This window comes from Actinokineospora guangxiensis, assembly GCF_042657845.1.
Classification (GTDB): domain Bacteria; phylum Actinomycetota; class Actinomycetes; order Mycobacteriales; family Pseudonocardiaceae; genus Actinokineospora; species Actinokineospora guangxiensis.
This window is the reverse complement of the sequence record NZ_JBHSKF010000001.1, coordinates 510375-565707: the sequence shown is the minus strand read 5'-3', so window position 1 is coordinate 565707 and position 55333 is coordinate 510375. Positions and strand designations below refer to the sequence as shown.

The 55333-nt window shown below is 73.9% G+C and carries 58 protein-coding genes (2 of these 58 only partly in view); 23 read left to right on the top strand and 35 right to left on the bottom strand.

The features are described 5' to 3' along the window. Positions 1-994, bottom strand: the 5' portion of a protein-coding gene (locus tag ACFPM7_RS02610) for an AMP-binding protein (RefSeq protein ID WP_378243320.1). 497 nt of this gene lie to the left of the window's left edge; 994 of the gene's 1491 nt are visible here — the first part of the coding sequence; its start codon is at positions 992-994; the stop codon falls past the left edge of the window. Between the two features lie 197 nt (positions 995-1191). On the opposite strand from ACFPM7_RS02610, the gene ACFPM7_RS02605 reads away from it, so the two are divergent. The 3 genes from ACFPM7_RS02605 to ACFPM7_RS02595 all read left to right on the top strand — a co-directional run bounded on the left by ACFPM7_RS02605 (position 1192) and on the right by ACFPM7_RS02595 (position 4109). Continuing rightward, complete coding sequence (locus ACFPM7_RS02605) at positions 1192-1884, top strand: sigma-70 family RNA polymerase sigma factor (RefSeq protein ID WP_378243318.1); 693 nt, start codon at positions 1192-1194, stop codon at positions 1882-1884. 122 nt (positions 1885-2006) lie between these two features. Beyond that, entirely contained in the window at positions 2007-3143 is a 1137-nt protein-coding gene (locus ACFPM7_RS02600; RefSeq protein ID WP_378243316.1) for a DUF5667 domain-containing protein, read from the top strand. A 78-nt stretch (positions 3144-3221) separates the two neighbouring features. Next, positions 3222-4109 (top strand): HAD family hydrolase, encoded by an 888-nt coding sequence (locus ACFPM7_RS02595; protein WP_378243314.1) that lies wholly within the window; start codon positions 3222-3224, stop codon positions 4107-4109. Positions 4110-4181: 72 nt separating this feature from the next. On the opposite strand, the gene ACFPM7_RS02590 is transcribed toward ACFPM7_RS02595, so the two are convergent. The 16 genes from ACFPM7_RS02590 to ACFPM7_RS02515 form a co-directional block, all read right to left on the bottom strand. Beyond that, positions 4182-4283 (bottom strand): 30S ribosomal protein bS22, encoded by a 102-nt coding sequence (locus ACFPM7_RS02590; protein ID WP_018684825.1) that lies wholly within the window; start codon positions 4281-4283, stop codon positions 4182-4184. Positions 4284-4420: 137 nt separating this feature from the next. Next, positions 4421-4630 (bottom strand): helix-turn-helix domain-containing protein, encoded by a 210-nt coding sequence (locus tag ACFPM7_RS02585; RefSeq protein ID WP_378243312.1) that lies wholly within the window; start codon positions 4628-4630, stop codon positions 4421-4423. A gap of 146 nt (positions 4631-4776) precedes the next feature. After that, positions 4777-5589 (bottom strand): pyrroline-5-carboxylate reductase, encoded by an 813-nt coding sequence (gene proC / locus ACFPM7_RS02580; RefSeq protein WP_378243310.1) that lies wholly within the window; start codon positions 5587-5589, stop codon positions 4777-4779. A gap of 60 nt (positions 5590-5649) precedes the next feature. After that, entirely contained in the window at positions 5650-6501 is an 852-nt protein-coding gene (locus ACFPM7_RS02575; protein ID WP_378243308.1) for a thioesterase family protein, read from the bottom strand. 59 nt (positions 6502-6560) lie between these two features. Beyond that, on the bottom strand, positions 6561-7487 hold the full coding sequence (locus tag ACFPM7_RS02570) for a proline dehydrogenase family protein (RefSeq protein ID WP_378243306.1): 927 nt from the start codon (positions 7485-7487) through the stop codon (positions 6561-6563). Positions 7488-7566: 79 nt separating this feature from the next. Then, positions 7567-8325 (bottom strand): sugar phosphate isomerase/epimerase family protein, encoded by a 759-nt coding sequence (locus tag ACFPM7_RS02565; protein ID WP_378243829.1) that lies wholly within the window; start codon positions 8323-8325, stop codon positions 7567-7569. A gap of 19 nt (positions 8326-8344) precedes the next feature. After that, entirely contained in the window at positions 8345-9919 is a 1575-nt protein-coding gene (locus ACFPM7_RS02560; RefSeq protein WP_378243304.1) for a hypothetical protein, read from the bottom strand. A gap of 115 nt (positions 9920-10034) precedes the next feature. Next, on the bottom strand, positions 10035-10967 hold the full coding sequence (locus tag ACFPM7_RS02555; protein WP_378243302.1) for a Ppx/GppA family phosphatase: 933 nt from the start codon (positions 10965-10967) through the stop codon (positions 10035-10037). Then, positions 10967-11653: a response regulator gene (locus ACFPM7_RS02550; RefSeq protein WP_378243300.1), complete on the bottom strand. Its 687-nt coding sequence runs from the start codon at positions 11651-11653 to the stop codon at positions 10967-10969. The genes ACFPM7_RS02555 and ACFPM7_RS02550 overlap by 1 nt, the downstream gene beginning before the upstream one ends. Next, positions 11650-12909 (bottom strand): sensor histidine kinase, encoded by a 1260-nt coding sequence (locus ACFPM7_RS02545; protein WP_378243298.1) that lies wholly within the window; start codon positions 12907-12909, stop codon positions 11650-11652. Before ACFPM7_RS02545 ends, ACFPM7_RS02550 begins: the two co-directional genes overlap by 4 nt. Positions 12910-13079: 170 nt before the next feature. Continuing rightward, positions 13080-13826 carry a phosphoglyceromutase gene (locus ACFPM7_RS02540; protein WP_378243296.1) on the bottom strand — a complete coding sequence of 249 codons (747 nt, stop codon included), beginning with the start codon at positions 13824-13826 and terminating at the stop codon, positions 13080-13082. Positions 13827-14464: 638 nt separating this feature from the next. Continuing rightward, complete coding sequence (locus ACFPM7_RS02535) at positions 14465-15412, bottom strand: DUF4349 domain-containing protein (RefSeq protein ID WP_378243294.1); 948 nt, start codon at positions 15410-15412, stop codon at positions 14465-14467. 45 nt (positions 15413-15457) lie between these two features. Further along, entirely contained in the window at positions 15458-15955 is a 498-nt protein-coding gene (locus ACFPM7_RS02530; RefSeq protein WP_378243292.1) for a type III secretion system chaperone family protein, read from the bottom strand. Next, the gene (gene mshA, locus ACFPM7_RS02525; protein WP_378243290.1) at positions 15952-17235 is read right to left on the bottom strand and encodes a D-inositol-3-phosphate glycosyltransferase; all 1284 of its coding nucleotides are present in this window, start codon (positions 17233-17235) and stop codon (positions 15952-15954) included. Before mshA ends, ACFPM7_RS02530 begins: the two co-directional genes overlap by 4 nt. A gap of 134 nt (positions 17236-17369) precedes the next feature. After that, entirely contained in the window at positions 17370-17924 is a 555-nt protein-coding gene (locus ACFPM7_RS02520) for a hypothetical protein (protein ID WP_378243288.1), read from the bottom strand. Between the two features lie 40 nt (positions 17925-17964). After that, the gene (locus ACFPM7_RS02515) at positions 17965-19122 is read right to left on the bottom strand and encodes a L,D-transpeptidase (protein WP_378243286.1); all 1158 of its coding nucleotides are present in this window, start codon (positions 19120-19122) and stop codon (positions 17965-17967) included. 82 nt (positions 19123-19204) lie between these two features. On the opposite strand from ACFPM7_RS02515, the gene ACFPM7_RS02510 reads away from it, so the two are divergent. Beyond that, positions 19205-19936 carry an SDR family NAD(P)-dependent oxidoreductase gene (locus ACFPM7_RS02510; protein ID WP_378243284.1) on the top strand — a complete coding sequence of 244 codons (732 nt, stop codon included), beginning with the start codon at positions 19205-19207 and terminating at the stop codon, positions 19934-19936. A gap of 137 nt (positions 19937-20073) precedes the next feature. Here the strand turns inward: ACFPM7_RS02510 and ACFPM7_RS02505 are convergent, their stop codons facing one another. Further along, positions 20074-21177, bottom strand: a complete 1104-nt coding sequence (locus ACFPM7_RS02505) for a UDP-N-acetylmuramate dehydrogenase (protein WP_378243282.1) — start codon at positions 21175-21177, stop codon at positions 20074-20076. A 25-nt stretch (positions 21178-21202) separates the two neighbouring features. Between ACFPM7_RS02505 and ACFPM7_RS02500 the strand changes: the two genes are divergently transcribed. The 3 genes from ACFPM7_RS02500 (at position 21203) to ACFPM7_RS02490 (ending at position 23300) form a co-directional block, all read left to right on the top strand. Beyond that, complete coding sequence (locus ACFPM7_RS02500; RefSeq protein WP_378243280.1) at positions 21203-21700, top strand: DUF2505 domain-containing protein; 498 nt, start codon at positions 21203-21205, stop codon at positions 21698-21700. After that, entirely contained in the window at positions 21700-22485 is a 786-nt protein-coding gene (locus ACFPM7_RS02495) for a class I SAM-dependent methyltransferase (protein WP_378243278.1), read from the top strand. Before ACFPM7_RS02500 ends, ACFPM7_RS02495 begins: the two co-directional genes overlap by 1 nt. 122 nt (positions 22486-22607) lie before the next feature. Then, entirely contained in the window at positions 22608-23300 is a 693-nt protein-coding gene (locus tag ACFPM7_RS02490) for a response regulator (RefSeq protein WP_378243276.1), read from the top strand. On the opposite strand, the gene ACFPM7_RS02485 is transcribed toward ACFPM7_RS02490, so the two are convergent. Next, complete coding sequence (locus ACFPM7_RS02485; RefSeq protein ID WP_378243274.1) at positions 23283-24395, bottom strand: LOG family protein; 1113 nt, start codon at positions 24393-24395, stop codon at positions 23283-23285. The two genes, ACFPM7_RS02490 and ACFPM7_RS02485, sit on opposite strands and share 18 nt — an antisense overlap. A gap of 23 nt (positions 24396-24418) precedes the next feature. On the opposite strand from ACFPM7_RS02485, the gene ACFPM7_RS02480 reads away from it, so the two are divergent. Then, on the top strand, positions 24419-24832 hold the full coding sequence (locus ACFPM7_RS02480) for an SRPBCC family protein (protein WP_378243272.1): 414 nt from the start codon (positions 24419-24421) through the stop codon (positions 24830-24832). A gap of 35 nt (positions 24833-24867) precedes the next feature. Here ACFPM7_RS02480 and ACFPM7_RS02475 read toward each other — a convergent pair whose 3' ends face one another. The 4 genes from ACFPM7_RS02475 to ACFPM7_RS02460 form a co-directional block, all read right to left on the bottom strand. Further along, positions 24868-26031 (bottom strand): acyl-CoA dehydrogenase family protein, encoded by a 1164-nt coding sequence (locus ACFPM7_RS02475; protein WP_378243270.1) that lies wholly within the window; start codon positions 26029-26031, stop codon positions 24868-24870. A gap of 407 nt (positions 26032-26438) precedes the next feature. After that, positions 26439-27311, bottom strand: coding sequence for a formyltetrahydrofolate deformylase (gene purU, locus ACFPM7_RS02470; protein WP_378243267.1), 873 nt, complete (start codon positions 27309-27311; stop codon positions 26439-26441). Positions 27312-27371: 60 nt separating this feature from the next. Continuing rightward, the gene (locus ACFPM7_RS02465) at positions 27372-28100 is read right to left on the bottom strand and encodes a maleylpyruvate isomerase family mycothiol-dependent enzyme (RefSeq protein WP_378243265.1); all 729 of its coding nucleotides are present in this window, start codon (positions 28098-28100) and stop codon (positions 27372-27374) included. A 25-nt stretch (positions 28101-28125) separates the two neighbouring features. Beyond that, positions 28126-28668 (bottom strand): YbaK/EbsC family protein, encoded by a 543-nt coding sequence (locus ACFPM7_RS02460; protein ID WP_378243263.1) that lies wholly within the window; start codon positions 28666-28668, stop codon positions 28126-28128. Positions 28669-28983: 315 nt separating this feature from the next. On the opposite strand from ACFPM7_RS02460, the gene ACFPM7_RS02455 reads away from it, so the two are divergent. Continuing rightward, positions 28984-29589 carry an RNA polymerase sigma factor gene (locus ACFPM7_RS02455; RefSeq protein WP_378243261.1) on the top strand — a complete coding sequence of 202 codons (606 nt, stop codon included), beginning with the start codon at positions 28984-28986 and terminating at the stop codon, positions 29587-29589. After that, the gene (locus tag ACFPM7_RS02450; protein ID WP_378243259.1) at positions 29586-30041 is read left to right on the top strand and encodes a carboxypeptidase regulatory-like domain-containing protein; all 456 of its coding nucleotides are present in this window, start codon (positions 29586-29588) and stop codon (positions 30039-30041) included. The genes ACFPM7_RS02455 and ACFPM7_RS02450 overlap by 4 nt, the downstream gene beginning before the upstream one ends. Before the next feature lie 11 nt (positions 30042-30052). Here the strand turns inward: ACFPM7_RS02450 and ACFPM7_RS02445 are convergent, their stop codons facing one another. From ACFPM7_RS02445 to ACFPM7_RS02425, 5 genes are all read right to left on the bottom strand, one after another. After that, on the bottom strand, positions 30053-32299 hold the full coding sequence (locus ACFPM7_RS02445; protein WP_378243827.1) for a HelD family protein: 2247 nt from the start codon (positions 32297-32299) through the stop codon (positions 30053-30055). A 146-nt stretch (positions 32300-32445) separates the two neighbouring features. Next, complete coding sequence (locus tag ACFPM7_RS02440) at positions 32446-33600, bottom strand: CapA family protein (protein ID WP_378243257.1); 1155 nt, start codon at positions 33598-33600, stop codon at positions 32446-32448. A gap of 19 nt (positions 33601-33619) precedes the next feature. After that, the gene (locus ACFPM7_RS02435) at positions 33620-35494 is read right to left on the bottom strand and encodes a helix-turn-helix domain-containing protein (RefSeq protein ID WP_378243255.1); all 1875 of its coding nucleotides are present in this window, start codon (positions 35492-35494) and stop codon (positions 33620-33622) included. 25 nt (positions 35495-35519) lie between these two features. Next, positions 35520-36860 (bottom strand): MFS transporter, encoded by a 1341-nt coding sequence (locus ACFPM7_RS02430; RefSeq protein ID WP_378243253.1) that lies wholly within the window; start codon positions 36858-36860, stop codon positions 35520-35522. Between the two features lie 47 nt (positions 36861-36907). Further along, a complete protein-coding gene (locus ACFPM7_RS02425) occupies positions 36908-37678 on the bottom strand; it encodes a 3-hydroxybutyrate dehydrogenase (protein ID WP_378243251.1) in 771 nt (256 codons plus the stop codon). A gap of 190 nt (positions 37679-37868) precedes the next feature. Here ACFPM7_RS02425 and ACFPM7_RS02420 point away from each other — a divergent pair, with 190 nt between their 5' ends. The 5 genes from ACFPM7_RS02420 (at position 37869) to ACFPM7_RS02400 (ending at position 40422) form a co-directional block, all read left to right on the top strand. Next, positions 37869-38252, top strand: coding sequence for a TFIIB-type zinc ribbon-containing protein (locus ACFPM7_RS02420; RefSeq protein WP_378243825.1), 384 nt, complete (start codon positions 37869-37871; stop codon positions 38250-38252). Positions 38253-38260: 8 nt separating this feature from the next. After that, a complete protein-coding gene (locus ACFPM7_RS02415) occupies positions 38261-38878 on the top strand; it encodes a P-loop nucleotide/nucleoside kinase family protein (protein WP_378243249.1) in 618 nt (205 codons plus the stop codon). A gap of 81 nt (positions 38879-38959) precedes the next feature. Beyond that, positions 38960-39391, top strand: coding sequence for a helix-turn-helix domain-containing protein (locus ACFPM7_RS02410; RefSeq protein ID WP_378243247.1), 432 nt, complete (start codon positions 38960-38962; stop codon positions 39389-39391). Then, positions 39375-40043: a hypothetical protein gene (locus ACFPM7_RS02405; RefSeq protein ID WP_378243245.1), complete on the top strand. Its 669-nt coding sequence runs from the start codon at positions 39375-39377 to the stop codon at positions 40041-40043. The genes ACFPM7_RS02410 and ACFPM7_RS02405 overlap by 17 nt, the downstream gene beginning before the upstream one ends. A 91-nt stretch (positions 40044-40134) precedes the next feature. Next, positions 40135-40422, top strand: coding sequence for a DUF2516 family protein (locus ACFPM7_RS02400; RefSeq protein ID WP_378243823.1), 288 nt, complete (start codon positions 40135-40137; stop codon positions 40420-40422). Between the two features lie 3 nt (positions 40423-40425). Here the strand turns inward: ACFPM7_RS02400 and ACFPM7_RS02395 are convergent, their stop codons facing one another. Continuing rightward, the gene (locus ACFPM7_RS02395) at positions 40426-40692 is read right to left on the bottom strand and encodes a hypothetical protein (RefSeq protein ID WP_378243243.1); all 267 of its coding nucleotides are present in this window, start codon (positions 40690-40692) and stop codon (positions 40426-40428) included. A 14-nt stretch (positions 40693-40706) separates the two neighbouring features. After that, entirely contained in the window at positions 40707-40916 is a 210-nt protein-coding gene (locus ACFPM7_RS02390; RefSeq protein WP_378243241.1) for a PspC domain-containing protein, read from the bottom strand. On the opposite strand from ACFPM7_RS02390, the gene ACFPM7_RS02385 reads away from it, so the two are divergent. From ACFPM7_RS02385 to ACFPM7_RS02355, 7 genes are all read left to right on the top strand, one after another. Further along, positions 40915-41883: an AAA family ATPase gene (locus ACFPM7_RS02385; RefSeq protein ID WP_378243239.1), complete on the top strand. Its 969-nt coding sequence runs from the start codon at positions 40915-40917 to the stop codon at positions 41881-41883. The two genes, ACFPM7_RS02390 and ACFPM7_RS02385, sit on opposite strands and share 2 nt — an antisense overlap. Before the next feature lie 117 nt (positions 41884-42000). Next, the gene (locus ACFPM7_RS02380; protein ID WP_378243237.1) at positions 42001-43086 is read left to right on the top strand and encodes a vWA domain-containing protein; all 1086 of its coding nucleotides are present in this window, start codon (positions 42001-42003) and stop codon (positions 43084-43086) included. Then, entirely contained in the window at positions 43079-44188 is a 1110-nt protein-coding gene (locus tag ACFPM7_RS02375; RefSeq protein WP_378243235.1) for an XdhC family protein, read from the top strand. Before ACFPM7_RS02380 ends, ACFPM7_RS02375 begins: the two co-directional genes overlap by 8 nt. Positions 44189-44298: 110 nt before the next feature. Further along, the gene (locus ACFPM7_RS02370) at positions 44299-44823 is read left to right on the top strand and encodes a (2Fe-2S)-binding protein (RefSeq protein ID WP_378243232.1); all 525 of its coding nucleotides are present in this window, start codon (positions 44299-44301) and stop codon (positions 44821-44823) included. 142 nt (positions 44824-44965) lie between these two features. Then, entirely contained in the window at positions 44966-47398 is a 2433-nt protein-coding gene (locus ACFPM7_RS02365; protein WP_378243230.1) for a xanthine dehydrogenase family protein molybdopterin-binding subunit, read from the top strand. After that, the gene (locus ACFPM7_RS02360) at positions 47395-48258 is read left to right on the top strand and encodes an FAD binding domain-containing protein (protein ID WP_378243228.1); all 864 of its coding nucleotides are present in this window, start codon (positions 47395-47397) and stop codon (positions 48256-48258) included. The genes ACFPM7_RS02365 and ACFPM7_RS02360 overlap by 4 nt, the downstream gene beginning before the upstream one ends. 1 nt (position 48259) lies before the next feature. Further along, positions 48260-49087 carry an SRPBCC family protein gene (locus ACFPM7_RS02355; RefSeq protein WP_378243226.1) on the top strand — a complete coding sequence of 276 codons (828 nt, stop codon included), beginning with the start codon at positions 48260-48262 and terminating at the stop codon, positions 49085-49087. 108 nt (positions 49088-49195) lie between these two features. On the opposite strand, the gene ACFPM7_RS02350 is transcribed toward ACFPM7_RS02355, so the two are convergent. Beyond that, complete coding sequence (locus ACFPM7_RS02350) at positions 49196-50509, bottom strand: tannase/feruloyl esterase family alpha/beta hydrolase (RefSeq protein ID WP_378243223.1); 1314 nt, start codon at positions 50507-50509, stop codon at positions 49196-49198. Between the two features lie 146 nt (positions 50510-50655). Here ACFPM7_RS02350 and ACFPM7_RS02345 point away from each other — a divergent pair, with 146 nt between their 5' ends. After that, positions 50656-51573: an extracellular catalytic domain type 1 short-chain-length polyhydroxyalkanoate depolymerase gene (locus ACFPM7_RS02345; protein ID WP_378243221.1), complete on the top strand. Its 918-nt coding sequence runs from the start codon at positions 50656-50658 to the stop codon at positions 51571-51573. Positions 51574-51609: 36 nt separating this feature from the next. On the opposite strand, the gene ACFPM7_RS02340 is transcribed toward ACFPM7_RS02345, so the two are convergent. The 4 genes from ACFPM7_RS02340 to ACFPM7_RS02325 form a co-directional block, all read right to left on the bottom strand. Continuing rightward, positions 51610-53910 carry an FtsX-like permease family protein gene (locus tag ACFPM7_RS02340; protein WP_378243219.1) on the bottom strand — a complete coding sequence of 767 codons (2301 nt, stop codon included), beginning with the start codon at positions 53908-53910 and terminating at the stop codon, positions 51610-51612. Continuing rightward, a complete protein-coding gene (locus ACFPM7_RS02335) occupies positions 53907-54587 on the bottom strand; it encodes an ABC transporter ATP-binding protein (RefSeq protein ID WP_378243217.1) in 681 nt (226 codons plus the stop codon). The genes ACFPM7_RS02340 and ACFPM7_RS02335 overlap by 4 nt, the downstream gene beginning before the upstream one ends. Next, positions 54584-55108, bottom strand: a complete 525-nt coding sequence (locus ACFPM7_RS02330) for a PadR family transcriptional regulator (protein WP_378243214.1) — start codon at positions 55106-55108, stop codon at positions 54584-54586. The genes ACFPM7_RS02335 and ACFPM7_RS02330 overlap by 4 nt, the downstream gene beginning before the upstream one ends. A gap of 63 nt (positions 55109-55171) precedes the next feature. Continuing rightward, on the bottom strand, positions 55172-55333 hold the end of the coding sequence (locus ACFPM7_RS02325; RefSeq protein WP_378243212.1) for a VOC family protein. It continues 195 nt past the right edge of the window; only the last 162 of its 357 coding nucleotides appear in the window; its start codon lies off the right edge, out of view; its stop codon occupies positions 55172-55174.

Genomic DNA, 55333 nt, shown 5'->3' with positions numbered 1-55333 from the left:
CGACGGGGACGCCGTCGCTGTCGACCAGGCGGATCTCGACCCCGGGGATGGCCCGGCCGACACTGCCGGGCTTGGCGTTGCCGCCGACCAGGGTGGAGGTGAGGACGGGGCCGGTCTCGGTGAGGCCGTAGCCCTCGTAGACGGTCAGGCCGGTCTCGGCGCGGAAGAGCCTGAGGATGGCGGCGGGCAGCGGCGCGGCGCCGGAGGTGCACAGGCGCAGGGTGGCCAGGGCCTCGCCGAGGCGGTCGGCGCCCGCGGCGGTGAGCGCGGTGTACATGGCGGGCACGCCGATGAACACCGTCACGCGGTGCTCCTCGCACAGGCTCAGCGCGCCGTCCACGGTGAACTTGTCCAGCAGCACCGCCGTCGCGCCGGTCGCGGCGATCTGCCACAGGCCGGAGAGGCCGTAGGCGTGCGACATGGGGATGGTCAGCAGGACGCGGTCGGTGCCGGTGACCGGCGCCGGGCGCAGGTCGGTGAGCTGGGCGGCGTTGGCCAGCAGGGCGCGGTGCGACAGCATCGCCCCGCGCGGCTCGCCGCCGGTCCCCGACGTGTAGGCGATGACGGCCAGGTCCTCACCGCCGCCCACCGCCGCCAGCGGTTCACCGGCCGCCAGATCGATGGAGGGGTCCAGAGCGGTGATCCCGGGCAGGTCGCCGAAGCCCGCGGTCGCGCCGCTGTGCTCCAGCTGCCGCCGCACCTCGCGCGGCGCGGCGTCCATGCCGACCGGCACGGCGACACCCCCCGCGCGGAGGATTCCGAACAGCGCGACGACGAACTCCACGCCGGTGGGCAGCCGCAGGGCGACGCGGTCTCCCCTCTTCAGGCCGCCGGCGAGCAGCGCGCGGGCGCGGGCGGTGACGGCCGAGTCCACTTGCGGCCAAGTGAGTGATACCGACGAGGAAGCATCGATAGTCCCCACATGAAGAGGTACTTTCGCGCTCGCCTCCGCGACCAGGTCGGCCAAGTTCGCTGGCTGCCGTCCGTCGTCCATCTGCCGTCCTCACCGCCGCCGGGCCGAGTCACAAGGAGATCGCGAAAGTCGATCACAGTGTGGCACGCGTCACCCGCGTCACGATTAACTACCTGCCGCGTCACAACCATGGGAGCGGACACTTGTCACACCTACTTCAAAGTAACAACGCGTAAGCTCCGAGACCGGACACCATCGAGGGAGAGTGCGCCTGCCCGATGACCCGCCCGACGCGCCAGGCAAGGGACGCCGCCGTGCCGATGGCCCGATCCGCCCAGGATCGGGTGTCTGACGTGCGCGAACCCGGCCAGGAAACCCCCCAGCAGGACGAGCCCGTGCCGGACGCGAGCACCCCCGCGACCGACCACAGCGCCGCCTGGGACCTGGTGCGGGCCGCGCAGGGCGGCGACACGGTCGCCTTCGGCGCCCTCTACGACCGCTACGTCGACGTCGTCTTCCGGTACGTGCTGTTCCGGGTCGGCGACCGCGAGCTGGCCGAGGACGTCACCAGCGAGACGTTCCTGCGCGCGCTGCGGCGGATCACCAGCGTCAGCTACCAGGGCCGCGACGTCGGCGCCTGGTTCGTCACCATCGCCAGGAACCTGGTGCTCGACCACGTGAAGTCGAGCCGGTTCCGGCTGGAGGTGGCCACCCCGGAGATCCGCGACTCCGAGCGCCTGGAAGCCGGTCCCGAGCAGCAGGTGATGTCCAAGGTCACCCGGGACGCGGTGCTGGCCTGCGTCGACCAGCTCGGCGACGACCAGCGCGAGTGCATCGTGCTGCGCTTCCTGCAGGGCCTGTCGGTCGCCGAGACGGCCAAGGTCATGAACCGCAACGAGGGCGCCGTGAAGGCCCTGCAGCACCGCGCCGTGCGCAGGCTGGCGCAGTTGTTGCCTAGCGAGATCAGGTAGCCGTTCGCCCGATACGGTGTTCCGGCGGCTCGTGCCCGCCACCGCCGTAACCCCGGACGCGCGACGCTCGTTTCACCAGTGGACATCGAACCCGGGGCGGGATCGAGACGAGTCGGAGTGGGATGGTGCACAGCGACGGCCCCCAGCGGGGCAGACCGGACGGCGGTGAGCCGTCCGAAGAGCCGTCCGACGACGCGATCATCGCGCTGCTCGCCGATCTCGCGCCGCCGACGGCCCCCGACCGCGGCGAGCGCGCGCGGATGCGGGAGCGGGTCCTCGCGGGGATGGCCAAGCCCACCCCCGTTCCGCGCACCCCGAGCCCCCGCCCGCCGCGCGCCGGCCGCGCCCCGCGCGGGCGGCGCACCGCCGGTGCCGCGGCGCGTCCGACCGACGAGCCGAGAAGGGGCTTCGGCACCCGGGGCCGCGTCGCCGTCGCGGCGGTCGCCGTGCTGGCGCTGGTGTTCTCCCTCGGCGGCATGAGCCTGCTGCTGGCCCGCGACGCCCTGCCCGGCGACGCTCTCTACGGCATCAAGCGGACCGGCGAGGCGGCCTCGCTCGGCCTGACCTTCGGCGATGAGGACCGCGCCTTCAAGCACCTGGAGTTCGCCACCGCGCGCGTCACCGAGCTGGAGACGCTGACCCAGCGCTACGCCGACCCGGCCGACGCCCCGCTGGAGTCCTACCTGAGCGCCCTGTCCGACCTCGACGACGACGCCGCCGCGGGCTCGCGCGCGCTGATCCCGGTGGCCGCCCTCGGCGACAGCGCGCTGCTGGGCACCCTCGGCGAGTGGGCCGAGCTGCAGCGCGACCGCCTCGGCGCGCTGCCCCTGCCGACCGGGGCCACCGCCCAGCGCGACGTCTCGGTCGCCCTGCTGGAGCGCATCGCCGCCAGGACGGGCGCGCTCGCCACCCGGCTGGCGTGCACCGAGATCACCTCCGGCGGCGCCGACGACATCGGCCCGCTGCCCGCGACCGCGGCCTGCGTCCCCCGCCCCACCGCGGGCTCCTCCGCCGACCCGACCACCCCGGCGGTGACGCCCCCCGGCGCGCCGGTCCCCACCGCCGCGCCGACGAGCGCGCCTGGCGGCGCGAGCACCCCGGGCGGACCGGAGCCCACCGGCCCGACGACCGGCGTCACGACCCGCCCGCCGACAGCCCCGGTGACCACGACCCCGGGCGCCACCACGACCTCCGACCCGCTGCCCCCGCTGCCGGTGCCCACCATCGATGTCCTCCCGCTGCCGGGCCTGGGCGGATAACCCGTCCCCCGGCGGGATTCGGGCCAGGATCGCTAGGCTGGTGGTCCAAACGGGAAGTGCCCGAGCAGGGAGGCCGTCGTGTCGTCGCTGAGGCCTGGTGAGGAGCGCCGGGAGCTGGACCGGCTCGCCGAGGAGGCGGGCGCGGCCAGCGCGGAGGCGGCGGTGGCCCTGGAGCCGGTGGGCGACCAGCCCGTCGACCTCACCGCGGCGGCGTTCTTCGACGTCGACAACACGATGATGATGGGCGCCTCGATCTTCCACTTCGCCCGCGGCCTGGCCACCAGGAAGTTCTTCACCAACTCCGACCTCGCCCGCTTCGCCTGGCAGCAGATGATGTTCCGGGTGGGCGGCAAGGAGAGCATCGAGGGCATCCGCAACCACCGCGAGCAGGCTCTGTCCTTTGTGGCCGGCCACTCGGTGGCCGAGCTGGCCGAGCTCGGCGAGGAGATCTACGACGAGCTGATGGCCGACAAGATCTGGCCGGGCACCCGCGCGCTGGCGCAGATGCACATCGACGCCGGGCAGCGGGTCTGGCTGGTGACGGCGACCCCGGTGGAGCTGGCCACGATCATCGCCCGCAGGCTCGGCCTGACCGGCGCGCTCGGCACGGTCGCCGAGAGCGAGGACGGGATCTTCACCGGCAAGCTGGTCGGCGAGATGCTGCACGGGCCCGCCAAGGCGCACGCGGTGCGCTCGCTGGCCGCGCGCGAGGGCTTGGACCTGCGGCGCTGCACGGCGTACTCGGACTCCTCCAACGACGTGCCCATGCTGTCGGTGGTCGGCACCGCGGTCGCGGTGAACCCCGACGGCGGCCTGCGCGACGCCGCCCGCAAGCGCGGCTGGGAGATCCGCGACTTCCGCACCGGCCGCAAGGCGGCCAAGATCGGCGTCCCGTCGGTGCTCGGCGCGGGCGCGGTGGCGGGCGCGGTGGTCGCCGGGCTGGCCTACCGCCGCCGCACGGCCTGAAGCGGCCCGGAGCCCGGAACGCACCGGAGCCCGCCCCACCGGCAGGCGGGGCGGGCTCCGGCTTCCTCAGAGCTACTTCTTCAGCTTGCGACGCTGGACACGCGTCTTGCGGAGCAGCTTGCGGTGCTTCTTCTTCGACATGCGCTTGCGGCGCTTCTTGATGACCGAGCCCATGGGCGTGTCCTTAGCTGTTGTCGACGTGTTCCAGGTGCCGGGCGTGAAGGTGCGGGCACGTCACCGACGCGCGCGGAAACACCAGGCACAACGAGCGTCCAGGTTACCCGGTTGGTCTCGGCAGCCGGCATCCGGTGTCATCCGGCGTCGAAGTACGCCTTCTCCAGGTAGTCGTGGACGGCCTGCTCCGGAACCCGGAACGACTTGCCCACCCGCACCGCGGGCAGCTCGCCGCCGTGGACCAGGCGGTAGACCGTCATCTTGGACACCCTCATGATCGTGGCCACTTCCGCCACTGTGAGGAATTGCACCGACGTGACCGCCGGGTCCCGCTTGTTCGCAGCCATGTTTTCACCGCGTCCCTAACCACGCGTCGCGCCGCGGGCTTCCCCACCCACGGTTTCGACACGCACGTGCTCCGTCGAGAGTAGCGGGACTCCTGTGACCAGTGCGACGGCACGGACGCCGCGACCGCAAGTTGCAGCCGGTTGGGTCAGTCCTCCAGGTGACCAGCGCCCAGTTCGCTCGACCGGTCGCGGGCGGCCTCGATGGCCGCCAGCAGGGCCGCCCTGACCCCGTGCCGCTCCAGCTCGCGGATGGCCATGATGGTCGTTCCCGCAGGTGAGGTGACCGCCTCGCGCAGGGTGACCGGGTGTTCGCCGGTCTCGGCCAGCATCGACGCCGCGCCCACGGCCGACTGCACGATCAGCTTCTCGGCGACCGCGCGCGGCAGCCCCAGCAGGATGCCCGCATCGATCATGGCTTCGACCAGGTAGAAGAAGTAGGCCGGACCGGACCCGGACAGGGCCGTGACCGCGTCCTGCTGCGATTCGGGCACCCGGACGACCTTGCCGACGGCCGAGAGCAGCTCCTCCACGACCGCCAGGTGCTCCGGGCCCGCGTGCCTGCCCGGGGAGATGGCGCTCATGGCCTCGTTGACCAGCATCGGCGTGTTCGGCATCACCCGCACGACCGGGACGCCCTCGGGCAGCCGCCGCTCGAACAGCGACGTCGGCAGGCCCGCGCACAGCGACACGACCAGCGTGCCCGGCGGCGTCACCCCGCCCAGCTCGTCCAGCAGCGGGTCGATGTCCTGCGGCTTGACCGCCACGACCAGCACATCGGCGGTTTTCGCCGCCGTGGAAACGTCTGTCGCCCGGATGCCGTAGCGGCCGGTCAGCTCGGCGGCCCGGTCCGGGTGCCGCTCGGTGAACAGCAGGTCCGCGGCGCTGCGGCCGCTGTGCAGGAGGCCGGACAGGAGCGCCTCGCCGATCTTGCCCGCGCCCAGGACTGCCACTGTCGTCATGCGGACAAGGCTAAGCCCCAGGTGTATGCGCCACGCATATGCCCGGGGCGTGCGCGCGAGTCAGGCCATCGCGGTGAGGGCGAGCTGGCGGGCCTGGCAGACGAGCCTGCCGGTGGAGTCCACGACCGTGGCGTCGGCGTCGAACCACATGCCGTGCACCGCGCGCGACTCCACCTGGATGCGCAGCCAGCCCGGGGCCGGGCGGGAGCGCAGGTGCGCGGTCAGCTGCACCGTGGGCGACCAGCCCATCCGGCCGAGGTTGAACGTCACCGGCATCGAGATGTCGCCGGCGACCAGCGCGAACAACGGGTCCGGCTGCTCGCCCCTCGGCCGCGCCCACAGCCGCAGCCGCAGCGGGTCGCCGACGTGGCCGTGCAGGAAGCCCGCGCCGTTGGGGTCCAGCCGCACGTCGCAGCCCGCGGTGAGCTTGAACACCGACGCCGAGGGCAGGGTGGCCAGGTCGATGGCGTTGCCGGGCGGCTCGGCGGGCTGGTTGGGCAGGTCGCTCCAGGCCGCGCGCTCCCTCGGCAGCCTGCCGGTGGTCACCACGGCCTCGACGCAGGCGCTGCCGCTCTGTTCCAAGTGGACGGACACGACGGAGGTGCGCCTGCCCGCTTTGCGCACGTCGGTGCGCAGCAGGACCGGGCCGACGGCGGGCGGGCGGAGGAACTGCGCGCTGACGGCAAGCGGGTCGACCAGCGGCGTCCCGGCGCTGTGCGCGGCGACGGCCGCTCTGGCCACCAGGGCCAGCAGGAAGCCGCCGTGCGGGCGGCCTCCCACCGTCCAGGCGCCGGGCAGGTCCGCGGTGAACGTGCCGTCCCCCAGCGCCCGAACCCGGGTCGCCGACGCGAAGGCCCCTCCAGCGGGCTGTCCGCCCACCCGCACGTCCCCGTGCCCTGCAGCGCTACTCATGGGGCACAGCCTGCCACGGCGGGCCCCCGTGTTTCGCTTTGCACGGGCGGAAAGCGCCGTCAGTTCCGGGTGGCGAGAGCACGCAGGAAGAACGTGGTGTTCGCGGGCCGCTCGGCGAGCCTGCGCATCAGGTACCCGTACCACTCGCCGCCGTAGGGCACGTACACCCGCACGGTGTGGCCGAGCTGGGCCAGTCGGCGCTGCTCCTCGGGGCGGATGCCGTACAGCATCTGGAACTCGAAGGAGCCCGGCTTGCGCCCGTGCGCCTCGGCGCGCTCGGTGATGATCCGGACCAGGCGCGGGTCGTGGGTGGCGAACATCGGGTAGCCGTCGCCGGCCAGCAGCGCGTTGACGCAGCGCACGTAGCTCAGGTCGGTCTCCTGGCCCGCGTCGAAGGCGACCGACTCCGGCTCGGCGTAGGCGCCCTTGCACAGCCGCACGCGCGAGCCCGACGAGGCGAGGGCGCGGGCGTCGTCCAGGGTGCGGTGCAGGTACGACTGGAGCACCGCGCCCACCCACGGCCACGTCGAGCGCAGCTCGGCGAGGATGCGCAGCGTCGAGTCGGTGGTGGTGTGGTCCTCCATGTCGAGGGTGACCGTGGTGCCCGCGGCCTCGGCGGCCCGGCAGATCCGGCGCGCGTTGGCCAGCGCCAGCTCCTCGTCCAGCAGCTGGCCGACCGCCGTCAGCTTCACGCTGACCTCGGCGCGGTCGCTGAGCCCCTGGTCGTGCAGCGCGGAGAGCAGCTCCTCGTAGGCCAGCACGGTCGCCTCGGCGAGCGCGGCGTCGGTGGTGTCCTCGCCCAGGTAGTCCAGGGTCGCGGTGAGCCCGTCCTCGGCCAGTCGCCGGGTCACGGCGACGGCCTCGGCGGTGGTCTCGCCCGCGACGAAGCGGCGCACCACGTCCCGGCTCACGGGCGCGGTGGCGACCGCGGTGCGGATGGCGCCGTTCTTGGCGGCGGCCAGGATGATCGAGCGCAAGGGGTTCACGCTGCGAAGGGTACGACCCCGGCTGACCGCGCGGACAACCAATGGGGTCATCCCATGTCTGGACCTTTCAGTGAATCCACTAGGTGAGATGCGCGCGCGCGAACTCCAACGACGCGGCGAGGTCGGCGCGCCGGTCGGCGGCCGTGCGCGCCCGGCGCGTGTTGATCTCCAGCACGACCTGCCCGGTGAAGCCGCCCTCGACCAGCCGCGCGCACAGCGGCGCGCAGGGCTGCGTGCCGCGCCCGGGCACCAGGTGCTCGTCCCTGGGCAGGCCCGTCCCGTCGGCCAGGTGCACGTGCGCCAGGCCGGAGCCCATCCGCCGGGCCATGGCCAGCGCGTCCGCGCCCGCGGCGGCGGTGTGCGACAGGTCGAGGGTGTAGTTGCGGTGGCCGACGTCGGTGGGGTCGATCGACGGCCGGAACGCCGAGAGCACCGCCCGGCCCCGCCGCACGGGGAACATGTTCTCCACCGCGACCGCGATCCCGCTGGCGTCCTCCAGCTCGGCCACCAGGTCGGCGAAGCCGTCGGCGTAGCGGCGCTGCCAGCGAAACGGCGGGTGCACCACGACCGTCCGCGCGCCCAGCTCGCCCGCCGCCGCCACGGACCGGCGCAGCCGCTGCTCCGGGTCCGCCGACCAGATCCGCTGGGTGATCAGCAGGCACGGCGCGTGCACCGCCAGCACCGGCACCCCGGTGCGCCGGACCTGCCCGCGCAGCGCGTCGACATCCTGGCTCAGCGGGTCGGCCCACACCATGACCTCGACGCCGTCGTAGCCGAGCTCGGCGGCGGCGGTGAAGGCGGACGCGGCCGACTGCGGCCACAGCGACGCGGTGGACAGCCCGACCGGGATCAGGGCGTCACCGGCCGACGAGCAGCAGCATCGCCGGGGAGACGGTCACCACCAGGCCGACCAGCACGGCGAGGATCGTGGTGTTGAGGTCGTCGGCGCGGCGGATCTTGCGGACGATGAACACCAGCCCGGCGATCACCACGACCGCCACGACCAGCGCCGCCACCGGCAGCACACCCCACAGCCAGTTGAACCCGAGCCACACCGCGGCGCCGCCGACCACGCCCAGCGCCAGCTGGCCGACCATCGTCAGCCACGCCGTGACCGGCGAGCCCTCCGGCGCTGCCTCGCCGTCCTCGGCGTCGTCGTCAAGGCCGTCCCGGTCGTCCCGGTCGTCACGGTCCCGGTCGCGGGCCTTGTCCCGGCCCTTGCGGGTGTCGAGGCCGTCCAGGTCGTCGAACTCGGGCAGGTCGGAGTCCGGGGACTCCAGGTCGTCGTGGGCGGTGTAGCCGTCGAAGCGGCGGGCGGCCTTGTCGTCGAAGGCCTCATGCTCTTCGAGGAACTCCGGCGGCGGGGCCTGCGGGTCGACCTCGGTCTGCGCGGCGTCGCCGGGGTAGTCCGGCGGGCGGACGGGCTTCCTGCCGACCTCGGTCCTGGCGTCCGGGGAGACGCCGTTGACCGCGGGCTGCCCCGGGGCCGCGAACGGCGGCGCGGGCAGCTGCTGGGAGGGCTGCGGCGGCAGGGGCAGCTGCTGCGAGGGCTGCGGCAGCGGCTGCGACGGCTGCTTCGGCGCGGGCGGCTGGGGCGGGGGGCCCGCGGGCTTGGGGGCCCGCTGGGGCATCCGCGAGGTGCCGGGCGCGCGCCGGGGCAGGTTGCGGCCGGGCGGCTGCTCACCCTGGTCGGCGGGGTCGGGGTCCAGGGCGGGCATGGCCCGCTGGGTGCCCTCCAGCGCCGCGGCGGGCCTGCGGACCGGGCCGCGGCCGTTCTGCGGCTGGTCGGCCGGGTCGTCATCGAGCGCCGGGATACCCCGCTGGGTGCCCTCCAGCGCCGCGGCGGGCCTGCGGACCGGGCCGCGGCCGTTCTGCGGCTGGTCGGCCGGGTCGTCATCGAGCGCCGGAATGCCCCGCTGGGTGCCCTCCAGCGCCGCGGCGGGCCTGCGGGCCGGGGCGGGGCGCTCGGGCGGCAGCTTGCGCGGCGGGCCGTCGGGCGCGGCCTCGTCGGCCTGCTGGGGCCTGCGGCGGCGCGCCGACGGCGGAACCCTGGGCAGCTGCTCGGTCATCGGCTCGCCGCGGTCGCGGCGGGTCTCCGGCGGGGCCTGCGGCGGCTGCTGGGCCTGCGGCGGCGCCTGGTGCGGCGGAGGCGGCTGGGGTGCCTGCTGGGGCGGCGGGCCGCCGCGCCGGGCAGGCCTGCCCTGGCGGTGCGACACGCGCTCCGGCGGCGGCTGGTCCTCGCGGATGACCGGCATCTGGCCGCTGTCGGACTTGACCCTGTCGATGATCGCCTGCGGCGCCGTGTCCGAGGCGTCGTCCGGCTTGCGCCGACGCCGCCTGGGCGCGCCGCCTTCCGAGCTGCCGCCGTACTTGGCCAACAGCTCGGCAACGGTGCGCTGCTGCGTGCGCTCCGAACCGCCTTCGTGAGTCATCCACTCCACCGTGCCCCGTGCGGGCCGATCCGTCCAGCCCGCGCACGGCCAACGGGCGGCCACGCGCGGGCAGCGGTGTCGTCTACTTCACCGCTGATGTCGGGACGACAGTGTGCTACCCGCCGTTCGTCTGGTCCAGCCGCCTCAGGATGACGCCTTCGCGCAGCGCCCACGGCCCGATCTCCAACTCGGTGAGTGACAACGCTCGCATAGTGGCCTGTGCCACAAGCGCCCCCGCGACCAGCTGGTGGGCCCGTGACTGGCTCACGCCTTCAAGTTCGGCCAGGTCAGCGGCCGACATGCGGGAGACGAAGGCGAGCAGCTGGCGCAGCCCGGAGTCGGTCAGCACGCGCCGCGCCCTCGGCCCGGCCGAGGACGGCGCCGCCCCGGTCAGCCGGGCGAGCATGCGGAAGGTCTTGGACGTGGCGACCGCGCGGTCCGGCGGGCGCAGCTTGGCCAGCTTCTTGGCCACCGGGGCCAGCTGCTCGGCCAGCCACTCGACGGTCTCCTCGATCTCCCCGCGCGGCGGCGGGTCGGCGGTGAACCGGGTCCTGGTGACCCGGCCCGCCCCGACCTGCACCGACAGCGCGACGTCGGGGTCCTCGTCCATCCCCATCGCCAGCTCCAGCGAGCCGCCGCCGATGTCGAGCACGAGCAGGTTGCCCGCCGACCACCCGTACCAGCGGCGGGCGGCGAGGAAGGTCAGCCGGGCCTCATCCTCCCCGGAGAGGACCTTCAGCTCGACCCCGGTCTCGGCGGCCACCCTGGCCAGCACGGCCGCGGAGTTCGACGCCTCGCGCACCGCGGATGTGGCGAACGCCATCATCTCCGCGCACCCGAGGGCCTTGGCCGAGGCCTTCGCCGCCGCGACGGCGCGGACGAGGTCGTCCGCGCCGACCTTGGACAGCTCGCCGGACTTGGTGATCCGCTCGGCCAGCCGCAGCACGGTCTTCTCCGAGCGCGCGGGCGTGGGGTGGGCGCCCCGATGGGCGTCCACGACGAGCAGGTGGACGGTGTTGGAACCGACGTCGAGAACTCCTAGGCGCATCAACTCTCGAACTTATAGCCAAGTCCCCGCACGGTCACAAGGTGGCGCGGCGCGGCGGGGTCCGGCTCGACCTTCGAGCGCAGGCGCTTGACGTGCACGTCGAGGGTCTTGGTGTCCCCGACGTAGTCCGCGCCCCACACCCGGTCGATGAGCTGGCCGCGGGTCAGCACCCGGCCGACGTTGCGCAGCAGGTACTCCAGCAGGTCGAACTCCTTGAGCGGGAGCGCGACCTCGCCGCCGTCGACGGTCACCACGTGCCGCTCGACGTCCATCCGGACCGGGCCCGCCGCCAGGACCTGCGGCAGCAGCTCGTCGCCCGCGGCCTCCCCGCCGCGGCGCAGCACCGCGCGCACGCGGGCGATCAGCTCGCGGGCGGAGTAGGGCTTGGTCACGTAGTCGTCGGCGCCGAGTTCGAGGCCGACCACCTTGTCGATCTCGCTGTCGCGGGCGGTGACCATGATCACCGGCACGGTGGAGCGCTGGCGCAGCGCCTTGCACACGTCGGTGCCGCTCATGCCGGGCAGCATGAGGTCGAGCAGCACGATGTCGGCGCCGTTGCGGTCGAACTCCTCCAGCGCCTGCTGGCCGGTCACCGCGACCGCGGCGGTGAAGCCCTCCTTGCGCAGCAGGAAGGCCAGCGGGTCGGCGAAGGACTCCTCGTCTTCGACGATGAGCACTCTCGTCATTCCGGTCCTCCATGGTCATGACCTGCGGGGTCGTCGGGCCCGGCCGGGGCACTGGCCCCGGCGCGGACGGGTTCTGCGGGGTGCGCGGCCCGCTCGGGCGGCGCGGCCTGCTGGACGCGGGCCTCGGCGCGGGCCTTCTCGGGGGTGCTCGGGTGGGCGGGGATGCGCAGCGTGAACGTCGAGCCGAGGCCCGGCTTGCTCCACAGCGCCACCTCGCCGCCGTGGTTGGCCGCGACGTGCTTGACGATGGCCAGGCCGAGCCCGGTGCCGCCGGTGGCCCGCGAGCGGGCCTTGTCGAGGCGGTAGAAGCGCTCGAACACCCGCTGCTGCTCGTCCTCGGCGATGCCGATGCCGCGGTCGGTGACGGCGATCTCCACGAACCCGTCGGCCAGCCGCCTGCTCACCGACACCGGGCTGCCCGGCGGGGAGTAGGCCAGCGCGTTGTCGAGCAGGTTGGACAGCGCGGTCACCAGCAGCGTGCGGTCGCCGTCGACCAGCAGCCCGGAGTCGGTGTCGGTGGCCACGTCGATGCCGGTGGAGTCCATGGCCAGCCGGGCGCGGCCCAGGGCCTCGTCCACGACGGCGTCGACGTCCACGGCGTGCATCTCGGGCAGGCGCTCGGCGCCCTGCAGCCGCGACAGCGCGATCAGCTCGGTGACGAGCTTGCCGAGGCGGTTGGCCTCGTGCAGGACCTTGGTGGTGAACCGGCGCACCTCGACGGGGTCGTCGGTGGCGTCGAGCACGGCCTCGGCGAGCAGCGCCATGGCGCCGACCGGGGTCTTGAGCTCGTGGCTGACATTGGCGACGAAGTCGCGCCGGGTGGCCTCCAGGCGCACCGCGTCGGACTGGTCGTCGATCTCCACGACGGTGAACCCGTCACCGAGCGGCCGGACCTCGCCGAGCACCGCCTCGGGGGCGCGCCCGCCGCGCGACTCCAGCGGCGAGAGGTCCACCTCCAGCGGCTCGCCGGTCTCCCGGACGACCTCGGCGGCCTTGCGGGCCCTCGGGTCGGCCTGGTTAGACCGCACGACGCCGAGATCCTCGGCGCGCGGGTTGTGGATGACGACATCGCCGAAGTGGTTGAGCACCACCACGCCGGTGCGGCTGGCGGCCACGATGCGCCCGAGCAGCTCCGACACGGTGGGTCCGGTCGGTCTGCGGGGCGTGGCCGCCCGCTTGCGGGCGATGGCGGAGCCGGCGACGAGGCCGATCAGCAGGGCGCCGATCGACAGGGCTGCACAGACCGGTGCGGTCACAGGGGGATCGTAAGCAGGGGGGATGGGGGTTGGACCAGCCCAAGACGCGGTTCAGTGACCGTGGTGACACCTGCGGGTCACTTGTTCCCCCGCAGGACAGGTCTCGTTCACCCGGTGGTGACCAGATTGGACGGGAACGGCCACCGAGGCGGCCGTTCCCGTCACCCGGTTCAGCGACCCTGGTTGGCGACCGCGCTGATGGCGGCCGAGGCGGCGTCGGGGTCGAGGTACTGCCCGCCCGGCGTCGTGGGCCTGAGATCGTCGTCGAGGTCGTAGCGCAGCGGGATGCCGGTGGGGATGTTCAGCCCGCTGATGGCCTCGTCGGAGACGCCGTCGAGGTGCTTGACCAGCGCGCGCAGCGAGTTGCCGTGCGCGGCGAGCAGGACGGTCCTGCCCGCCTTCAGGTCGGGCACGACCTCGGTCTCCCAGTACGGGATGAGCCGGGCGACGACGTCCTTGAGGCACTCGGTGGCGGGCAGCTCGGCGCCGAGGTGGGCGTAGCGCGGGTCCCCGGCCTGGGAGAACTCGCTGTCGGCCTCGATCGGCGGCGGCGGGGTGTCGTAGGAGCGGCGCCAGAGCATGAACTGCTCCTCGCCGAAGGCCTCCAGGGTCTCCTTCTTGTTCTTGCCCTGCAGCGCGCCGTAGTGGCGCTCGTTGAGCCGCCAGTCCCGCTTGACCGGAATCCAGTGCCGATCGGCCGCGTCGAGGGCGTAGTAGGCGGTGGATATGGCCCGCCGCTGCAGCGAGGTGTGCACGAGGTCCGGCAGGACGCCGGCTTCCTTGAGCAGCTCGCCGCCGCGGATGGCCTCGCCCACCCCCTTGTCCGAGAGCGGCACGTCCACCCACCCGGTGAACAGGTTCTTCGCGTTCCACGTGCTCTCGCCGTGGCGGAGCAGCACCAGGGTTCCGATTCCCATGCCGCGCAGCCTGCCAGATCCAGCCCGGGCGCTACCTAGTGCGACCGTGGCGAACGCCACTCCCGCTGGACAGGCGGCCCGCGCGGCCCGTCCACCGGCCCGCGATGCGCCGAATGGCCCCGGGCACCGCACTCGCCCCCACTCGGCGTCACTCTTTCGTGTGGCTAACGACCGTCCCCGGAACGATCGACCCGACCCACAGTTGTGCACAGGTCTCGTTTCGAGATCAAATAGTTACCTACGGAGAGCTATTTTCCCGTTTGGGGTAATCAGCGGCCTTGTGCAGTTGTCGCCCGTCTGACAAGTTGGGCCGCAGCCAACCGGGCCAGCTCCCACGCACTCCCTGGCCCGGCAGGCGAGCGAGTGCGGTTCGACTCCCCTGCCGGACCGCACAGCCCGCCCGGAACCTGCGCGGTGCCCCCCGCCCCGCAGCACCCGGCCGGGAACGCCGCGGGGCGGTTCACGCCGCGACTCCCCCTCGCAGAACCGCCCCGCGCCTCCCGCCCCCTGCCTCCGGGCCACCCACACGTTGTCCACAGCCCCCAAGCAGACGGGGAACCCCCACTCCACGCCCGGACAACCTGGCGGCGGGGGCCGGACGTCCAACCTCCGGCGCGTCCCCACCGCACCCCCGCGCCTCAGCCCTCCTGCGGAACCTCACGCCCCACCACGGGCACCACCCGCCGACGCTGCCGCGCGGGCCGAACCCACCGCACCCAGGCGACGACGGCGGCGATCCCCAGCAGCACCAGGAACGGCAGCAGCCGCGCCAGTGACTCGGCCACCGACCCCACGAACCCGGTGAACGCCGACCACCCGTCCTTGAACGCCGCCCCCAGCCCCTCGTCCTCGCGCACCGGCGGCGCGGCCACGTCCCCGGACTGCCGGAACGTCAGCGTGACCGTCGAGACCGCCACCTGCCCCGACAGCGTCTCGCGCCGCTTGAGCAGGGACTCCAGGTCCGCCTCCCGGCGGGTCACCTCGGCCTCGATGCGCACGATCTCGTCGATGTCGACGGCCTTCGCGAGCAGTGCGCGCACCCGGTCGAGGCTGGCCCGCTGGGTCTTGACCCGGCTGTCGACGTCCACCAGCTGCTCGGTGACGTCCTCGGCGGTCTGCGTGCTGCTGACCACCTTGCCGATCTTCGTCAGCTCGTCCACCACGCGGTCGAGCTGGTCGGAGGGCACGTGCAGGGTCATCGTGGCGCGGGTGCGCTCGACGTCCTGGTCGCCGGTGTAGCCGCCCGCGCCGGAGACGATCGCCCGCGCGTCGAACACGGCGTCGGCGATCGTCGCGTCCCCGGTGGGCACGGTCATCGACAGCGACGCCGTGCGGATCAGCGAGCGCTCGACGCCGGGCTGGCTGACCTGGGCGGCCTTGGCCTCGGCGGGCGGGGCGGCCTGGGTGGGGGCGGCCTGAGCGGGCGCGGCGGCCTCGCGGTCGGCGGCGGCGCCGCCGGAGTCCTGGGCGGGCGCGGGCGCGACGGCGTACTCCCCCGACGAGCCCGCCGAGTCCGATGACGACGTGCACCCCGCCGTCCCGATCGCGGCGAGCAGCAGCACGGATAACAGCCGTTTGGTGTTCATGGACACCAGACGGAGGCCGCGCGCCCCGGCGTTGCCAGTTGCCGGTTACGACTCGGACTCGGTCGGCTTCATCAGGTGCTCGAACGCCTTGAGGTTGGCCAGCGACTCCCCGCGCGAGACCCGCCAGTCGTATTCGCGGCGGATCGCGGTGGCGAAGCCGATCTCCAGCAGCGTGTTGAAATCGCCGTCGGCGGCCTCCAGGACCTGCCCGAGCAGCCGGTCCAGCTCCTCAGCGGTCACCGAGGGCAGCGCCGTGCGGCCCACCAGGTGGATGTCGCCGACCTCGTCCACGGTGTAGGCGACCCCGTAGAGCTTGGCGTTGCGGCGCAGCAGGAAGCGGTAGACGTCCTCGTGCGCCTCGTCCGGCCGCCTGCACACGAACGCCTCCACCAGCAGCGCGTGCTTGCCGAGGATCAGCCAGCAGTTGGTCTGCTGCTTGCGGGTGCCCGGCAGGGTCACCAGGTAGCGGCCGGGCTCCGGGCTGTCGTAGGCCAGCTCCCGTTCGGCGAGCGCGGAGCGGATGAGCGCGTCGAGGTCGGTCACACCGCCACCTCAGCACGCGCGAGCGTGCGCCGCAGCGCGCGGTCGGCCTCGGTGTAGGCGCCCAGCAGTGCGTCGGTGGTGCGGTCCCAGGAGAACTGGCGGGCGTGGCGGACCGCGCCGCGGGCCAGGACCGGCCGGACGCGGGCGGCGGCGGCCAGCGCGGCGGCCCAGTCGCCGCTGCGGTGGCCGTCGACGAGCAGGCCGGAGCCGCCGTGGTCGACCGCGATCGGGAGCCCGCCGACGGCGGCGGCGACGACCGGCGTCCCGCAGGCCTGCGCCTCCACGGCCACCAGGCCGAAGCTCTCGTTGTGGCTGGGCACGGCGACGACGTCGGCGGCGCGGTAGACCGAGGCCAGCGCGTCACCGCCCTGCGGCGGCAGGAAGCGGACCCGGTCGGTGATCCCCAGCCGCGCGGCCAGCTCGCGCAGCGCCGTGGGCTGCTCCAGCCCGCTGCCCGATGGCCCGCCGACGACCAGCACGAGCAGCTTCTCCCGCGCGACCGCGCCGCGCTCCAGCAGTTCGGCGGCGGCGCGCAGCAGCACGTCCGGGGCCTTGAGCGGCTGGATGCGGCCCACGAAGGCGAACACGAGCGCGTCGGCGGGCAGGCCGAGCCCGGCCCGGTCGGCGGCGCGGTCGCCGGGGCGGAAGCGGTCGAGGTCGACGCCGGGGGCGACGGTGTCGACCCGGTCGGGGGCGGCGTCGTAGAGGGCGATGAGCTGACGGGCCTCGACATCGGTGTTGGCGATGAGCCGGTCGGCCTCGTCGACCACCTGCTGCTCGCCGATGACCCGCCCGCGCGGCTCGGGGGCGTCGCCGTCGGCCAGGGCGGCGTTCTTGACCTTGGCCAGGGTGTGCGCGGTGTGCACCAGCGGCACGCCCCAGCGGTCGCGGGCCAGCCAGCCGACCTGCCCGGAGAGCCAGTAGTGGGAGTGGATGATGTCGTAGAAGCCGGGTTCGCGGCGGGCCTCGGTGCGCAGCACGCCCGCGGTGAACGCGCACAGCTGTCCAGGCAGCTCGGCGCGCTCCATCGGCTCGAAGGGTCCGGCGGCGATGTGCCGGACCAGCACGCCGGGGGCCAGCTCGGCGACCGGCGGCAGGTCCGAGGACGTGGCGCGGGTGAACACCTCGACCGCGGTGCCGCGGCGGGCCATGCGGGTCGCCGTCTCGGCGATGTAGACGTTCATGCCGCCGGCGTCCCCGGTTCCGGGCTGCTCCAGCGGCGACGTGTGCACCGACAGCACCGCCACGCGCCGCGGCCGGCGCGACTGCGCTGCACCCACGTGGGAACACCCCTTCCCGTCGGCCGCCGGGACGCGGCCCGCCTCGGGGTGCAACGTCCGGCCTTCCCGGGAATCTTCCCCGCGCCGCGGACAAGCCGGTTGTTCAGTGCTCTATGTCACACCCGCGCCGGGGTTCAGCGCACGCACCACGGTCCCCCGGCCCGCTCCCGGACGACGTCGATCGAGCTGGGGTGACCGGCGGCGAACTCCAGGTTGAACACCACGTTCACGCCGCCGACCTTGCCCGGCTCGGGCACCAGCGTCGCCGGGCCCCACTCCACGCCGTAGTCGTAGACCATCCCCGGCTTCGTCTGGCCGCAGGACAGCTCGGTCGCGGCGGCGGCGTCCCCGGCGTTGATGGCGGCGACGTACTTCTCGGCGTGCCCGCGGGCGGCCTCCCGGTCCTGCGGCGGCACCGCGTCGCTGCCCGGCGGGGTGCCCTGGACCGCGGGCGCGCGGGGCGGCGGCGGGGCGCTCGGCGGGCTGACCGAGAGCAGCATCACCGCCGCCACCGCGCCGCCGACCAGCAGCACCGACCCCGCCACCAGGGCCACGATCAGCCCGGCGTTGCTCTTCTTCGGCGGGTAGCCGTACGGCGGCTGCCCGTACGGCGGGGGCGGGCCGTAGGGCTGCCCGTGCGGCGGCGGGCCGTACGGGCCCTGCTGCCCCTGCCACTGCGGTCCGGTCATGCTGGTCCCCCCGGGTCGACTACAGCGGGCAACCTACCGCTCAGTTGAGGGCCGACATCGACTGCCACTGGGCCCAGGAGAACAGCCAGTCGTTGACGTCGGAGGTCGTGGGCATGTCGGCCCTGGAGCCGCTGACCTCGACCGGGTCGCCGATGATCGCGCTGTCGAAGTAGTGCTTGGCGTCGGCCTCGAACAGGTTGACGCAGCCGTGGGAGGTGTTGGCCTTGCCGATGTTGGAGCGGTTCTCCTCGTTCTCGTGGATGAACTCGCCGTGGTTGGAGAAGCGCACCGCCCACAGCTTCTCCACGTCGGTGTAGCCGTAGCGCGGGTTGGAGAAGTTGCCGACCTTCTCCTTCGCCATGACGATCATGGTGCCGTTGGGGGTGTTGAGGTTCGGGTCGGAGTCCCGGCCGTTGCTGGCCGGGTAGCTCTTGACCTTCTTGCCGTCGCGGTAGACGTCCATCCGGTGGTCCGGCGTGTGGATCTTGACGACCTGGTTGCGGCCGATGCTGAACTCCGTGGTCAGGTCGGCCTTGCCGTACGCGCCGCCGCCGTAGGCCACGCCGTAGAGGTTCGCGGTGACCTTGACCTCGGTGTTGGCGGGCCAGTACTCCTTGGGCCGCCAGTCGACCTGGCGGTCGTGCAGCCACGCCCACGAGCCCTCGACGTCGCCGGAGGTCTCGACCTTGAGCGCCTTCTCCACCGCGGCCTTGTCCGTCACCGGGCCCTCGGGGAACTTCACGCTGATCGGCATGCCCACGCCCACCACGGCGTCGTCGACCGGGTTGATCGTCGCCCGCGGGGTGCTCTTCGGCGCGACCGTGGTGAACGAGCCCGCCAGCTCGACCACCTTGCCGTCGGTGCCGGTCGCCGTGGCCGTGTAGCTGTACTCCTTGCCGTAGCCCAGCGGCTCGGTGGCGCTCCAGCTGGCCTTGTCCTCAGCGATCTCCCCCTCGACGGCCTTGCCCGTGGCGTTGGCCAGCTCGACGGAGTCCAGCGCTCCCTCGGTGACGGTGATCGTGATCGGGTCCTTGACCGGGACGCCGGTGGCCTTGTCGGCTGGGGCTGCCGTCAGCTTCGCGACCGGGGGGCGCTCGTCGGCGGCGGGCGGACTCGCCTGGCCGCCCGTCTCCGACGTGCAGGCCGAGACCAGGGCCAGCACCAGGACCAGGGCGGCGATCACCTTCTGACGTGGCATGCGGATTCCGACCTCCAAGAAACGTGTGTCGCTGACCGCAGGACGGCTCGGCCCCCGTGCGGGTTGCGGCAGGATCTCCGGTGTGAACAAGCGCACCGCAGTCGTGACCGGGGCGAGCGCGGGCATCGGCGCCGCGACCGCCCGCCACCTCGCCGCCGCCGGGTTCGCCGTCGTCCTCGGCGCCCGCCGCGCCGAACCGCTGGCCGAGGTGGCCGCGGCCGTGGGTGGCACCGCGATCCCGCTGGACGTGACCGATCCCGCCTCGGTCGAGGCGTTCGCCGACCGCGTTCCAGAGTGCCACGTCCTCGTCAACAACGCCGGGGGCGCACGTGGTCTGGACAAGGTCGCCGACGCCGACGAGGAGCGCTGGCGCTGGATGTACGACGCGAACGTGCTCGGCACCCTGCGCGTCACCAGGGCGTTCCTGCCCAAGCTGATCAAGTCCGGCGACGGGCACGTGGTGACCGTGACCTCCATCGCCGCCTACGAGGTCTATGACGGCGGCTCGGGCTACACCGCCGCCAAGCACGCCCAGTCGGCCCTGCACCGCACCCTGCGCGGCGAGCACCTCGGCCAGCCGGTGCGCTTCACCGAGGTCCTGCCGGGCATGGTGGAGACCGACTTCTCGGTCAACCGCTTCGACGGCGACGCCGAGCGCGCGGACGCGGTCTACCGGGGCATCACGCCGCTGACGGCCGACGACGTCGCCGACGTCATCGCCTTCGCGGCCACCCGGCCCGCGCACGTGAACCTGGACCAGATCGTCATGAAGCCGCGCGCCCAGGCGTCGGCGAGCCGGGCGCACCGGGAGTAGGACATCCGGCCCCCCGCCGCCAGGTTATCCGGCTGGTGGTGGGGGTTTCCACGTCGAGTGGCGGGGTGTGGACAGGTCGGCGGCCGGGGGGTACGGGTGCCCTGCTCGGCCGACCGGGGTCGGTCGGGAGCGGTCGGCTAGATCGTGCAGTTGACCAGGACCGGTTCGGCGTCGAGCTGGATGCCGAAGGTGGTGAGGACGCCGGTGCGGACTTCGGCGGCGAGGGCCAGGAGGTCGGCGGTGGTGGCGTCGCCGCGGTTGGTCAGGGCGAGGGTGTGCTTGGTGGACAGGGCCGCTCGGGCGCCGGGGCCGGGGTGGCCCTTGGTGAAGCCCGCGCGCTCGATCAGCCAGGCCGCGGAGAGCTTCGAGGCGTTCGGCCCGGCCGGGTAGCAGGGGACGGAGACCTCGGGGCCCACCCGCTCGGAGACCGTGGCCAGGACGGCGGCGACGCGCTCGGCGGGGATGACCGGGTTGGTGAAGAACGAGCCCGCCGACCAGGTGTCGTGGTCGGTCGGGTCGAGGACCATGCCCTTGCCGCGGCGCAGGGCCAGCACGGCCTCGCGGGCGTCGGCGACCGGGACGCGCTGGTCCTGGCGGACGCCGAGGGCGCGGGCCAGCTCGGTGTAGCGGACGGGAGCGGACTGGCCGTCGTCGGTGAGGACGAAGCGGGCGCGCAGGACCACGACGCGGTCGTTGCCCTTGAGGACGCTGGTGCGGTAGTCCAGGCCGAGTTCGTCCACCCGCAGGGTGCGCACGTCGCCCGCGTCGCGGTCGAAGACGTCGACGGACTCCAGGACCTGCGAGACCTCGACGCCGTACGCGCCGACGTTCTGCACCGGGGTCGCGCCGACCAGGCCGGGGATGCCGGAGAGGCACTCCAGGCCGCCGAGGCCCGCCTCGACGGTGCCCGCGACGACGGTGTCCCAGTCCTCGCCCGCCTCGACGGTCAGCCGGACCCGGCCCGGCTCGGCGGTGTCGATCTTGCTGCCGCGGTGCTCGACGCGGACCGCGGTGCCGTCGAAGCCCAGGTCGCCGACCACCAGGTTGGAGCCGCCGCCGACCACCAGCAGCGCCTCGCCCGCCGCGTCGACGGCGCGGATCGCCGCGACCAGCTCCTCCGCGCTGGCCGCGGCCACGAAGCGGGCGGCCGGGCCGCCAAGGCGCAGGGTGGTGTAGCCGCTGAGCGGGACCCCGGTGCGCTGGTCCAGACCGGTGGGGAGGCCGAGGGGAAGGCTGGTCACGGGACGCAACGGTAACCTCCCGCACATGGCCAGCCGCATCGAGCACCGCGCCGACCTCGACGCGCCCGCGTCCCGCGTCCACGCGGCGCTGGTGAGCACCGAGTACCTGACCGACCGCCTCGCCGCCATCGGCGGGCCCGGCGCCGCCCTGGTGGCGCACTCCGAGGCGGGCGGGACGGTGACCTACCGGCTCCGGCAGACCGTGCCCGCCGAGCACCTGCCCCCGATCGCCAAGTCCGTGCTGCGCGGCGACCTCGTGGTCGAGCGCACCGAGACGTGGACGCCGGAGGGCTCGGGGTTCACCGGCACCACCACCGCCCGCGTCGGCGGGGTGCCCGGGGAGATCACCGGCACCTACGGGCTGCGCGACACCGCATCGGGCTGCTCGTGGCGCACCGAGGGCGAGGTGCGGGTCAAGGTGCCGCTGATCGGCGGCAAGATCGAGGGCGTGATCGCCGAGCAGGTCACCCGGCTGCTGGCCGCCGAGGCGGCCTTCACGGCGGACTGGCTCGCCGCGCGCTGATGGCCCGGACCCCCCGGCTGGCCGCGGGCCGGGCCCGCGCGCTGGGCTGCCCCACCCGCGGCACCACCAACCCGAACCGGCTGCGCCGCTCCGACCGCTGGATCGCGGCCCTGCCGCTGCCGCCGCACGCGCTGGTCGTGGACCTCGGCTACGGCGCGACCCCGGTCACGACCGTCGAACTCGCCGCGCGGCTGCCCGGCGCGCGGGTCGTCGGCCTGGAGATCGATCCCGAGCGGGTGGCCGCGGCCAAGGCCGCCGAGGACCCGCCGCGGCTGGTCTTCCGGCGCGGCGGGTTCGAGCTGGCCGGGCTGCGCCCGGACCTGGTGCGCGCGTTCAACGTCCTGCGCCAGTACACCGAGGCCGAGGCGCTGGCGGCGTGGGAGACGATGTGCGCGCGGCTGGCCCCCGGCGGGCTGCTGGTCGAGGGCACCTGCGACGAGATCGGCCGCCGCTGCTGGTGGGTCGCGCTCACCGCGGACGGGCCTCAGACGATCACCCTGTCGTGTTTGCCCGCCGACATCGAGCGCCCCTCCGACCTCGCCGAGCGCCTGCCGAAGGCGCTCATCCACCGCAACGTGCCCGGCGAGCGCGTCCACGCCCTGCTGTCCGCTTTGGACGCCTGCTGGGACAACGCCGCCCCGTTCGCCCCGTTCGGGCCGAGGGCGCGCTGGGTGGAGGCCGTCGCCGAGCTGGCGCGGGGCCTGCCGGTGCTCAACGGCCGCAAGCGCTGGCGGCTGGGCGAGGTCACGCTGCCCTGGAGCAGCGTCGCGCCGCTGGAGAGCTGACCGCAGCCGGTCCGACCGCCATCTGCTGATCACTGGCGAGGTGGACGTGGGATGTGCGGATGTCCAACGCCCATACCTTCGGAGGGTTGTCCACTCCGGCGCTGTCCGGTCGGATTGCACTCGTGAGCACTCAGACCGACGCCACCCTCGTTGAGCCGCCGCTCGCCCCGGTTCGGGTGGGCGTGGTCGACGACGAGCCGATGGCGCGCACCTTCGTCACCCGCATCCTCGCCTCGGCCCCGGAGATCGAGGTCGTCGCCGAGGCCGCCGACGGCGCGGGCGCGCTGGAGCTCGTCCGCACCCAGTCCCCCGACGTGCTGCTGCTGGACCTGCGCATGCCCGGCATGGACGGCCTGGACACCCTGCGCGAGCTGCGCCGCGCCCACAAGCGCCCGGCCGTGGTCGTGCTGACCACCTTCCACGCCGACGAGGCGGTGGCCACCGCGCTCAACCTGGGCGCCACCGGCTTCCTGCTCAAGCACACCGACCCCACCGAGCTGGTGCGCGCCGTGCGCCTGGCCGCCCGCGGCGACTCGGTGCTGGACCCGGCCCTGACCAAGGAGCTGATGGGCCACCTCGCCACCCACCACCTCGACCGCATCGGCGCCTCCAGCCAGGTCGCCCGCCTGTCCAACCGCCTGCGCGACGTGCTGCGGCTGATCGGCGCGGGCCGCAGCAACGCCGAGATCGCCGAGGACCTGCGGCTCTCGGAGTCCACCGTCCGGGGGTACGTCTCGGAGATCCTGGCGGCCACCGGCTGCGCCAACCGGGTGACGGCGGCGGTGCTGGCCCAGCGCTCAGGCCTGCTCGGGTAGCGACCGCGCGTAGGTCTTCAGCACCGCGACCGCCTCGTCGACGTCGTCGGTGACGGTGATCCACTCAGCGGCGGCGCGGTCCTTGGCCAGGCCGCGGACCAGGGTCGCGGCGGGGACCTCCTCGGTCCAGAAGCGGGAGCCGAGGAAGACCATGGGGGCCGGGACGCCGTAGTGGTTCTGGGTGTAGTCCTGGAAGACTTCCTGGACCGTGCCCGCGCTGCCCGGGGTGTAGACGATGCCGCCGGTGGCGACGGTGAGCAGGCCGTCCTCGCGCACGGAGTTGGCGAAGTACTTGGCGTGCAGCTCGCAGAACGGGTTCGGCGGCTCGTGGCCGTAGAACCAGGTCGGGATGCCGATCGTGCGGGGAGTGGCCGCGGCGGGCAGGTCGACGGCCAGGCCCGCGGCCAGCCACTGTCCGATCTCGACGGTGGCGTCGGCGCCCGCGGCGAAGCGGGGCGCGGCGGCGAGGACCGACAGGGCCTCGGCCGGGTCGGCGTCGGCCAGGCGCGCGCCCAGGGGGACCGCCTCCATCGCGCCGGGGCCGCCACCGGTCAGCACGGTGAAGCCCGCCCGGCCCAGCGCCCGGCCCAGCTCGACGGCGGTGCGGTAGCCCGCCGAGTCGCGGACCAGGGCGTGCCCGCCCATCACCGCGACCGGGTGGCCGGTGAGGACGTCCTCCAGCGCGGCGGTGATGCTGTGGTCGTGCAGGCGCTCGGCGATGGCGTGCAGCGGGTCCAGGGTCTGGACCCTGGTGTGCTGGTAGATCCGCGCGTCCGGGGTGTCGGCATAGGACTCGGGGCGGGCGGGGTCGAACCCGGCGAACAGCTCGGCCGGGGTGTACAGCCGGGCGCGGTACACCTCGTACGGCAGGTCGGGCACCGACGGGAACAGCAGCGCGCCACCCGCCTGCGCCCGGCGCGCCGTCTCCGGGGTCAGCGCGCAGCCCAGCAGCAGCGCGCCGTCCAGGGGCGTGCGCAGCAGGCGGTCGTCGTCGGGGTCGGTCAGGTCCAGGCCGATCAGCACGGCGCCGCGCAGGTCGGCGCCGCGGTCGCGGTGCGCCCGCACGGCGTCGACGTCGGCATACTCCTCACGCACGCTGAGTAGCCTAGGGCCCGACCATGAACCAGCTGCACGCTTTCGCCGAACGCCTGATCCCGCTGCCCGTCGACCGGGTGCGGGCGGCCGTCGTGGACTACTCCGGGGTGCGCGCCCGCCTGGCCGCCCCGGACTTCGCCGACTACCGCGCCACCCCCGGCCTGGTCGCGGTCACCTTCCTCGGCCACCGCGCCGAGCTGGCGGTGAGCACGCGCGGTCCGGCCACCGTGGTCGAGGCCGACCGCCACTCCAGCCTGGCCTTCACCTGGACGACCGACGGCGCCGACACGCTCACCAGCGTGCGCTTGACCGTCGCCCGCGACGGCGCCAACGGCCTGCGCGGGCTCGTGCAGCGGGTCGCCTCCCCGCCCCGGCTGCGGCTGGCGCTCTCCGGGCTGCTGACGGCCTTCGCCGCCGAACTGGCCCGACAGCCCTAGCCCGTGTTCCAGATGTGGGGTGCGTGAGACACGGCCTAGGCGAACAGCGGCGGGAAGGTCGGCTCCAGGCCGCACAGCGCGCGGCCGTAGTGCTCCATGCCGGTCGCGGGCATCATCGCCGCGTGCGCCGACAGCGCCTGCGTGTCGCGCAGGGCCAGGCTCAGCGCCGTCCCCGAGCGCAGGCCCGCGCCGCCCGCCATCGACCGGAGGATGTCGGCGGCCTGCGTGTACTGCCGGGTGGCGAAGCTGACCAGCCCCCACACCCTCGGCTTGTCCTCCGGCCCGTAGACCCCGTCCACCGAGCACCGGTCGATCAGCTCGGACGCCGCGTGGGCCAGGGCGTCGGCGCCCTCGATGAGCAGTGCGGCCTCGGCGATCTGGTGGTGGGTGATCGGCGCGTCACGGCGGGACTGGTAGGCGGTGTAGGAGATCGGCTTGTCGCCCAACTGCTCGCGCGCCAGGCGCAGGGCGGTCGCGGCCATCCCGGTGAACGGCGCGGGCCCGCCGGTGATCAGCTGCATGAGCAGCGGGATGCCGTAGAGCCGGTTTCCCGCGTTGCGCTCGCTCAGATGGGTCGCGCCGAGCACGTCCCACTGCGGCACGACGCGGTCCTCGGGCACGAACACCCCCTCGGCCCGGACGGTGTTGCTGGCGCTGGCCCGCATCCCGGTGACGTCCCAGTCGTCCTCGACGACCAGGTCGGAGTACGGGATCAGCGCCCAGACCGGCTCGCCGTCGCGCAGGGTCGGCTGCACGGCCCAGTCCGCGCCCAGCGAACCGGTGTTGAACGGCCAGCGGGCGGTGACGACATATCCCCCCGCGGAGCGCTCGGCGGTGCCCATGGGGTTCAGCGTGGCGGTGGTCCGTGCGCCGGGGTCGGCGAAGACCAGCTCCTGGAGGTGGTCGGGAAGGCGGCCGAGCAGGAAGTCCGCGTCGTTGTGGATGACCGCGACCCACGAGGTGGCCCCGCAGCCCTTCGCCAGCTCGGCCAGCACAGCCGACTTGGTGACCATGTCGACCTCGTGCCCGCCGAAGCGGGCGGGCCGCAGCATCCGCAGCAGCCCGGCCTCGCGCAGGGCCGCCAGCACGTCCTCGGGCACCCGCCCCTCGCGCGCGGCGCGCAGCGCGTTGGCCTGGAGGAGCGGGACCAGGTCCGCGGCCGCTCCCAGCAGGTCGACCCTCGTCCGGACAGCATCCACCACGCCCACCCCTCCCGACGTCCCCAGGCAGGACCGACCCTGCCACAACGGTGGCCGGATGCGGGTGACATGTCACAGAAGTGCCAGGGAATTCCGGGGATTTCCCGTGAAATACGGAAATGGCCGATCCGGCCGCCGCTCGATGACGACGGCCGGATCAGCCCGGCATGATCCTCGGCACGTTTCCCGGATCAGTGGATCGGTATTTCCGCAGTCACCGCGGAAGGAGTGTCGACACTCGGAAGCGCCGGTCAGCCCGCACAGGCCGCAGGGGCCAGTGCGCAGGACCACTCACGGTCCTCCCTGGCCGGGAAGACGGTCGGAATGGCCTTTCGCGGGTCGGTGCGGGTATCGGTGAACATGGCGCAAGGATGCCCGGCATTCACCGGGCGCGGCAAACGAATAAATCAGAAAATGACGGTCTTGTTGCCGTGCACGAGGACGCGGCGCTCCAGGTGCCAGCGCAGCCCCCTGGCCAGGACGACCTTCTCGATGTCGCGCCCTTTGCGCACCATGTCGGCCACCGAGTCGTTGTGGTCGACCCGGATGACGTCCTGCTCCACGATCGGGCCCGCGTCCAGCTCGGCGGTCACATAGTGGCAGGTGGCGCCGATCAGCTTCACCCCGCGCTTGTGGGCCTGGTGGTACGGCCGCGCGCCGACGAACGAGGGCAGGAAGCTGTGGTGGATGTTGAGCGCGCGGCCCGCCCACTCCGCGCACAGCTCCGTCGGCAGCACCTGCATGAAGCGGGCCAGCACGACCGCGTCCGGGTTGGCGGCGTCGACCAGCTGGCGCAGCTGCCCGAACGCGGCGGCCTTGCCGTCGGGGTCGATGGGGAACGGCACGTGGTGGAAGGGGATGCCGTGCGCGCGGGTGATCGGCGCGAGGTCGGTGTGGTTGCCGATGACGGCCTTGACGTCGATCTCCAGCTCGCCGCTGTGCACGCGGCCGAGCAGGTCGTAGAGGCAGTGGCCGTCCTTGGTCACCAGGATGACCACGCGCGGCTTGGCCCCGGTGTCGACGATGTCCCACTCGACGCGCCCGCCGAGGCGGCGGGTGACCTCCACGAAGCGGCGGCACAGCTCGTGCACGTCGTAGGGCAGCGATTCCGCGCGCACGACCTGGCGGGTGAAGAACCAGTTGGTGTCGGGGTCGGAGTGGTAGTCCGCCTCCACGATCCAGCCGCCCGCCTCGCTGAGGAAGGTCGCGATCTCGGCCACGATGCCGGTGCGGTCCGGGCAGCCCAGCCTGATGACATAGCGACGCTCTTTGGACGACACCGCGCACTCCCGGCTGTTCAAGGCTTTTCGACGGCTCTGCGGGCCACGGCGCTGTGGCGGTCAGAAGGTCTTGATCGTACTCACCAGCGCCGGGTCGCCACTGACAATCGCGTGACTCGGTCGCCCCCACACCGCCCGGTAGACCGCGTCGGCCGTGCCGACCACGCGCGCGTCGGCGTCGAGGCCGTCCGGCTCGTCCGGGCTGGTGTCCACGGCCACGGGCGCGTCGGTGGAGAGGGTGAGCAGCCAGGCGCGGCCCGCGTCGGCGGCGTGCAGCAGGACCGTTCCCGCCGTCGGGGCGGGGGCGGGCGGGATGATCGCCAGCAGCTCGTCCACGCCGTCGGCGGCGAAGGCGGTGTCGAACAGCAGCGGGGGGACGTCCCGGCCAGCGGCGTGGGCGGCGTCGAGGGCGTGGATCGCGGTCTCGTGGGCGATCCTGCGCGCGTACCAGGCGACGTCGACGTCGGGCACCGGCACGAACGACCACACCCGGGCCGCCGGGTCGGCCGAGGCCAGGGCGGCGGCCACGGCCGCGGCGCGCTCGTCCCACCAGGACAGCAGCTCGTCCCAGCCCGCGGGGACGGCGGGCGGGTCGGGGGCGGCGGCGTCGGCGGGCAGCGCCAGCGCCTTCTCGATCCACGCGGTGCTCTCGGCGACGTGCGCGACGAGGTCGCGGACCGCCCACCCGGGGCAGGTGGGCGTGGGCGCGTCCGGTCCAGCGTGGACGGCGTCGGCGCGCAGCGCGGCGGTGTGGACCGGGATCTGCTCTAGGAGGGAGACGTGGTTCACACGCCGACCCTAGTGGGCCGCGCGATCACCCGCGGCCCAAGCCCTCCACCACCTCGGCGCCGGGCAGCGCGGCCAGCACGTCGCCGGGGATGAGCAGCTTGCTGCCCCGCACGCCGCTGCCGATGACCAGCTCCGGCGCGGCGGCCACGGCGGCGTCGACGAGGATCGGCCAGCCCTCGGGCAGCCCGACCGGGGTGATGCCGCCGTAGGCCATGCCGGTGAGCGCCACGGCGTGGTCCATCGGCGCGAACGACGCCTTGCGCACGTCCAGCCTGCGCCGCACCACGCCGTTGACGTCGGCGCGGGTGGTCGCCAGCACCAGGCAGGCCGCCAGCCGCTCCTCGCCGCCGCGCTTGCCCGCCACCACCACGCAGTTCGCCGAGGCCGACAGCGGCGAGCCGTAGGCGGCGCAGAACTCGGCGGTGTCGGCCAGGGCGGGGTCGATCGCGGCAACGCCCACCCGCGCGGCGGGCAGGGCGGCCAGCGCCTTGGCGACCGGCTCGGCGAGCAGCTCGGGGTGCTCACCGGCGGCCAGCACGTCCAGGGTTCCGGCGATGGTCCAGGTCACTACAGCCCCCGTCACACGAAGTTGTCCGCAGGCAAATGTATCCAGCACGGCGGTGGCGGCTCTTTGAGTTGTCCGGAGAGCGACAGTACCGTCACCGTGGAGGCCACGATGAACCGCGAGCCCCGAGCCCCGAGCGGGCCGGTCCGCGCTCGTCGGGCCCGGCCCGGGCGGGGGACGCCGGAGGTTCGCCGGGTTCGCGGCATCATCGGCCCCGGTGGGCGGGTGGCGCGGCGCGGACCCCGCCGCCTGAGCGCGCGATGCGGCCTGTGGCCAACGAGCACAGGACCCCGGATCAAGGAAGCAGGGGTGGGAGCGGTGACCGAGCTCCACACGGTGGGGACGAATCCGCCCTGGGAGGGGCTGGCGGGATCGGAGCGGCACGCGGCGTGCCTGGAAGCCGCGCGCGCGGGCGACCGGCGCGCGCTGGACGTGCTGATCGCCGACCTGACGCCGTTGGTCTGGCACGTCGCCAGAGGCGCGGGCCTGGACCACGGCACCGCGGAGGACGTCGTGCAGACCGTGTGGCTGGCGCTGCTGCGCCACGTCGAGCGGCTGGCCGAGCCCAGGGCGCTGGCCAGCTGGCTCATCACCACGACCCGCCGCGAGTCCAGCCGCACCCGCCAGCGGATGGCCGCGCAGACCGAGCTGCTGCCCGAGTACGCCGAGCAGGTGCCCAGCGGCGACCCGCTGCCCGAGGCCCTGGCGATCGACGGCGAACGCGACCGCACGCTGTGGAAGGCCTTCACCAAGCTCACCGAGCGGTGCCAGACGCTGCTGCGGCTGACCGTGCTGGCCGGGCGCGCCGAGTACCGCGAGGTCGCGGCGGCCCTCGGCATGCCGCACGGCAGCATCGGCCCGACCCGCGGCCGGTGCCTCAAGCACCTGCGCGGCCTGTACGACGATGGGGATGGGGCGAGATGAGGAACGACATGGAACCCGCCGAGCAGCAGTACTGGCTCGACCAGGTCGCCCACCTCGTCGACCACATCGACCCGGTGCCCGCGGGCCTGGTGGAGCGCGCCCAGTTCGCCGTCGCGATCACCGACATCGACGCCGAGGTCGCCGCCTGGCTCGACCAGCGCGAACTGGTCGGCGTCCGGGGCGGCGGCCCCGGGACCATCACCTTCTTCGTCGGCGACCTGACCGTGATGGTCAACGTGACCCGCACCGGGGAGTCCCACCGCATCGACGGCTGGCTGGTCCCCGCGGGCGAGCACGCCGTCGAGGTCCGCGTCGCCGACCACGGCAGCACCACGACGACGGCGGACGAGGGCGGGCGCTTCGTGCTCACCGAGGTCCCGCGCGGCACCACCCAGATACTGGTCCGCCTCAGCGGCGGCCGCGCCGTCGTGACCCCGACCGTCGTGCTCTAGACCTGCGTGCTCTAGACCTGCGTGCTCTGGACCGTCCTCTGGGGACTCGGGCCCAGCTCGAAGGGCAGGTCCTCGGTGTGCAGGACGCCGAGGCGCTGGGTGGCCCTGGTCAGCGCCACGTAGAGGTCGTTGAGGCCGCGGGCGGACTCGGCGACCACGGCGGCGGGCTCGACCAGCAGGACCTCGTCGAACTCCAGGCCCTTGGCCTGGCGGACCGTCAGCACCGCGACGCGGCTCTCCAGGTCGGGGCGCTCGCCGACGGCGGCGTCCGGGACCGCGCCCAGGACAGCGGCGCCCACGTCGTCGGCCAGGCGCTGGGGGACGAGCACCGCCAGCGTGCCCTCCCGGTCGCGGGCCGCTTCACCAGCCGCCGCTGCGGCGAGTTCGGTCGTGCGGCGCGACCAGGGGACGTGCCCGCTCTCGCGAACCGATGTCGGGGGCTCGACCGGCGCGCCGACGCGGGTGAGCACCTCGGTGGCGACGGCCATGATCTCGGCGGGCGTGCGGTAGTTGACGGTCAGCTCCGCGCGGCGCCAGCGGTCGGCGACGTACGGGGTGAGCACGTCGGCCCACGCGTCGGCCCCGGCCAGGGCGCCGGTCTGGGCGACGTCGCCGACCAGGGTCATCGAGCGGGCCGGGCAGCGGCGCATGAGGACCCGCCAGGCCATCGCCGAGAGTTCCTGGGCCTCGTCCACGATGACGTGGCCGAAGGTCCAGTCGCGGTCGGCGGCGGCGCGCTCGGCCGCGGTGCGGTGGTCGGTGTCCTCCTGGCGCTCGGCCAGCCTGCCCGCGTCGATGAGGTCGTGGGCGAGCAGGATGTCCGGGTCGGCCTCGTCCTCCAGTTGGAGGATGTCGAGGACGCCCTGGGCGTAGTTCTCCGCGTCGCGCTGCCGCTGGGCGGCGCGGGCGCGCTCGGCGCGGTCGTCGACGCCGAGGAGTTCGGCGGCCTCGTCCAGCAGCGGGGCGTCGGCCGGGGTCCACGGCTGCTCCGGTGCGCGGCGCAGCAGGGCGCGCTCGGCCTGGGGGTGCTCGGGCATGGCGGCGGCGAGCCGGTCGTCGTCGGCGTAGAGGTCGGTGAGCAGGCGCTGCGGGGTGAGCGTCGGCCACAGCTCGGCGACGGCGGCCCGCACCTCGTCGTCGGCGGCCAGCTCGCGGCGTATGTCGGCGAGGTCGCACGCGTCGAGGAACTCCGCGCCGAGGCGCTGGGCCTCCTGGCGGGTGAGGGTCTCCACGATCTCGCGCTCGAAGACCTCGCGGGCGTGGTTGTGCAGCCTGCCGGAGCGCCTGGCCCGGTCACCGGCGGCGGCGATCTCGGCCGGGGTGAGCGTCATCTCCACCCGCTCGACCTCGATGACCAGCGGCTCCTCCGGCACGACCTGGCGGTCGCCGACGGCGCGGCGCAGCACCTCGACCATCTCCACGCGCCCCTTCACCTCGGCGGCCTCCTGCGATTCCAGGCCGGTCGCGGTCACGCCGGGGAACAGGTCGCCGACGGTCTGCAGGAGCACGCCGGTCTCGCCGAGGGACGGCAGGACCTGGCCGATGTACTTGAGGAAGGTCGCGTTCGGCCCGACGATCAGCACGCCGCGGCGGGCCAGCAGCTCGCGGTGGGTGTAGAGCAGGAAGGCGGCGCGGTGCAGGGCGACGGCCGTCTTGCCCGTCCCCGGCCCGCCCTGCACGACCAGCACGCCGGTGAGCGCGGAGCGGATGACCTCGTCCTGCTCGGCCTGGATGGTCTCCACGATGTCGCGCATGACGCCCTGGCGGGTGGCGTTGAGCGCGGCCAGCAGCGCCGTCTCCCCCGCCGCGCCGAGGGCGAGGCCGTCGTCGGTGGCGGCGTCGCGGGTGGTGGAGATGTCGAGGTTCTCGTCGTCGATCGAGGTGACCTTGCGCATGCTCGTGCGGATGTGGCGGCGCCTGCGCACGCCCTGCGGCGAGGCGGCGGTGGCGAGGTAGAACGGGCGGGCGGCGGGCGCGCGCCAATCGAGCTGCAAGGGCTCGTAGTCGTTGTCCCTGTCGAATAGGCCCATGCGGCCGATGTAGATCGTGGTGTCGGCCGCGGCGTCACGGGAGAAATCGAGCCTGCCGAAGCAGAGGCCGTTCTCGACGGCGTCGTATTGGGCGCGTTGGGCGCTCAGCTCCGCGACGGTCGCGTCGCGCAGCGACATGGCCTGCGGCAGGCTGCTGACCTCGCGCAGCGTGCGGGCGAGGCGCTCGTCGGCGTCGGCCCGCAGCTGGTCGAGGTGCGCGTAGAGCATGGTCAGGTATTCCTGCTCCACACCGATTTCGTTTGACAAACGCCCTCCAACGACGTTATTATGTCCACAGTTTCCCGGCCGCCTTTCGAGGCGGCCTTTTTTTCTGCGCAGACGAACACCAATATACGCGCTGAATACCGCGGTTCTCAGGCCCCGGGGCGGGTGAGCCCGTCGGCGTCGGCCCCGAGGCTGGTCACGATCTCCTCGGTGCGCGCGATCGCCTCGGCCGCCCGCGCGCCCTCGCCGGTCTCGGTGAGGTCGAGCAGCCGGATCGGCGGGCCGAGGTCGACCAGCGTCGGCAGGTACTCGGCCTCGCTCACCGTCCACGCCCCGTCCTGCTCCACGAAGCGGAACCGGGCCAGCGCGCCCTCCTCGGTGGTGCCCTTCGGCTCGGCGTGCCGGGCGACCTGGTTGCCGAGGCCGTAGGTGACCCACTTGCCGTTGACCTTCTCGAAGGGCTGCACCACGTGCGCGTGGTGGCCGATGATCAGGTCGACGGCGGGGTCGCCGAGCAGCCGCTCGGCGATGTCGCGCTGTTCGGCGGTGGCCTCGTGGCTGCCCTCGACGCCCCAGTGCAGGCTGGCGACCACAACGTCCGCGCCCGCCTCCCGCGCGGCTTCGGCCTCGGCGATGATCTCGCCGACGTCGATGACGTTGGACATCCACGGCTTGCCGCTGGGCCGCTCGGTGCCGCTGTTGAAGGCGAAGGTGTGCGACAGCCAGCCGACCTTCGCGCCGGGCACGTCGAGCACCAGCGGGGTCTCGGCGTCCTCGCGGTCGCGCGCCGAGCCGGTGTAGGCCAGGCCCGCGGCCTCCAGCGCGTCGAGCGTGCTCAGCGCGCCCTGCTCGCCGTGGTCCATGGTGTGGTTGGAGGCGGTGGTGCAGACGTCGTAGCCGGTCTCGGCGAGCCCGGTGGCGACCTCGGGCGGGGCGATGAAGCGCGGATAGCCCGCGAACGGCCCGTCGGCCCCGGCCAGCGGCACCTCAAGGTGGCAGACGGCCAGGTCGGCGCCCTCGACGGCGGGGCGGATGCCCGCGAGCAGCGGCGCGTAGTCGCGCCCGGACCCGCCGTCGGACTCGGCCTGTTCGGTCAGCGCGGGGTGGATGAGCACGTCGCCGCCCGCGATGACGGTGAACCCCGCCGCGGCGGGCGCGGCGGTCGCGGTGGTCGCGGTGGTCGTCGCCGGAGCGGGCGCCGCGCTGGGCCCGGCGCCGCTGGCGGGCGCGGGCAGCCCCGGCACGGGCGAGGAGCACCCCGCCACGGCACCGACGACGAAGACGACCCCCAGGAGACGACGCACGCGCGCACCCTACCCAGCGCTAGCGGTCCCGGAGCCGGTGCACCTGCAGCGCCAGGTGGATCTGCAGCGAGCGCTCCGGCTCCTGCCAGTCCGCGCCCAGCAGCGCGCCGACGCGCTCCAGCCGCTGGACCACGGTGTTGACGTGGACGTGCAGCACGTCCTTGGCTCGGGTCAGGTTGGTGCCGCAGGCGAAGTACGCCTCCAGCGTGCGGACCAGGTCGGTGCCGCGGCGCTCGTCGTAGTCCAGGACCGGGCCGAGGGTGGCGCGCACGTAGCCCGACAGGTCCGCGCCGTCGCCGAGCAGCAGGCCGACGAAGCCGAGGTCCTCGGCCGAGCCGCCGTGCCCGGCGCGGCCGAGGGCGATCAGCGACCGGGCGCAGCGGGCGGCGGCGGTGTAGGCCTCGGCCAGCCCGGTCGGGCCGATCGCAGGCCCCGCGGCCCCGACCGTCACCGGGCCGTCGCCGCCCAGCTCGGCGGCCATCCTGGCGGCCAGCGCGCCGGGCCGGGCGGCCGTGGCGAGCACGACCACCTGCTCGGCGTGCACCCCGGCCAGCACCCCGAAGCGGGCGGCGGCCAGCGCGAGCCGCCGCCGGGAGAGGTGGTCGGCGGTGGCCACGAGAACCGCGTGCGGGGCGGTCAGGTCGACCCCGACCCGCCTGCCGCGGTCGACCAGCGCCGCCGGGTTGCGCTCGGGGGCGGTGAGCAGGTCGGTCAGCAGCTCGCCGCGCACCTCGTCCTCGGCGGCGGCGACCGAGCGGCGCAGCAGGAGCAGCAGGGCGGTCACCACGCCCGCGCGCTCGAACAGCCGCCGGTCGGCGTCGTCCAGCTCGGGGCGGCCGGTGAGCACGAGGCTGCCCAGCGGCTCCGGTCCGGCCAGCACCGCGCACACCCACGAGTCGCCGGTGGCCACCGCGCGGCCGGTGCGCCGGGCGGCGGCGACCGCCTCGGCCGAGGGCGCCGCGCACTCCCCGGCCGAGGCCAGCAGCGCGCCGTCGGCGTCGAAGGCGGCGATCCCGCCGTGCAGCACGGTGGCGACCGCGGCCGCCACCGACGGCAGGTCGCCGCCGCGCAGCACCAGGTCCATCAGCCGGTCGTGCGCCTCCTCGGCGCGGCGCATCGCCGCGTTGTGGGCGCTGATCGTCTCGTGGGCGGCGTTGCGGTCGGCGAGGGCCTGGCGGGTCTCGTCCAGCAGGTGCGCGTTGTCGATGGCGATCGCGGCGTGGTCGGCCAGCGAGCTGAGCAGCGCCACCTCCTCGGCGGCGAACTCGCGCGGGGTGCGGTCGGCGGCGTAGAGCACCCCGATCACCTTCGCGCCCAGCGACAGCGGCACGCCGAGGATCGCCCGCAGGCCCTCCTCGCGCACGGATGAGTCGATGGGCGAGGTGTGCAGGAACCGCTCGTCGGCGAAGTAGTCGCGGGTGGCGTACGGCAGCGCCGTCTGCGCGACCAGGCCGCCGAGCCCTTCGCCCATGCCGAGGGTGACCTGCTGGAACAGCGCCGAGACCGACCCGTCGGTGACCCGCATGTAGGTCTGGCCGATGCGCTCGTCGTTCATGCTCAGGTACGAGACGTCGACGTTGAGCAGCATCCGCGCCCGGTGCACGATCGAGCGCAGCACCGCGTCGGTGTCGCGCAGCTGCGCGAGGTCGCTGGCGGTGTCGAACAGGGCCGCCAGCTCGGCCTCGCGCCGCTGGTGGGCGGCCACCGTGGCGCGCACCCGCAGCGCGTCCTCGGTGGCCCGCTCCAGCTCGGCGAGCGCCGCGCCCGCCAGCCCGGCCGCCCGCGCGGAGACCGCGACCTGGGCGAGCCGCTCCCGGCCCGCGCCGTCGGCCAGCAGGGCGAGCAGCCCGCTGACCGGGTCGGCGGTGGGCGGGGTCGGCGTCACACGGGTCATCGTCGCACCGGCGGGCGGTCGGCGGTCAGACCGCTTGGGCGGTCTTGGGCCGGGTGGGCTCCTCGGCGTCGTCGTGCAGCGACTGGCCCCTGGTCTCGCGGGCGGCGAGCACGGCGACCACGGTGATGGCCGACATCGAGCAGACGTAGAGCGCCACCGGAAGCGTGCTGTCGTAGCGCTGGAACAGCGCGGTCGCGATCAGCGGGGCGAGCGCGCCCGCGGCGACCGAGGACAGCTGGCCGCCGATGGAGAGCCCGGTGTAGCGGTAGCGGGTCGGGAACTGCTCGCTGAAGAACGCCGCCTGCGGCCCGTACATCGCCCCGTGCAGCACCAGGCCCACGGTCGCGGCGAGGATGATCAGGCCGGAGGACCGGGTGTCCAGCAGCGCGAAGAACGCGAAGGACCACGCCGCGACCCCGACCGCGCCGATCAGGTACACCGGCCTGCGGCCGATGCGGTCGGAGAGCGCGCCCCACAGCGGGATCGCCAGGAAGTGGACAGCCGACCCGATCAGCACCGCGTTCAGCCCGACGGTGCGCGCCATGTCCAGGCCGGTGGTCACGTACACGAGGATGAACGCGGTGATCACGTAGTAGGAGACGTTCTCGGCCATGCGCGAGCCGATGGTGATCAGCACCCGCCGCCAGCCGTGGCGGAACACCTCGACCACCGGCACGTGCTTCTCCCGCGCGTCGGCCTTGGCCTGCGCGGCCATGAACACCGGCGACTCGGTGACCGTCAGCCTGATCCAGAGCCCGATGACGACCAGCACGCCGGAGAGCAGGAACGGCACGCGCCAGCCCCAGGACAGGAACGCCTCGTCGGACTGGGTGGCCGCCATGATGGCCAGCACCGCGGTGGCCAGCAGGTTGCCGCCCGGCGCGCCGCACTGCGGCCAGGACGCCCAGAACCCGCGGCGCTTGTCGTCGCCGTGCTCGGAGACGATCAGCACCGCGCCGCCCCACTCGCCGCCGAGCGCGAAGCCCTGCACCAGGCGCAGCAGCGTCAGCAGGATCGGCGCGGCGGCGCCGATCGCGGCGTAGGTCGGCAGCAGACCCATCGCGAAGGTCGCGCCACCCATCAGCAGCAGGCTCAGGACCAGCAGCTTCTTGCGTCCGACCTTGTCGCCGAAGTGCCCGAAGACCAGGCCGCCGATCGGGCGGGCCAGGAACCCGATGGCGTAGGTGGTGAACGCCAGCAGGGTGCCGGTGAGCGGGTCGGCGGTGGGGAAGAACAGCTTGTTGAACACCAGCGCCGCGGCGGCGGTGTAGAGGAAGAAGTCATACCACTCGACGGTGGTGCCGATCAGGCTCGCGCCGACGATCCGCACGAAGGACGACTTTGGCTTCGATGGCTTCGCGGACATGGGGGGTCACCGGTCTTCTGCTAGGGGAGCGCGCAGGGGGAGCTTTCTCACGTGGCGGTCCAGCCGCCGTCGACCGGGACCGACGCCCCGGTCAGGTGCGCCGCGTGCGGCCCGCAGAGCCACACGACGAGCGCGGCGACGTCCTCGGCGGCGATGAGCCGCTTGAGCGGTACCCGCTCCAGCAGGACCCGCTCCACGACGTCGTCCTCATCGATGCCGTGCTCGCGCGCCTGGGCGGCGATCTGGGCCTCGACCAGGGGGGTGCCGACGTAGCCGGGGCTGACGCACACGCTGGTCACCCCGTGGGGGGCGCCTTCGACGGCGGTCACCTTCGACAGGCCCTCCAGCGCGTGCTTGGCCGTCACGTAGGCGGACTTGAACGCGCTGGCCCGCAGGCCGTGCACGCTGGAGATGTTGACCACGCGGCCCCATCCCCTGGCGTACATGTGCGGCAGGGCCGCCCTGATCAGCAGGAACGGCGCGGTGACCATCACCTGCTGGATCAGCGCGAAGCGCTCCGGCGGGAACTCGTGCAGGGCGGCGACGTGCTGGAGCCCGGCGTTGTTCACCAGGACGTCCACTTCCGGGACCGCCGCGCAGAGCGCGGCGACGGCGTCCGGGTCGGCCAGGTCCGCGGTGTGCGCGACCCCGCCCACCGCGGCGGCGACCGACTCGGCGCCGGGGCCGTCCCGGTCGACCACGTGCACCTTGGCCCCCGCGGCGGCCAGGGCGGCGGCGCAGGCGGCGCCGATGCCCGACGCCCCGCCGGTCACCAGCGCGGTGCGCCCGTCGAGCGTGTGATGCGGACCACTGGTCATGCCGGGAAACGGTAGGCTGGGCTGGTCCGGCCAACCATGTGTCGGCCGCCTACACCTTCGCCGCCGGTGGTGGTGGGACCCACCACGACGGAACCGGACACGGGGCGTGGGCGTTGGAGTGCGCAGCGGCGCGCCGACCCTATGATCGTCCGGGTCGGGCGTGGAGTGCCCAGAGACGGAGCGTGTGACTTTGATTTGTCCGAAGTGCCAGAGCACCATGAAGACGGTCGACCGGCAGGGCATCCACATCGACCAGTGCGATAGCTGCCGCGGCATCTTCCTCGACCGCGGTGAGCTGGAGCAGATCCTGACCGCGGAGCAGCGCTACCAGGCCGCCGCCGCGGGCCCGCCGCCGCCGTACCAGCCCGCCCCGGGCGCGTACCCGGCGCAGCCCGCCCCGGCCGCCTACCCGCCCGCCCCCCAGCCCGGCTACGGCCAGCCGGTCTACCGCGACTCGCCCCCCGGGTACGGGCACCGCGACTCGCCTCCCGGATACGGCCACCACGGCGGCTACGGCCACGGCGGGCACTACAAGAAGCGCCGCAAGAGCTTCCTCGAGGAGCTGTTCGACTGACGAACCCGATGATCTGCGCGGCCTGCGGCGAGTGGGCCGACGCGCCGACGGTCGACGGGGACGTCCTGCTCTGCCGCGGGTGTGGGCACCGGGAGCCGTTCCACCGGCTCCCGGTGTTCGCGCTGACCGGGCCCAGCGGGACGGGCAAGTCGACGGTCTGCAAGCGCCTGGGGGCGCTGCTCGGCGACGACGTCCTGGTGCTGGAGCAGGACGTGCTCTGGATCGGCGCGCTGCGCGATCCCGCCGACGACTTCGGCTCCTTCCGCCAGACCTGGCTGCGGATGATCGCCATGCTCAACCAGAGCGGGCGCCCCTCCGTGCTGTGCGGCACGGTCGCGCCGCCGCAGTTCGAGTCGCGCCCGGAGCGCCTGCTCTTCTCCGAGATCCACTACCTGGCCCTCGTCGCCGACGACGACGTCCTGCGCGCGCGGCTGAGCGCGCGCCCCGCCTGGCGCGGCTGGCAGGACGAGGCCCGCATCGCCGACATGCTGCGCTTCAACGCCTGGGTGAAGGCCAACGCCGCGACCACCGACCCGCCGATGGAGCTGCTGGACACCACGCACGCCCCGGTGGCGGAGACGGCCGCCGCGGTGGCCGCCTGGGTGCGCGCCCGGCTGCGCGTGTGACCCATCCCGCAAGCACCTCCGCTTGCAGTAGCTAGCACTTCGGCGTAGCGTCGTCCTCGTCAGGGAATGAGGAGACGCGCCGTGGACAAGTCTTACGACAAGCCATTGGACAAGGTCGCCGACCTCGGCCGGGACATCGGCGACTACATCAAGCAGCAGCGCAACCAGGCCAAGATCTCGCTGCGCCAGCTGTCCAAGCTCGCCGGTGTGTCCAACCCGTACCTGAGCCAGATCGAACGCGGCCTGCGCAAGCCGAGCGCGGAGATCCTGCAGCAGATCGCCAAGGGGCTGCGCATCTCCGCGGAGGCGCTGTACGTCCAGGCCGGAATCCTGGACGTGCCCGCGGGTGGGCCGGTCGTCGACGCCGTGCGCGCCGCCGACGAGCTCACCGAGCGCCAGAAGCAGATCCTGCTGGACATCTACCAGTCATTCCGGCGGGAAAACGACCAGTCCACAGCAGACGAATCCGAAGTGGACACCGAAGGAGTGAGCCAGGATGACCAAGACCGATGAGGTCCGCGAGCAGGCCATCGCCGCGGTGAACACCGCGATCGAGCAGATCCGCACCCCGCTGCTGGCCGCCCTCGGCGCGGGCGACCTCGCCGCCAAGGCCGTCGCCGACGCCGTGCAGCGCGCCAAGGAGCGCGCCGAGAACACCCGCGAGGCGGTCAACGACCTGCCCAACCGCGTGGACCCCAACGAGCTGCGCAAGCTCGTCGACGAGTACACCGACGCGGCCGTGAAGCTCTACCAGAAGCTGGCCGACCAGGGCGAGGACACCCTCGACAAGCTGAAGGCGCAACCGCAGGTCAAGAAGGCCATCGAGCAGCTGGAAGAGGCCATCGCCACCGCCTCGGAGCGGGCGGGCGACGTCGCAGGCGACGCTCGTGTGCTGGCCGAGGACGTGCTGACCCGCGTCACCCGCAAGACCCGCTCGGTCGGCGAGAAGAGCGCCATCACCGCCCAGCGCGTCGCCGCCGAGGTCGCCGAGGCCGTCGAGGAGGCCGGTGACGACCTCGCCCACGAGGTCCGCAGCACCAGCCGCCGGGTCGCCAACAAGACCGCCCCGGCCCGCAAGCCCGCGACCACCCGCGCCGCCGCCACCGGCACCGGCAGCACCACCAACGGCACCGCGCGCAAGAGCACCCCGAAGACCGACAAGTAACGCGTCTTCGCAGATGGGCCCGGGGATGATCCGCCCCGGGCCCATCTCTATGGTGATCGTCCAGCGGGGCACGTAGTCTGGTGGCGTGCCGATGGCAGCTATCTGGATTCTGAACGTGATCTCCTGGGCGGCGATCCCGGTGGGCGCGTTCGCGTTCATCCACGCCCTGCTCCAAAGGCCCGACGCGTACTCGGCGGCCGACCGGATGTCCAAGCCCGCGTGGCTGGGCATCACCGCGGGCGCGCTCGCGGCGCTGCTGCTGTTCAGCTTCGCCGGGACGGGCTGGATCTTCTGGATGGCGGGCCTGGTCGCCGCGCTGGTCTACATCGTGGACGTGCGCCCCCGGCTCATCGAGGTGCAGCGCGGCCAGCGCTGGTAGGGGTCAGCTCCGGGAGACGAACGCCAGCAGCACCCCGGTCGCCAGCAGCGCCCCCAGGATCAGCACCGAGCACCCCCACAGCGCCCGCGCGCCGCGCACCGCGAGCACGACAGCGCCCGCGGCGGCCAGCACCACCACGAGCGTGAAGAGGACGGTCCCGGTCACCGGGCTCCCGCCCATGGCCGGTCCCAGCAGCAGGACCAGGAAGCTCACCAGCCCCGCCGCCGCGAGCAGCGCGGCGGCGGCGATGAGCACCAGGGGGCGGGACACCCGCCGACCTTAGATCAGGTGTCCTCGGGGATGATCAGCCAGCAGGCGAGGTAGATGACCGCGCCCGTGCCGAAGCCGAGCAGCGTGGCCCCGACGAGCAGGATGCGCACGAGCGCGGCGTCGACGCCCATCAGGCGGGCGATGCCGCCGCAGACACCGGCGACCATGCGGTCGGACTTGCTGCGGCGGAGCTTGCGGACCTTGGTGTCGGTGTACTCGTTCATGTCCCCAAGCCTGCCCGCGCCGGGCGGGCGCCACATCGGGGAACGACCCGGAATCCCAGCTCAGGGTGACCCCGGGCCCGGGTCCGGATACCGTGGCCGGGTGCACACCCCCGATGAGGTCGCCACCGCGCTCGACCGCGTCGGGTACCTGGCCGACACCGGCGTGGCCACCGCCGCCTACCTGGCCACCGCTCTGGGCAGGCCGCTGTTCTGCGAGGGCGAGCCCGGCACCGGCAAGACGGCGCTGGCGCTGGCGCTGGCCCGCGCGCTCGACCTGCCGCTGATCCGCCTGCAGTGCCACGAGGGCATCGACGCCGCCCAGGCGCTCTACGACTGGGACTTCCCCCGCCAGCTGCTGCACCTGCGCGCCCTGGAGGCCGCGGGCCCGGTGGACGCCGACGAGGCCGAGAAGTCGCTGTACACCAGGCGGTTCCTGCTCGCCCGGCCGCTGCTGCGGGCGCTGGAGGAGGCGCCGTGCGTGCTGCTGGTCGACGAGGTCGACCGCGCCGACGACGAGTTCGAGGCGCTGCTGCTCGAAGTGCTCGGCGAGCACAGCGTCTCCATCCCCGAGCTGGGCGAGGTGCGCGCCACCGCGCCACCGCTGGTGGTGCTCACCTCCAACCGCACCCGCGAGGTGCACGACGCGCTCAAGCGCCGCTGCCTCTACCACTGGCTCGACCACCCCGACCTGCCGCGCGAGGTCGCGATCCTGCGGCGCACGCTGCCCGGCGTCACCGCCGCCCTCGCCGAGCAGGTCGCCCGCGCGGTCGGGCGGATGCGCGGGGCCGACCTGCTGAAGCCGCCCGGGGTCGCGGAGTCCATCGACTGGGCCAGGGCGCTGCTCGCCCTCGGCCGCGACGAGCTGGACGCGGCGACGGCGGCGGCCACGCTGGGCGCGGTGCTCAAGTACCGCGAGGACGTCGACCGGGTGGTCACCGCCGGGCTGGACGCGCTGCTCAGCGGCTGAAAACCGGTCGCCGCGCAAGGGGCCGACCAGCGATGATGGCCGCCGGGGAGCGGACCGGCCCGGCGAGTGGCGGCGCTCGGGGCGCTCCGCTCCCCGCATCAGGCGCAGAATGGCGGGATGGACCCGCTGCCCGGTCTGACCGGTTTCGCGACGGCGCTGCGCGCCGCCGGGGTCGGCGCCGGTCCCGACCGGGTGCGCGCCTACCTCGCCGCGGCCGCGGCGCTGGGCGCCGACGACCTCGGCCGCCTCTACTGGGCGGGCAGGCTGACGCTGTGCGGCGAGCCCGACGACCTGCCCCGCTACGACGACGCCTTCCGCGCCTGGTTCGGCGGCGACTCCCCCAAGCCCCCGCCGCGCACCGCCCGGCCGACGCCCCGCCGCTCCACCATCGCCGCGCTGACCGGCGCCCAGGCCCGCGCGGGCGGCGAGCCCGACGCACACCCGGGCGCGAGCGACGCCGAGGTGCTGCGCCACCGCGACGTCTCCGGCCTCACCGCCGCCGAGCGCGCGCACCTGCGCGAGCTGATCGCCCTGCTGCGCCCCGAGCCGCCCGCGCGCCCGGCCGCCCGCCGCCGCCCCGACCGCCGCGGCCCGCTCGACCCCGACCGGGTGCTGCGCGCGCTGCTGGCCACCGGCGGCGAGCCGGTCCGGCTGCCGCGCTCGCGCCGGGGCACCCGCCCGCGCCGGGTCGTGCTGCTCATCGACGTCTCCGGCTCCATGCACCCCTACGCCGACACGCTGCTGCGCTTCGCCCACGCGGTGGCCCGGCGCTCGCCCGCCGAGGTGTTCACCCTCGGCACCCGGCTGACCCGGCTCACCCGCCAGCTGCGCGGGCGCGACCCGGAGCAGGCGCTCGCCGCCGCCGCGCGCGCCGTCCCCGACTTCGCGGGCGGCACGCGCCTGGGCGAGACGCTGCGCGTGTTCCTGGACCGCTGGGGGCAGCGCGGCGTGGCCCGGCGCGCGGTGGTGGTGCTGTTCTCCGACGGCTGGGAGCGCGGCGACCCCGCCGCGCTCGGCGAGCAGGTGGCGCGGCTGGCGCGGCTGGCCCACCGGGTGCTGTGGGTCAACCCGCACGCCGGCGCCGACGGCTACGCGCCGGTGCAGTCCGGGATCGCCGCCGCCCTGCCCCACGTCGACCGGTTGCTGGCCGGGCACAGCCTGGCCATGCTCGACGAACTCCTGCGAGAGGTGCGCCGTGCGTGATGTGTTGGACGAGGTCCTGGCCCGCTGGTCGGCCGGGGAGGCGGTCGCGGTCGGCACCGTGGTGGCCACCTTCTCCTCGGCCCCGCGCGCGCCAGGCGCGGCGATGGCGGTGGCCGCCGACGGGACCGTCTCGGGCAGCGTGTCCGGCGGGTGCGTCGAGGGCGCGGTCTACGAGCTGGGCCGCGAGGCGATCGCCGGGGGCCGCGCGGTGCTGCAGCGCTACGGGGTCAGCGACGACGACGCCTTCGCCGTCGGGCTGACCTGCGGCGGGATCATCGACGTCTTCGTGCAGCGGGTGGACCGCGAGTCCTTCCCCGAGCTGGGCGAGCTGGCCGAGTCGGTGCGCGCGGAGGTGCCGGTCGCCGTCGCCACGGTCATCGCCCACCCGGGTGATCTCGTGGGCAGGCGGGTCGTGGTCTGGCCGGACCGCGCCGCGGGCACGACGGGGTCGGCGCGGGTCGACGCCGCGGTGACCGACGACGCGCGGGGCCTGCTGGCGGGCGGGCGCACCGCGACGCTGTCCTACGGCCCCGACGGCGAGCGGCGCGGCGAGGGCATGCGGGTGTTCGTCAACTCCTACGAGCCGCCGCCGCGGCTGCTGGTCTTCGGCGCGATCGACTTCGCCTCGGCGATGGCGGGCATGGGCTCCTTCCTCGGCTACCGGGTGACCGTCTGCGACGCGCGGCCGGTGTTCGCCACGGTGTCGCGCTTCCCCGGCGCGCACGAGGTGGTCGTGGACTGGCCGCACCGCTACCTGAGCGCCGAACTGGACGCCGGTCGCGTGGACGAGCGCACGGTGGTGTGCGTGCTGACCCACGATCCCAAGTTCGACGTGCCGGTGCTGCAGGTCGCCTTGCGCGCGAAGCTGGGCTACGTCGGCGCGATGGGCTCGCGGCGCACCCACGACGACCGGCTCGCGCGGCTGCGCGAGGCCGGGCTGACCGAGGCCGAGCTGTCCGGCCTGGCCTCGCCGATCGGCCTCGACCTGGGCGCGCGCACCCCGGAGGAGACCGCGGTGTCGATCGCCGCGGAGATCATCGCGCTGCGCTGGGGCGGGGCCGGGACGCGGCTGGCCGAGGGCTCCGGGCGGATTCACGGATAACCGCGCGAGCGGGCGAGTTGTCCACAGGCGGGGGACGAGGGGTTGCCGGTTCAACTTTCCAGTAGCAGGCTCGGTTGTGAGCCCGGTCACCGCCCACCACTGGAGGCTTGATGCGCATCACCGTCAGCGTCGACGGAACGACCTACACCGATGAGGTCGAGCCGCGCCTTCTCCTCGTGCACTACCTGCGCGAACGCCTCGGGAAAGTCGGGACGGTCGTCGGCTGCGACACCAGCAACTGCGGCGCCTGCACCGTCCACCTCGACGGCCACAGCGTGAAGTCCTGCTCGGTGCTGGCCGTGCAGGCCGACGGCCGCGAGGTCGCCACCGTCGAGGGGCTGGCCCGCGACGGGCAGCTGCACCCGGTGCAGCAGGCGTTCCACGACAACCACGCACTGCAGTGCGGCTTCTGCACCCCCGGGATGATCATGCAGGCGATCGACCTGCTGGCTGATGACCCCGACCCCGATGAGGAGACCGTGCGCACCGGCATGGAGGGCAACCTCTGCCGCTGCACCGGCTACCAGAACATCGTCCGCGCCGTGCGCGACGCCGCGGGCCGCATGCGCCCCGGCGCGGGCCCGGAGGCCGAACGCGTCGACCAGCGCTCCGCCCAACTCTCCGGAGGCGAGTGATGAATCCCGTGTCGATCGCTGATCGCACAGCTCTGCCGAGCACCTCGCAGCCGCTGACAAGGGGACCGGGCACTGACCACCGTGCCCACGGGCGGTGCGCACCCAGCGCGGCCACCATGCGGAAACTCGGGGAGGCGGGACAGTGACTGCTACGGCTGAACCGGAGGTCGGCAAGGCGCGGCTGCGCAAGGAGGACGCGCGGCTGATCACCGGGCGGACCCGCTGGACCGACAACATCACCCTGCCCGGCCTGCTGCACGTGGCGTTCCTGCGCAGCCCGGTCGCCCACGCCAGGATCACCGCCATCGACGTCTCGGCGGCGCGGTCCATGCCCGGCGTGGTCGCCGTCTTCACCGGCCGCGACTTCGCCGACGAGCAGGGCAGCCTGCCGTGCGCGTGGCCGATCACCGAGGACATGAAGTCGCCGAACGCGCCGTCGCTGGCCGTCGACGAGGTCAACTTCGCCGGTGAGGCGGTGGCCGTCGTGCTGGCCCGCGGCCGCTACGAGGCCGCCGACGCGCTCGCCGCGATCGACGTCGACTACGAGGACCTGCCGGTCGTGCTGGACATGGCCGCCGCCGTCGCCGACGGCGCCGACCTCGTGCACCCCGAGCTGGAGACCAACAAGTCCGCCACCTGGGTCTTCGACTCGGCCGAGGCGGGCACCGGCGGCGACGTCAACCTGGCCATCGCCGAGGCCGAGGTGCTCATCGAGCGCACCTACCGCCAGCAGCGGCTGATCCCGGCGTTCATGGAGCCGCGCTCGGTCGTGGTCGACCCGACGGGCGAGCAGTACACGATGTGGTCGGCCACCCAGGTCCCGCACATCCTGCGGCTGATGGTCGCCCTCACCACCGGCACGCCCGAGCACAAGGTGCGGGTCATCGCCCCCGACGTCGGCGGCGGCTTCGGCGGCAAGCTCCAGGTGACCCCGGAGGAGGTCATCTGCCTGCTGCTGGCCAAGCGCCTGGGCAAGCCGGTCAAGTGGACCGAGACCCGCTCGGAGTCGCTGCTCTCGGCCCACCACGGCCGCGACCAGATCCAGAAGCTCACCCTCACCGCCAAGCGCGACGGCACGGTCACCGGGCTCAAGGTGGAGCTGCTCGCCGACATGGGCGCCTACCTGCGCCTGGTCACCCCGGGCGTGCCGATCCTGGGCGCGTTCATGTTCAACGCGATCTACAAGTTCCCGGCCTACCACTTCTCCTGCACCAACGTCTTCACCAACAAGACCCCGACGGACGCCTACCGCGGCGCCGGGCGGCCCGAGGCCACCTTCGCCATCGAGCGGCTGATGGACGAGCTGGCCGTCGAGGTCGGCATGGACCCGCTGGCCGTGCGCGAGCTGAACTGGATCAAGCACGAGGAGTTCCCGTTCACCACGGTGGCCGGGCTGGAGTACGACACGGGCAACTACGAGGCCGCCACCGAGAAGGCCAAGCAGCTCTTCGGCTACGACGAGCTGCGCCGCGAGCAAGCCGAACGCCGCGAGCGCGGCGACATCGTGCAGCTGGGCATCGGCATCTCGACCTTCACCGAGATGTGCGGGCTGGCGCCGTCGCGGGTGCTGGGCGCGCTGTCCTACGCCGCGGGCGGCTGGGAGCACGCCGCGGTCCGGATGCTGCCCAGCGGCAAGGTCGAGGTCGTCACCGGCTCCTCGGCGCACGGGCAGGGCCACGAGACGGCCTGGAGCCAGATCGTCGCCGACCAGCTCGGCGTGCCGTTCGAGGACGTGGAGGTGCTGCACGGCGACACCCAGATCTCCCCGCGCGGGCTCGACACCTACGGCTCGCGCTCGCTGGCCGTCGGCGCGATCGCGGTGGTCAAGGCCGCGGAGAAGGTCGTGGCGAAGGCCAAGGCGATCGCCGCGCACCTGATGGAGTGCGCCGAGGACGACCTGGACTTCGACAACGGCACCTTCACCGTGCGCGGCACCGACAAGTCCACCGGCATGGGCGACATCGCCTTCGCCGTGTTCTCCGCCCACAACCTGCCCGACGGGATGGAGCCGTCGCTGGACGCCGAGGCCACCTACGACCCGGAGAATTTCTCCTACCCGCACGGCACGCACCTGTGCGCCGCCGAGGTCGACACCGAGACCGGCGGGATCACGCTGCGCAAGTACGTCTGCGTGGACGACATCGGCACGGTGGTCAACCCGATGATCGTGGAGGGCCAGGTGCACGGCGGGCTCGCGCAGGGCATCGCGCAGGCGCTGTTCGAGGAGGCGGTGCACGACGAGTCGGGCACGCTCACCACCGGCACCTTCGCCGACTACCTGCTGCCCTCGGCGGCGGACCTGCCGTTCTTCGAGGTCGACCGCACCGAGACGCCGTCCTCGACGAACCCGCTGGGCGTCAAGGGCGTCGGCGAGGCGGGCACGATCGCCTCGACGCCCGCGGTGGTCAACGCCGTCGTGGACGCGGTGCGCCACCTCGGCGTCAGCGACATCGCCATGCCGTGCACCCCGATGCGGGTGTGGACGGCCATCAGGACCGGTCGGCCCGACGCGGGCGGACCGGGTGGGTCGGAGGCGGGCGGCGGTCTCGGCTCCCTGTCCGGAGGTGGCAAGTGATCCCCGCCGAGTTCGACTACACAGCCCCGTCCACTGTGGACGAGGCGGTCAGCGCGCTGGCGGCCGCGGGCGAGGACGCCAAGGTCATCGCGGGCGGGCAGAGCCTGCTGCCGGTGCTGCGCATGCGCCTGGCCGCCCCGACGACGCTGATCGACCTCGGCCGCGTCGCCGAGCTGCACGGCATCCGCGAGGACGGCGAGCACATCGCCATCGGCGCGATGACCAGCCACTACGAGGTGCAGCGCGACCCGCTCGTGGAGCACCACCTGCACCTGCTGAAGCTGGCCACCGACACCGTCGCCGACCCCCAGGTCCGCCACCGCGGCACCCTCGGCGGCGCGCTGGCCCACGCCGACCCGGCGGGCGATCTCTCCGCGCCGTGCCTGGCCATGGGCGCTGAGCTGGTGCTCTGCGGGCCCGGCGGGCGGCGCACGGTGCCCGCCGCGGACTTCTTCGTCGACTTCTTCACCACCGCGATGGCCGCCGACGAGATCCTGGTGGAGGTCCGCCTGCCCAAGCACACCGGCTGGCACGCCCACTACGAGAAGTTCAACCGCGTCGCCCAGGCGTGGTCGATCGTCGGCGTGGCGGCGTGCCTGCGGGTCGAGGGCGGCACAGGCGGCACGGTGGCCGAGGCCAGGGTCGCGCTGACCAACATGGCCGCCGTGCCGGTGCGCGCGGCGGCGGTGGAGGCGGCGCTGGTGGGTCAGCCCGCCACCGCCGAGTCGATCCGCGCCGCCGCGGCGCACGCCGCCGAGGGCACCTCCCCGACGGCTGACGGCAACGCCGACCGCGAGTACCGCGAGCACCTGGCCCGCGTCCTCACCGGCCGGGCGCTCACCGCGGCGGCAGGGGTCTGAGGTGCGGCTGGAGCACGAGTTCCGCGTCCCCGCCCCGCTCGCCGAGGTGTGGGCCGCGGTCCTCGACCCGCAGCGGGTGGCGCCGTGCATGCCCGGCGCCACCCTGACCGGCGTCGACGGCGACACCTTCACCGGCACGGTGAAGGTGAAGCTCGGCCCGATCTCCCTGACCTACAAGGGCAAGGGCGAGTTCGTCGAGCGCGACGAGGCCGCGCGCCGGGTGGTGATCAAGGCGTCCGGCAAGGACTCGCAGGGCAACGGCACGGCCTCCGCCGCGGTCACCCTGACCCTCTCGGAGGACGGCGGCGAGACGGTCGGCAAGGTCGACACCGACCTGTCGATCACCGGCAAGCCCGCCCAGTTCGGGCGCGGGCTGATCGGCGAGGTCGGCGGCAAGATCCTGGACAGCTTCGCGGGCTGCCTGTCCCGCAAGCTGACCGCGCCCCCCGACGAGCCCCCCGCCCCGCGCGAGCCGGTGGAGGACGCCCCGGGCGGTCCGCCCGCGGCGCGGGCCGCCCCGGGCGCCGGAGCGGGCAACGCGAGCGCCGCGGACCCCGCAGGCGACACCCCGGCCGCCACCGACCCGCCCGCCGGTAACGGCGCGGCGGCCGGGCGGAGCGGGCCTGGTCAGGGTTCGGGCGGCACCGGGGCGGGCGCGGCGGCGCGCAAGCTCGCCGCCGCGCCGGAACCGCGGCCCGAGCCGGAGGCCGAGCCGATCGACCTGATGGAGCTGGCGGGCACGTCGGTGGCCAAGCGGGCCGTTCCGGTCGCCGTGCTGCTGGCGGTGCTCGGGGTGGTCGTCGCGGTGGTGCGGCGCAGGAGGGGCTAGGGGCAGGCCCAGAAGGAGTGGGCCCAGAAGGAGTGGGCGCAGAAGAAGGGGGCGGCTGCCGTCACCGGGACTCCCGGAGCGGCAGCCGCCCTGCTGCCCGGTGCTGCCTCAGGCGAGCGCGCAGGTGGTGGCCGGGTCGTTCGGGCGCTGGAAGCCGATGGTGGCCGACGCGGGCGCGCGGCCCGTCGCCAGCCAGGTCTCCATGGCGGTGAAGGCGCTCAGGTAGCAGGGGCCGATGGGGCGCAGCCGGTCCGGGTGCACGTCGTAGAGGCCGTCGACGTGGTTGCCGCCCTCGACCCGGAAGTAGCGGTGCAGGCGCGACGCGCCGCGCTCGGCGACCATCCCGGCGTAGGCGTCGGAGTCGCTGATCGGCAGCAGAGTGTCCAGGTCGCCGTGCAGGGTGATCAGCGGCTTGCCGATGCGCCCGGTCAGCGAGATCCGGGCGACGGCCTGGTGCACCGAGTTCGGCCGCGTGGCGTAGTCGTAGTCGGTGTCGCAGCGCGGCGTCCCGCTCGCGCAGAACGGGGCCCCGGCCTCCAGCGCGCCGTCGAAGCCCGGGTCGAACTCCTCGCGGTAGATGCGCTGGGTCAGGTCCCAGTAGACGCGGTAGTGGTAGTCCCACAGGAACTCCGTGCCCGCCGGGAAGCCGGTCGGCCGCCCCTGCGGGTAGGCGCGCAGGGCGGGCGGCAGCGTGGTGAACAGGTTCGGGCCCTCGGCCGTCCAGAGCGCGCCTTCCCAGTCCACGCCGCCGTCGTAGAGCCACGGGACGTTCTCCAGCTGCCAGCGCACCAGGTAGCCGCCATTGGAGATGCCCGCGGCGATCGTGCGGGTGACCGGCCGCTGGTAGTGCTTCCACGCCGCCAGCTCGGCGGCCACGGTCAGCTGGGTGACCCGCGCGTGCCACTCGGCCAGGGCGTCGCCGGGCCTGCGGCCGTCCTGGAAGAACGCCGCGCCGCTGTTGCCCTTGTCGGTGGCGGCGAAGGCGTAGCCCGCGGCCAGGGCGTGGTCGGCGATGGCGCGGTCGTTGGCGTACTGGCGGCGCACGCCCGGCGCGCCGGAGACGACCAGGCCGCCGTTCCAGTTCCGCGGCAGCCGCAGGACGAACTGGGCGTCGTGGTTCCAGCCGTGGTGGGTGTTGGTGGTCGAGGAGTCCGGGAAGTAGCCGTCGACCTGCACGCCGGGCACCGCGGCCGGGACGGGCAGCCCGGCCGAGGTCAGGCCCGCCCAGTCGGCGGCGACGGTGTGCCCGGAGGCGAGGGTGCCGGTGGTGGTCAGGTCGTCCAGGCAGGCGGACTTCTGCACGGCGGCGCCCGGCACGCGCGGCGCGGCGCAGCCGGGGGCGGCGACCGCGGCGGACGGGGACAGGGTCGCGGCCAACGCGACCGCGACCAGCGCGGTCGGCAGCGAAAGACGGGGGCGCATGGGCACCGACGGTAAGCGGGGTCACACCCCCTGGCCATGCCCGCGGCCTACACATCCCCGCGCGCCGCTGTGGTGCCGCGCACCGTGGTCCGGCCCCCCGGAGCCGACCTAGCGTCGGGAGACCGACATCACAAGGAGGTGGTGGTATGCGCGCGGCAGCAGTCGCTCTGCTGACCCTCGCGGCGCTCCTGGCAGCGCCCGCGGCGCAGGCGGCGACCGAGGTCCCGTCGTTCGGCAGCAACCCCGGGGCGCTGAAGATGTTCCGCTACGCCCCGCCGGGCCTGGCCCAGGGCAGGCCGGTCGTCATCGCCCTGCACGGCTGCACCCTGGACGCGGCCTACGGCGACACGTCCGGCTGGACCGAACTCGCGCGGCGCTTCGGGTTCACCGTCGTCATGGCCCAGCAGCAGCAGCTCAACAACTACAACCGGTGCTTCAACTGGTTCCAGGCCACCGACACCGCGCGCGGGCGCGGCGAGGCCGAGTCGATCGCCCAGATGACCCGCAAGGCGCTCGCCGAGGCGGGCACCGCCAAGGCGCACGTCACCGGCCTGTCCGCCGGCGGCGGGATGACCTCGGTGATGCTGGCGGCCTACCCGGAGCTGTACTCGGCGGGCGGCATCGTGGCGGGCATCCCGCACGGCTGCGCCGTCGCCCTGTACGAGGCGTTCAGCTGCATGAGCCCCGGCAAGGACCTCACGCCCGCGCAGTGGGGGGCGAAGGTCAGGGCGGCCAGCGGGCACACCGGGCCGTGGCCGAGGGTCAGCGTCTGGCACGGCACCGCCGACACCACGGTCGCGCCCGCGAACATGCGCGAGATCGTCGAGCAGTGGACCAACGTGCACGGCATCCCGGCCACTCCGACCGGCAACGACACGGTGAACGGCTACCCGCGCGCCCGCTACGGCACCGCGGTGGAGACCTACACGATCACCGGTATGGGCCACGGCCAGCCGGTCGACCCCGGGACGGCGGCGGGCCAGTGCGGCCGCGCGGTGGCCTACGTCCTGGACGTCAACCACTGCGCGGCCTGGCACATGGCCGCCGCCTGGGGGATCGGCTGACCCGGTCGGTGCTATCCGGGGGGCTGCCCCGGGCGGCTACTCGGTGCGCAGGGACTCGATCCTGGTGGCGCTGCGCAGGAACGGCAGCGTCACCAGGCACACCAGCAGCCCGAGCAGCACCGAGGCCCCGCTCATCACCGCCACCCCGCTCCAGTCCACGACCAGCGACGCCGTCGCCAGCCGCATGACCAGGGCGGCCAGCGCCACGCCGGTGCCCACCGCGACCACCACCCCGAGGCCGATCGGCACCCCGATCTGCCACAGCAGCGACCGGGCGATCGAGCCCGTCGGCACGCCGCTGGCGGCGAGCACCGCCAGCGGGCGGCGGCGCTCCCTGATGTGCTCGACGGCCAGCACCAGCAGGCTCACGCCTGCCAGCATCAGGGTGAACAGCGACCCCAGCAGCAGTGCGCGGCGGATGGTCAGGAACGTCTGCTGCTCGGCGTTGTAGTCCGGCCGGTAGCTGCTCTCGTAGACGTTCACCGCGCTGTTGAAGGTGGCGTTGCGCAGCAGCTCGATGGCGTCGGGTTTGGCCGGGTCCAGCCGGATGTCGAGGCTGGTGTGCCCCATCGGGTCCGGGGGCGGCGCGGCCTTCGGCGTGGCGATCAGCCCGTAGCGGCTGGACCCGGGGGGCTCCGTCAGCGGCCGGGTCCGCTCGGGCACCCGCCACTCGCCGAGGGTCTCGTAGCCCTGCTTCTCCTCGCTGTAGCGCACCAGGGGCGTGACCGCGCCCGGGGTAACCCCCTGGTCGGTCAGGTCGCCCAGCACGGTGGGCTGGAACACGTCGCCGTCCACGCAGTCCACAACGCGGTAGACGCGCTCGATGTCGGCGCAGTCGGCGGTGTAGACCGGCATGCTGCTGGGCCCCTGGGCGTGCTTGGCCTCGATCTCGGTACTGCGGAAGGACGCGGTCCAGAGCACGCCGTCGACGCTGTCGACCGTCTCCAGCAGCGGCCCGACGTCGTCGCCGGAGGCCCAGCCCCTGGCCAACGGCTCGGCGGCCAGGCCGCTCTCCTGCTCCTCGGGCAGCTCGACGGCGGCCGAGGCCGACATCAGCACCGCCTGCAGCGCCACCGCGCCCGCCAGCACGACGGCGATGCCGCCGATGACGCGCGCCGAGGTGCCGCTGTCGAGCTGGAGCCTGCGCACCGCGAGCTGCCAGGACGGCGGCCCGCCGCGCAGCCGCGCCACGACGCGCTCCACGATGACCGGCAGCAGCACCGGCACGCCGATGAGCATCATCGTCGCGCCCGCGGCGATGCTGTAAGCCCACATGCGGCTGTTGTCGTCCACGCCGCCGTGCCACAGCAGCAGCCCGGCGCCCGCGGCGACCAGGGCGAGGCGCCACCACACCCGGCGGCGCACCGGCTTGCTGAACCGCACGACCCCCAGTGGCTCGATCAGCGTGCGGCGCAGCGCGAACTGCGCGGTGAGCACGGCCAGCGCGGGCACCGCGACGGCGATGACGAGCACCAGCCACGGGCTGGGCACGACGTCGGCGGGCCACACGCCGGTGTCCATCAGCCGCACGCCGCCGATCAGCGGCCGGATGCCCAGGAAGAGCCCGGCCCCGAGCACGAGCCCGGCCAGCGCGCTGACCAGCGTCTCGGCCGCGGCGATGCGGCGCACCTGCCTGCTGCCCGCCCCCACCAGGCGCAGCGCCGAGAGCCTGCGGTCGCGCTCGGCCCCGGCGATGCGGGTGCTGGAGGCGACGAAGATGAACACCGGGACCAGCAGCGCCACCACCCCGAGCAGCAGCAGGAGCAGCAGCAGCGGTTCCAGTTCCAGGCCCTCGAAGACGCCGAAGGCGTAGACCTCGGTGAGGCCCTCCTCGACCAGGTCCGGGTGCAGTCCGGTGTAGACGATCAGGTCGCCGGGGTCGACCACGGTGGTCTCCGGCAGCTCGCCGACGACCCGCTGCGGGAAGCGCGGCAGCACCAGCGCGTTGTCGGGGTCGGCGAGCAGGTCGGCCATGGCGGGCGAGACGACCATCTCGTCAGGGGCGGGCATGCGCGCCACCCCGGGCGGCAGCGGCGAGTTCGCCCCGGTGGCGATGATGCGCTGCACCTGGATGTTCTGGCCGCGGAACTCGGTGCTGTCGTGGCGCAGCACCGTCGGCGCGACGCCCGCGACCGGCTCGCTGACGGTCTTGCGCGCGTCGCCGCGGTAGTCGCGGTTGGCCGCGATGGTGCCGACCGACGCCGAGGTCAGCAGCACCGCCACGGCGATGCCGACCCCGATCGCCCCGAGCACGAACCTGGCCAGCGAGGTCCGGCCGCCCCCGACGGCCAGCCGCACCCCGATAACCAGATCGGTGCGCCACCCGCTCTTGCTCACGGGACCAGCTCCGGCGAGCGGGTCTTGCCGTCGCGGACGATGACCTCGCGGTCGGAGTACGCCGCGACGCGGGCCTCGTGGGTGACCAGCACGACCGCCGCGCCGGAGTCCTTGGCGGTCGCGGTCAGCAGGCGCATGACCTGCTCGCCGTTGAGGGAGTCCAGCGCGCCCGTCGGCTCGTCGGCGAAGACGACCTTCGGCGCGGTGACCAGCGCCCTGGCGACCGCGACCCGCTGGCCCTGGCCGCCGGAGACCTCGCCGGGCCGCTTGGCCGCGGTGTCGCCGACCTCCAGGCGGTCCAGCCACTCGCGCGAGCGCGCCTCGGCCTCCTTGCGCCTGATCCCGCCCAGGCGCAGCGGCAGGGCCACGTTCTCCAGGCAGGACAGCTCCGGCACCAGCTGGCCGAACTGGAAGACGAAGCCGAACTCGGTGCGCCGCAGCGCGCTGCGCTCGGTGTCGGACATCGTCGCCATCTCCCGGCCCGCGTAGCGCACCGAGCCGGAGTCCGGCGCGACGATCCCCGCCAGGCAGTGCAGCAGCGTCGACTTGCCCGAGCCGGAGGGCCCCATGACGGCGACGACCTCGCCGGGCGCGATCGCCATCGCCGCGCCGTCGAGGGCGGGCGTGGCTCCGAAGGTCTTGCGCAGGTCGCTCGCGAGCAGGATCGGCTCGGTCATTCGGTCACCGCCGTGGCCAGGTCGGTCAGGCGGGCGGCTGTCAGCTCCAGCCAGCGCAGGTCCGCCTCGAGGTGGAACAGCGCGTGGTCGCAGATGAGCTGGTCGGCGAGGTCGCCGGTGCGCTTGCGCTGGGTCAGCTCGCGCATGGTGTTGAGGTGGGCGTGGCGCTGGGTGTCGAGCACCTCCTCGGCGCTGCGGCCGGACATCAGCGCCAGCACGACCTTGGTGTACATCGCCGTCTGCAGGTAGACCTGCGGGTTCTCCGGCGTCACCAGCCACGCGGAGAGGTCGGTGACCCCGGCGTCGGTGATGGCGTAGCGCTTGCGCTCGGGACCGCCGCCCGCCTCCAGGCCGCGCTCCTCGACCAGGCCGTTCTTCAGCAGCCGGGAGAGCGTGGCGTAGACCTGCCCGTAGGCGAGCGGCCGGTCCTGGCCGAAGCGCTCGTCGTAGACGCGCTTGAGGTCGTATCCGTGCCGCGGCCCTGTCTCCAGGAGGCCGAGCAACGCGTGTCCGATTGACATGCGATCGACTGTACACGACACGTATACACCGCATGAATAGACCCCTGAGCTGGGCTTATTTGATCAGCAGGCGCAGAGGCAGAACGGGTGCCCGACCGGGTCCAGGTACACCCGGAACGTCTTGTGGGAGTCGTCCACCAGCCGCGCGCCCAGCCCGACGGTCCGCTCGTGCGCGCCGTCGAGGTCGGCGACCGACAGGTCAAGGTGCAGCTGCTGCGGGCGCTC

Coding starts and splice junctions, on each gene's coding strand:
- ACFPM7_RS02605 (WP_378243318.1), top strand. CDS start 1,192: ATGACCCGCCCGACGCGCCAGGCAAGGGACGCCGCCGTGCCGATGGCC.
- ACFPM7_RS02600 (WP_378243316.1), top strand. CDS start 2,007: ATGGTGCACAGCGACGGCCCCCAGCGGGGCAGACCGGACGGCGGTGAG.
- ACFPM7_RS02590 (WP_018684825.1), bottom strand. CDS start 4,283: ATGGGCTCGGTCATCAAGAAGCGCCGCAAGCGCATGTCGAAGAAGAAG.
- ACFPM7_RS02585 (WP_378243312.1), bottom strand. CDS start 4,630: ATGGCTGCGAACAAGCGGGACCCGGCGGTCACGTCGGTGCAATTCCTC.
- proC (WP_378243310.1), bottom strand. CDS start 5,589: ATGACGACAGTGGCAGTCCTGGGCGCGGGCAAGATCGGCGAGGCGCTC.
- ACFPM7_RS02575 (WP_378243308.1), bottom strand. CDS start 6,501: ATGAGTAGCGCTGCAGGGCACGGGGACGTGCGGGTGGGCGGACAGCCC.
- ACFPM7_RS02560 (WP_378243304.1), bottom strand. CDS start 9,919: ATGACTCACGAAGGCGGTTCGGAGCGCACGCAGCAGCGCACCGTTGCC.
- ACFPM7_RS02555 (WP_378243302.1), bottom strand. CDS start 10,967: ATGCGCCTAGGAGTTCTCGACGTCGGTTCCAACACCGTCCACCTGCTC.
- ACFPM7_RS02550 (WP_378243300.1), bottom strand. CDS start 11,653: ATGACGAGAGTGCTCATCGTCGAAGACGAGGAGTCCTTCGCCGACCCG.
- ACFPM7_RS02540 (WP_378243296.1), bottom strand. CDS start 13,826: ATGGGAATCGGAACCCTGGTGCTGCTCCGCCACGGCGAGAGCACGTGG.
- ACFPM7_RS02535 (WP_378243294.1), bottom strand. CDS start 15,412: ATGAACACCAAACGGCTGTTATCCGTGCTGCTGCTCGCCGCGATCGGG.
- ACFPM7_RS02520 (WP_378243288.1), bottom strand. CDS start 17,924: ATGACCGGACCGCAGTGGCAGGGGCAGCAGGGCCCGTACGGCCCGCCG.
- ACFPM7_RS02515 (WP_378243286.1), bottom strand. CDS start 19,122: ATGCCACGTCAGAAGGTGATCGCCGCCCTGGTCCTGGTGCTGGCCCTG.
- ACFPM7_RS02500 (WP_378243280.1), top strand. CDS start 21,203: ATGGCCAGCCGCATCGAGCACCGCGCCGACCTCGACGCGCCCGCGTCC.
- ACFPM7_RS02495 (WP_378243278.1), top strand. CDS start 21,700: ATGGCCCGGACCCCCCGGCTGGCCGCGGGCCGGGCCCGCGCGCTGGGC.
- ACFPM7_RS02480 (WP_378243272.1), top strand. CDS start 24,419: ATGAACCAGCTGCACGCTTTCGCCGAACGCCTGATCCCGCTGCCCGTC.
- ACFPM7_RS02450 (WP_378243259.1), top strand. CDS start 29,586: ATGAGGAACGACATGGAACCCGCCGAGCAGCAGTACTGGCTCGACCAG.
- ACFPM7_RS02445 (WP_378243827.1), bottom strand. CDS start 32,299: ATGCTCTACGCGCACCTCGACCAGCTGCGGGCCGACGCCGACGAGCGC.
- ACFPM7_RS02435 (WP_378243255.1), bottom strand. CDS start 35,494: ATGACCCGTGTGACGCCGACCCCGCCCACCGCCGACCCGGTCAGCGGG.
- ACFPM7_RS02430 (WP_378243253.1), bottom strand. CDS start 36,860: ATGTCCGCGAAGCCATCGAAGCCAAAGTCGTCCTTCGTGCGGATCGTC.
- ACFPM7_RS02425 (WP_378243251.1), bottom strand. CDS start 37,678: ATGACCAGTGGTCCGCATCACACGCTCGACGGGCGCACCGCGCTGGTG.
- ACFPM7_RS02415 (WP_378243249.1), top strand. CDS start 38,261: ATGATCTGCGCGGCCTGCGGCGAGTGGGCCGACGCGCCGACGGTCGAC.
- ACFPM7_RS02405 (WP_378243245.1), top strand. CDS start 39,375: ATGACCAAGACCGATGAGGTCCGCGAGCAGGCCATCGCCGCGGTGAAC.
- ACFPM7_RS02400 (WP_378243823.1), top strand. CDS start 40,135: ATGGCAGCTATCTGGATTCTGAACGTGATCTCCTGGGCGGCGATCCCG.
- ACFPM7_RS02385 (WP_378243239.1), top strand. CDS start 40,915: ATGTCCCCAAGCCTGCCCGCGCCGGGCGGGCGCCACATCGGGGAACGA.
- ACFPM7_RS02390 (WP_378243241.1), bottom strand. CDS start 40,916: ATGAACGAGTACACCGACACCAAGGTCCGCAAGCTCCGCCGCAGCAAG.
- ACFPM7_RS02380 (WP_378243237.1), top strand. CDS start 42,001: ATGGACCCGCTGCCCGGTCTGACCGGTTTCGCGACGGCGCTGCGCGCC.
- ACFPM7_RS02370 (WP_378243232.1), top strand. CDS start 44,299: ATGCGCATCACCGTCAGCGTCGACGGAACGACCTACACCGATGAGGTC.
- ACFPM7_RS02350 (WP_378243223.1), bottom strand. CDS start 50,509: ATGCGCCCCCGTCTTTCGCTGCCGACCGCGCTGGTCGCGGTCGCGTTG.
- ACFPM7_RS02345 (WP_378243221.1), top strand. CDS start 50,656: ATGCGCGCGGCAGCAGTCGCTCTGCTGACCCTCGCGGCGCTCCTGGCA.
- ACFPM7_RS02335 (WP_378243217.1), bottom strand. CDS start 54,587: ATGACCGAGCCGATCCTGCTCGCGAGCGACCTGCGCAAGACCTTCGGA.
- ACFPM7_RS02330 (WP_378243214.1), bottom strand. CDS start 55,108: ATGTCAATCGGACACGCGTTGCTCGGCCTCCTGGAGACAGGGCCGCGG.